Consider the following 57,671-nt stretch of genomic DNA (forward strand, 5'->3'; position numbering starts at 1 on the left):
AGTTGCAAATAATCAGAGAAATTTTAACTCAAAAACCGCAATTATATTTTATGGAGGGAATAAAAAATATTTTCCTACCAGCTTTTAAAAAAATCGAATCTTTATTACCACAGTTAGGAGCCCTAGATGGTGCTAACTTAGTTTATCTGACTTCGGGGTTAGCTGGCACAAACTTTAGTAATATGAAAAATCTCCCTGGTGTTGTTTCACGAAAAGCAGCAAGAGGTGTCTTATATGACCTAGGTGTCTATCTTATAAGCGCCTCTCTAAGTTGGTTTGGAAAGCCTGTTCAAGTAAACTATACCGCTAAGTTAGTAGATCATCCTGATGGTGCTGACTATTTTGGACGTGGACGGTTAATCTACCCAACTTTTAACGTTGATTTCTTAGTTGGTAATAAAACTTCTAGTCAAACCGTAAGTGAGATTTATGGAAGTGAAGCAACTTTGGTTTTAGACCGTCCAACCCATTTAGAAAAACTGACTCTTTTACGTAATGACCAAAAGGCTGTTACGATGAGTAGTCCAAAACTTACTAATACGATGATCCCTGAAGTAAAACATTTTGTTGAAATGGTTATGAAACAAAACCGCAAAGAAATGTGGCGTTTGTTTGAATTAACAACTACTTCAACCACTATTTTACAAACTATGCGGGACTCTGCTGGGATAGAATTTCAGTAATATCGATAGGTGTAGAAGAGGGGATCCGTTAGAAAAAAGATAGTTTGAAATAAATTAAGGTATATAATATAAAAAAAGTCTTAAATATAGTTGCTTATTGCCAACTACATTTAAGACTTTTTTATTCTTACATTTATTATAAATAAAGATTTAACAATTCTAATTAATAAACTTCTTGGAATAAAGAGATTAAGCGTTGATTACCTCATAGTTTTGTTCTTTAAGTACTGCAACGGCTGCCGTTGCATCCGTTTCTTTCACTAAAATATAGTCAGTGTTATAGGTTGAAACCGCAAAAATACTGATACTGTGTTCAGCAAGCAAAGATGAGATCTTAGCTAGAATACCCACCAAACTAAAGTCTAGAACACCTTGTATCTGGAAAGCTTTCCAGCCATCTTCACAATTAATAGTTGTATGCGGAACTCTGTCGGTAGGTGCTACAATTGAAATCTCATCATTAGTTAGACCGATAAACATTGGCTTAACTAACTTAATATCCTTGATACTAGTTACTTGAAAAACTGAAAAGTCATCTGGTAATAAAGCAATTTTCATATCTATATTCCTCCCTAATAGGCTAAATGGCAACCTCAGAAAAGTCGCGACAAGTTTTTCTGTTTTTAATAGTTCTAGCTGTGTATCTATTAATACTAGCTTCGACAAAAATTAATATCAATCCTTTTTGTAAAATATGTGTCTTTGAGGCATAGAGGAAAAAGCAATAGTTAAAGAAACTATTATAATAGCTAAAATAAGTGTTATCCCAAAGTTAATTCTAATACTACTAATTAAACCTCGTGGAAAGAGATTTAAAATAGCTGCTCCAACTGCGGTCCCACTAGCAATCGCAACATTTTGAACCATTCTTTGTAATGATCCAATACTACCTTGAGATCTTTGGTTTCCCAACTGCATAATAACAGCGATATTAGCCGGTTGAAAGAACCCACCACCAATACCATATACAAATAACAAGAAGGTAACTATTAAAGCTGACCAGTACTGATTGACAAATAATAATCCTGCTAGGGAAAAAGTGATAATTATAAGACCAATCAGACTGAAAAACTGATTTTGATGGCCATTATTTAGTTTCCCTGAGATGCGTGAAAAAATGACTAATCCTGCAGGAGCACCCAAAACGAGTAAGCCTGTTAAACCGACATTAAAGCCAAGAACTTTTTCGAATATGAAAGGCGGAAGTAGAAAAATCATCGCTGAAGCAAAGCCAAAAATAATGGTTTGCCCCAAGTATAGCCAGCTATGTAGATCATTCTGTAAACTCCCAAAATCAATTAATGGTGCATCCTGCTTAGTCTCTACTGAATATAATAACCAGCCAAGAAGTAAACTAATTATAAATAAGCTAAAGCTCCATATAAAATACACATAATTACTAAGCAGTGAAAAACCTGTTAAAAGGGAAATAATCAACAACGCACTAGTAATGCTGCCAAATAAATCAAACTTAACTTTCTTAGTCTTTTCAGAAGAGGTTCTAATTAACTGCCGGTTACAAATTAAACCGATAACGATGAAGGGTAGATTAATCCAAAAAAGAAACCTCCATAAGTTAAGTGCTAAGAAAAAGCCACCCACTGACGGTCCTAATACAGGTCCTAGGCCAATCATAATCCCTAAAACTCCCAGTGCATTAGAAATATGTTTTGCATCAATCAACGTTGTGATTAAGGCAGCTGAAGTTGCCTGCAGTGCGGCTGCCCCAATTCCTTGCAGTACTCTAAAAATAATTAAAGCGATAATATTAGAAGACATACCGCATAAAACTGATCCTATTCCAAAAAGAACTAACCCCCAGTAGGAGACCTTGAGTTTTCCAAAACGGTCACTAGCATAGCCAAAGGGGAGAATAAAAATAGCTAAGCTCATTGTATAACTAATGGCACTCAACGCTGCAATACTAGTTGTCGTGGCAAATTCTTTTTGTAAAAAGGGGAGTGCCACGTTGATAATTCCTGTGTCTAAGGTTGATAATAACATGCCTATTCCTGCAAGGACTATTACCAGTGTATTTTTTGTTATCTTCTTATTCATTCTACTTTCTCCTTCGCTCTTAAGTAATTCAATGATAGAATGAATCCAGAACTAATTCCAACGATTCCAGAATTTTGAAATTGAAAGGTAAATCAAATGACAATCAATATTAAGTTCAGTCCTTATGCTTTACAGAATAACGAAACATTAATGCAACGTGTTCAATTTGTTTATTCACCGTTAAATGAACTCTTTCGAAGTTTACACGTCTTATTGAACCCACGACACCATGGAATGCATATCGCATGGGCTTTGGATGCTCAACAGCGTCTATCGGACAAACTTTTAAACGATTTACAGTATTTTTCGTTACTTTACGAATTAGGAGTCCCGCCCATTTTACTTAATAATTTTGAGAGTTTAGCTCCTAACTTGGATCGTGAGATCGAACAGCTAAAGACTTATTTATCTACAATAGATCCCCAAGCTTTTTTAAATAGTTTGAAGAAAGTAGTAGCTGAGCGGAAAAGTAATTTTATTCCTACACTGGGAAAAAGTCTTGAGTGGCAAGATTTTCAACCAAGTCATACTCCCAGTTTACTTAAAGACTTAGCTGCTGATCCTCCCGCCGTTTATCAACGTCTGATTACTTTTATTCAAGAGTATCGGCAGCAGGTTTTTGATTGGACGTGGAATTCTAAGGGGTTAAAACAATTATTGTTAAATGAGATTGAACGGCAATCACTTTACCTGAAACGATATGGTTTTATAAAACTAATTAATAATTTACAAGTCGACCGGATATCTTGGCGTGAAAAAGAGTTGGTTATTGTAAAACCCTTTACGCAGAAGATTGAATTAACCAGTCAAGAAACAATCATCCTGCTGCCTAGTTGCTTTACGTGGCCGCACTTGTTTGTTGATCGATTCAAACATGGCATTGTTTTAAACTATAATGCTTCAAGTAAGCAGCAATTAACTCTGGGACCCAGCTATCTTGCCGATGTCTTTAACGCTTTGAGCGATGTTGTGAGATTGAAAATAATCAAATTACTGGCTGACCAGCCTAGTACAACGCAAGCTTTAGGACAGATCCTGACAATGAGTAACTCAACTGTTTCACATCATCTTAAACTGCTTAAAACTGCTGGTATCGTTACAACTAAAAAGGAGGGGAAATTTGTCTTATATGAACCAGCTAAAATGCTTACCAAACTGATTCCTGATTTCTATACCCTAATAAAAGATAATAAAAATTGGCTAAAATAACCTAAATCTGTGTTTTAAAAAATTAACTTTTTTACTAAACTAAATGAATTGAGGAACTTTAAGATGCATCTCAACACTTTGAAATATTTTGTTGATGTAGTTGAACTTAAAAGTTTCCCCGAATTTAACATTGAAGTACACCACCTAAAAGACTATACCAAAAGGCCATGAAGACCTATTCTTAAATCACCACAAAATAAGAAAGAGATGTCTTCATGACCCATAATCGGAATACCATTACTTATCACTATCAACAACTTCAATCTTACGAACGCGGTTTTATTATGATTCGACAATCTGACGGTTAGTACTGTCGTCAGACCGTACCAGAAACAAAGCGCTATATTCGGCTCACATTTAGTGCCGCCAACACACCTGCAGAAATACATTCGAGAACAAGAAGCAGAAGATCAGCTCAATGATAGCATCAGTAAACGAGAATATATTGATCCATTTAAAAAGTCAAAACGAGATTAAAATAATGCGGTAGCGGTTGGTAGTGTTTTGTTTGGCCCCTTTAAGGGGCTTTTTGTGTTGGGGCAAGCCCTTATAGGGCTAAAAAAAAGCCACCAGTTATGCTGGTGGATGATTACTATTTTATTATCAGGACTTATAAATAAACAGATAATTTCAACTGCTAGCTGTTATTCAGGACATAAAAATTAACATCAAATATTGCTCTTAAAAGCTGTATTAGCCCTTAACTTTTCGAAAATAAACAGTGCTGCGATAGACTTGATCGTATCCCCAGGAATAAATACTAAAACAGAAAGAAAAGCTTTTGGTAGGGGCATTTCTCCCAGAAATGCCAGACCAAGCGCTCCGCAAATATTAACGAAGACAACACCGACGATCCAAATGATGATAAAATCAACAAACATTTTCTTATTTGAGAACATTTTTAGAGCCTGTCCCATAATTAAAGGACAAAGTAAGAAACTAAGCAAGTAGCCGCCAGAAGGGCCAATAAAAACGGCAATACCCCCACGACCGCCCGTAAGGAAAGGACATCCTAAAGCAACCAAAATAAGCAGCATAAGAACCGCTAAAGTCCCTCTTTTTGAACCTAACAGAGCTCCTGCAAGCATAACACCTAAGTTCTGCAAAACAATAGGGACTGGGATAAAGCCTAATGGAATACCAGGAATCAACCCTAAAATAATCAAAATAGCTGTCATTAAAGCGACCTGTGTTATTGTTCTTATCTTCATAACAAACCTCCTAATTGAAATAAATACGCATTAAAGAATACAGCTTTGTTAACCATTTTGTCAAATTAAGTTAACAAAGCCTTGTTTTTCTTTTTAATCTATGCAATTATTTTATTGTTAACCATTAGTGAACAGTAAGATAACTAAAGGGAGTTGGATTAATTGGATTATATGAATTTGGCACAAGAGATATTAGCTGGAAATAGAAAAATAACTAAAGGAGAAGTACTTAACATTCTCCACAGTGAAGAAGATTGGTGGTCGATTTTTGCCGCAGCTATGTATTTAAAGAACCAAGTAACACAAAATTCTTTAAGATTGAATGTTTTGTTGAGTGCAAAACAAGGCATTTGTAACGAAGACTGCGGTTATTGTGCTCAATCAAGACGGAGCACAGAAGATATTGAAAAATATGGCTTAGTCCCCAATGCTGTAATTTTAAGAAAAGCCGTTCTGGCTAAAAAAAACCATGCGAGTGTTTTTTGTATTGCACTTAGTGGAACTAAACCTTCTAAAAAAGAGGTGGATCAGTTGTGTGAGATCATACCTACGATCAAAAAACGACTTGGTCTTGAGATTTGTCTTTCTGCTGGTTTTGTTGATAATGATCAGTTAGAGAAACTTAAGCGTGCAGGGATAAATAGAATAAACCATAATTTGAATACTCCTAGAGAAAACTACCGTAAAATAGCAACTACACATAATTACGATGATCGTTGTGAAACACTAAAAAGAGTTAACGCTCATCAAATCGATGTATGTTCCGGTTTTATCTGTGGGATGGGTGAGACAGATAGTGAATTAGTTGAACTTGCTTTTGATTTAAAAGATAGAAAGCCCTTTTCCATCCCTGTTAATTTTTTACTTGCAATCGAAGGCACTCCTTTAGCAGGTAAAAATGAGCTGACACCACTTAAATGCCTTAAGATAATGACTATGATGCGGTTCATCTTCCCACGTAAGGAACTGAGACTAAGTGCAGGACGAGAGAAACATTTTGGTGATCTGCAACCAATGGCACTCTTACTTGTAAATTCAACATTTTTAGGTGATTATCTGACTGAAGAGGGGGAAAATAAAAATGTTGATTTAGATCTTTTAGAAAATCTAGCTTTGAAAATCGAAAACAGCTAATTTATCTGATCTTCGAAATATCTGTAAGGGGAAAGTATGCTGATAAAAGCCAGTAAAGTTAGGCAGGGTAAGTGAGTAACCAAGATGTTTTTTCAGTATATGATTCTTAAAGTGAAAGGGCGTAAAAAATATTACTTTAGCTTATAGTCCACTGATTAATTCTCATTTTTTCTTTGAAACATAACATGTCTTTTCTTCAGCTAACCGACCATGATTAAAAAATCATGGTCAAACAAAACAGTATGTATCGTGAAATAATATGAGTACATTAGTGATAATAAAGCTAACGTTTTCAATGTGCTAAGTGACGTTGTTAGATTAGAAATCATCAAACTACTTTCTGAGCAGCCATGTACGACATGAATAATGACAAAAATGCACACAAACTTTAAGTTTTTGTTATCGTTTTTAGTAACAGTTATCCTAAATTACACAAAGGCCCAATAATTTTCGTCATACATCATAAAAAATTGAGTTATAATAGCGTATGTTGACTTGCAATCAAACCGTATAGCCGGTGTATACACTTTCAAAACTATCTTTAAAAAAGGTTTTTAGCGCCGTTAAAGAATTATGATTATCAATCATTATTTTAAAGTTCTTAAGGCAATGTGCTTAAGTTGCACTGCTGCTTTTACTCACAAAAACATTGATCCAGCATAATGAATCTCTCTAATATATACTTAGAACAACTCAAAATCTGCAAAAAGAGTTGTTTTTTATTTTAAAAATTTTAGAAATTTAAATCTTTCACAAATCAGATAATTGTAATTAAGTTAGATATCGCTATAATGAAAGCGTATTGATGTTTAGAGGGGAATTCCGTAGAAACTCTTCAGTCATAAATATTAAGTTGCCATGTCGCGTAGTAAAGGGGGAATAATAATGAAAAAAATGATATTCGTAAATTTACCTGTAACTGATTTACAACGCTCAATAAATTTTTACGAAGCTCTCGGATTTAAGAAGAACTCTGATTTTTCTAACGAAACTAGTGCAGGAATGATGTGGAGCAACAATATTTGGATAATGTTATTGACACACGAATTTTATAGCAGTTTCTTAAAAAAACAAACACTTGCCAACACTCAGAAAACTAGTGGTTCAATAACTGCTTTTAGTTTGGAAAGTATCGATGCTGTCAAAGCTTTTGCTGAGACTGCTAAAAAGCATGGCGGTGATTTTTATCACGTTGACTTAGATATTCCTGAAGAGCAAATGTATGAGCTGGAGGTTAAAGACCCAGATGGTAATCTCTTATCGGTCGTTTGGATGAACATGCCAGATACTATCTAAGATTTTCTATTGCCTATTCATTATAAGAATAAAAATTAAGCGTTCTTACTTAGAGTACCTAGACTTCTCGGATAATAATTTACTCCGTTTAGGCTCTCGCAGTTAGAACGCTTTTTTTGCATATTTTTTATTTCCACCCAGCTAATAATGCATTGATCCCCATTAAAAACTGTTGTTTCTTAGTGAACTGATCTTCTTGCAGCGTTTTTAATAATTCACCCCAAAGGACAGATTTAGCCTGTAGTTCCTCCATTAAAGTTGGGTTAATTTGTCCACCATGTTCAGGTTCAACAGCTTCTGCCCAAACAAAACCTAGCGTATACACGGTCAATGAATTGATTAAAAAAACAGTTGTAGGTTGTATTTCCATACCGGCTGCCTTTAACTTACGCAAAATATCTTCAATCAACATGAATTCCGTTCTGGTTACCATAGGGTGAGTGGAAACTAAGGGTAAAATTTTAGGGTGCTCCAACAGATTTTTACGTAATCCGGACATTATTAATATTATTTGTCCTTGCCAGTTATCATGTTGGCTATCTGTTTTAAAAACCAAAGCTTTCTCCCAAATCCACTCAACTAAACCATCAAAAAGCGCTCCTTGATTTGAGAAATAACGATAAACTGCCATTGGTGAAACGTTCATTTGCTGGCCCAGTTTACGCATTGTAAATTTTTGAAGACCAACTTTATCAATTAATTTAAGTGTTGCTTGTAGAATATATTTTCGACTTAAAGTTTCTTTTGTCGGTTTTAGTGGTTCCATGCTAATTATTTCCTTCTTTCAACGGTCGATAGTAAAAACCTATTAGAGATAAGACACATAAGATAATTGCCATGCACCATAAAGCAAGTAAACTATGGTAAACACTATGTAGATTACCATGATTGAGACTGATATCCTTAATAGCGGTGAGTGCCCAGTAAGCAGGATCGACCTTAGCTATAAGCTTTGCCCAATGTGGAAAAGAGTCAATTGGCGAGAGACTTCCACCAAGTCCGGCCATTAAAATTCCCAGCAGGTTAGATAACGATAGTGCCATTACTGCGGATTTTGTCCAGCTAATTAGTAACGTACCAAAAAAGGTTAGCGTTGCTGCAAAAGAGAAAATAATAGCAATAAAGGCTACCCAGCTACCATTAATATAAAACTTAAATAAAACAATACTAAGAACAACCACAGTCACAAGTTGGAATAATTGTACTAGATACGAAACAAATATCTTACCAAAAATGATTTCTGGCAAAGAAGTAGCAGAAACTTGTTGCCGATCCCAAGTATTCCAATTAGATTCATCAAAAAACATTTGAATTATTAATTGAAGTGAAAAAAATGAAAAGAGAATTGCTAACCCCGGGATGACTTGTTCAGAACCATTAGCATGCAAATAGCCTTCTGTGACTAACTGTATCTTAGCAGCTGGTAACATAAATGGTGCCATAACTAGCGGAACTAAGACCATAATAAATTGTACAGTAGGATCAGCTAATTGCAAGCGGCTATTTAATTTAATAACGGCTAATATTTGATTAATTTTCATTACAAACCCTCTTTTCTAATAACCTTGAGTAGGCCGATTCTAAATTAGCTTTTAAAATTTTTATATTATTAAGCTGATACTGTTTAACTTTAGGATCAGCAAGTGTCCTCTGCAAGAAGGATACGTAACTTTCTTCAGAATCAACTGATAGTAACGACTCCAAATGATCATGATTTTTTCGCCACCCCTTTAAGTTGGGGAGTTGTTTATCAAAATAGAGTTTTAGCGATGGTCGTGCATATTTGTGAATAACATCCTCCAAAGCACCAGCAAATTGGATCATACCATTATTCAAAAAAACGATACGAGCATTGAGCTCCTCCATCTCTTGGAGATAATGTGTTGTATAGATGATTGTTATTCCTTGTTCACTTAGCCTTTTAACTGCCCGAATAATTTGATTACGTGAAGATACATCTGCTCCCACAGTCGGTTCGTCAAGAAAAATAATTTTAGCTTGACTCATTAATGCAATAGCTGAATGAAGACGGCGTTTTTGACCGCCGCTCAAGTTTTGTGCTTTATTATTTTCTAAAGTCTTCAAGTTAAAAATTGTTGTCACTTGCAAATATTTCTGTACAATTTCTTTAGTACTTAAGCCGTTAAGTTCTCCAAAACTACAAAGATTTTGTTTGACTGTCAGTTGCGGATAAAAGGCTAATTCCTGAGGTGCAATACTAAGATAATGCGTTAAACGTTTTTCTTTAGTTAAAGAATGACCAAATATTTCGACATCACCACCATCACTTTTTAATAGACCCGTCATAATTTTTATTAAAGTCGATTTGCCTGCTCCATTAGGACCTAGCAACCCAATAATCTCACCTGATCCGATTTCCAAATTAACTTCATTCAAAATAACATGTTGCTTGAAACTTTTGCGAATTTTTTTCAGTCGAATAGCTAACATACTTTCTCCTTTTTGTTTACGTTGTAATTTATGTTTACATTGTAAATCAAAAAAAACATAATTACCAGTCCAGAATACATCTTTTAACGATATTTATTGTTTTTAAATTATTTATCTAGCTTAATGTCTTAATAACAATACAGTTCAAATGAGCTATATAAAGCTAAGTTAAGCAAAGTATTATTTATAAAAATCGGTTAGCATTTTAGCTTGTTTTAAGCTATTTTTAACGATATATTGATGATAGCTAATTTACTAACCAATTGGAGACGAGATAATGATCACTTACACTAATAAGCGAAAAATAACACCGCATGAGTTAGCACAGCTCTTTCGGGAATCCGGCATACATCGACCTGTAAACGACTTACCTCGTTTAAAAACGATGCTTGAAAATGCCGACATTCTTTGGACCGCATGGGATAATGACAAGTTAGTTGGTGTAGCAAGAGCGTTAACTGATTTTAGCTATGCTTGTTATCTTTCAGACTTAGCCGTTGCTAAAGTATATCAAAAGCAGGGAATAGGGCATACCTTGATTGAAAAACTTCATCTTCAACTTGGTCCAGACGTGTCATTAGTTCTTCTAGCAGCAGCTTCTGCCTTAGAATATTATCCAAAAGTAGACTTTGAAAGAATTGATAATGCTTTTTTAAGAAGAAGACGTCCATTCTAAAGACATTTTCTAAATACGTTATTTTTGTTGCCTCTGTCCATCATAGTCTTCTTATTCGGTGGATTAGGTAGATTACTTATTCAAAAAATTGGTCCAAAAGTATTAGTTTTTAGTGGTGTTTTAGATATAGCGTCATCATATTATAGGCTTTTATTAATAGATCTATTTTAAGTATTAGCATCTTAAAGTGTCATAGAGGTAAGCTAATCAAATATATAGTTAGGCGATTAAAGGGGACACGTTTATGCAGAAATTAATTGATAATACACTTATTCATTATCAAATTGTAGGTAAGGGAGAGACGATCGTTTTTCTTCATGGTTTATGTTTAGATCTTACTTCGATGAAGCTTAGTTATCAGCACTTACTTGCTTCAACTGAATACCAACAAATTTATATTGATCTTCCAGGAATGGGAGAGAGTTCAACTTTTTTGTCTCCCCAACCGACTGGAGATTATTTGATAAAGTTAATTATAAAATTGCTTGACACTATTAAAGTTAACGAATTTTATCTCGGTGGACATTCTTATGGCGGCTATTTAAGTCTTGGAATTGCATATAATTGTCCCAAACGCGTGAAAGGTATTTTTTTGACATGTCCAGTTATAACAGCTAACCGAGATAAACGAAAAACTGCCCATCACCTAAATATAAAAAAGGATGATTTTGATCTTCCTAAAAGCAAGTATGCAAGCGACTTTTTAGAGATGAATACAGTCATTACAAAAACGACATGGAAAAACTATTTGCGTAAAGTAATTTCCGGTCTTGAAAAGTGTGATTTTAGTTTTATTAAGAAACTACAGGAACATAATTACCAGAATTATCAATTGCAAGAAGAGGAAAATATTAAAAGATGGCAACCTGATATCCCGCTTTTTCTACTTCTTGGCAAACATGATCAAATTGTCGGTTTTAAGGAACAGGTACGCTTGGACACAAACTTTAAAAATAGCAGTCTACTTATTTTGGAAAATGCTGGTCATAACCTCCCAATTGACCAACCAGAGATATTTGCTAGCTGCGTAAAATCATTTTTCACAACCTAGCTTATATTTAAAAGTTGGCAAAGATAACATGAACTACTTTAATAAGTTCCAATCCTTATGAACAAAAAATTAAACTCAGCTCTGATGTTAGACAGTATAAGCGACTGACATCAGGGCTTTTTAGGACTGCTCAGACAACTAACTGATAACCTGGCTTGAAACTAGCTAGCGTCTTTGATGAATATGTAGAAAATAATCTGTTAGTCAAATAATATTTATTTAGTTTATGAGTTGACGAACAAAATAATTTGTATTATAGTTTATTTTGTTAGGAAGACATTAAACTAAATAAATAATAGAGGAGTTTATCTAATGAATAAAAATAGAGTTCTAAATAGCCTTATGACGATTACACGACAATCTTTTTTAGTTTTTATGAATCAGATAGAAGAAAGACCCGATAATACATTTGAAACGCTAAAACTATTATCAGAGGAAGAAAATGTAACGGCTGGCCGAATTGCAGAAGTACTTGATATCAAGCCTTCAAGTGTCACACAAATTATTAAAAAACTTGAGAAAGCGGGGACAGTAAAGCGGATCAAATCTGAACAAGATGCTAGAATAACATTTGTTAAACTAACGGCTATAGGTCGTGAAACCCTTAATACTCGTGGCAATCTGTCAACCGGACTAAAAGAAGAAATGTTTAAAGGCTTCAGCGATACAGAACTTAAAGATCTTAGTGGTTATCTGGACCGCCTTGGTGAAAATCTAACGAGTGATAGTTTTGAAAAAAAGGTTGCAAAAACATTTGGTGATGATCGACATTGGAGACATTTTGCACAGATGTCCGCACGTTTTGGACATGCACGTGAAAAAATGTTGGATCGACATAACTTTGAACATTATCATAATTTTTCAAATTGTGATGGTTTTAACCATGAAGATTTCAGAGGCTTTGATAGATGGAAGAGAGGACATGACAAATAATGGCACAAAATAATAATACTCATGAACTTGCCAGAAACTCAGTAAAAGCAGACCAAACTAAATTCTCATTTAAAGAATTTATTGGGTTGATTAAACAAACTGACCCCAAATATCTCTTATTAGTCTCGGGGATATTACTACTTACTGTCTCATCAGGTATTCAAGTCTATGTTCCTAAGTTAGCTTCCAGCCTCGTAAATAATTTTCAAAAAGGTGTTGATTACCAGCTATTAGGGACAGTCGTAGGCCTCTTCGTTTTTTCGGCTATCGTTTCAGCTATTGGTGGAACAATACTTGGTATTTTTGGTGAAAATGTCATTCAAAACATGCGGAAAAAACTATGGAACAAGCTCACTATGTTGAAAGTTTCCTACTTTGACTCTGTAAAAGCAGGGGAAATGAGTAGCCGTGTCACAAATGACACAACTCAAGTCAAACAGCTTTTAGCAGTGACTTTTCCACAAACGATCGCAAGCATCATCACCGTCATCGGAACAGTTTACATGATGATCAGAATGGACTGGCATATGTCATTAGCGATGGTGATAGCTGTTCCTGTTGTCATTGCCTTTATGGTTCCCATCATGGCGTTTGGATCTAAAGTCAGTCATATAAGACAAGATGCAATCAGTCGTTTTAGTGGAATCGCAACAGAAACCTTAAGTGAAATCCGTTTGGTAAAATCATCCAATGCAGAAAAACAGGCGCAACTTCGCGCTGCTGACGAAATCAATAGTCTCTATAGTGTAGGTAAAAAAGAGGCCGTCTTTGACGCTGCTATGCAGCCGATTATGATGATGGTCTTTATGTCAATGGTTTTTGGATTACTCGCCTATGGGATGCATCGTATCGCAATTGGTGTGATGTCAATTGGAACATTAATGAGCTTTTTAATGTATTTATTCAATCTAATTGGTGCGATGCCGGTCATTGCCACTTTGTTCTCCGAGATTGCCAAAGCAGCTGGATCAACTCGGCGTGTTCAAGAACTACTAAATAAGATACCCGAAAACTTTGTGACAGGGAAGAAAGTTGACTTAGCAGGCAAAGCCTTGACCGTTTCAAACGTCAGTTTCGCATTTACTGACGCTCCAAATGAACCTGTTCTAACCGATGTTTCCTTTGAGACAAAGCCTAATGAGATCATTGCTTTTGCCGGTCCCTCTGGTGGTGGTAAATCAACGACTTTTAGTCTAATCGAGCGTTTTTACCAGCCGACAAGCGGTTCGATCAAGTTTGGTGATGTTGATATAAATGATATTCAGTTAGCCGATTATCGTAGTCAAATAGGATTTGTATCCCAGGATTCTGCAATTATGGCGGGGACGATTCGCGAAAATCTAACCTATGGGTTAAGCAAAAATTACACGGATCAGCAGCTGTGGGAAGTGCTCGAATTAGCGTATGCACGTTCATTCGTCAAACATATGCCGCATGGACTAGACACCGAAGTAGGTGAACGTGGAACCAAAATCTCAGGTGGGCAACGCCAACGCCTCGCAATTGCGCGTGCTTTTTTACGTGATCCTAAGCTTTTAATGCTCGATGAGGCGACAGCCAGTCTTGATTCAGAATCTGAGGCAATGGTACAGCAAGCATTAGAAAAACTGATGAAAGGACGGACTACTTTAGTTATTGCTCACCGGCTGTCAACAATTGTTGATAGCGACCGTATCTATTTCATTGAAAAAGGCCGCGTTACTGGTTCAGGCAAGCATGCTAACCTTATTAAGAGTCATAAAACCTATGCTAGATATGTAGCCGAACAATTCAAAACAGATAAGAAGTAGCAATAATAAATGGGCGTAGTCAGAACTAAATTTTGACTATGCCCATTTATTTATATGCATTAAACGTTAAATTTAATCCAGCCATTTCAAAATAGTACTTACGGCTAAACCAATATTTCCTAATTGACAGTGATTAGCTGCAGATTCTTTAGCAGTAAACAGTCTAGCCGTCAGTGAACGAACATTAGTTAACGTGCTGATTTGAAGTGGTAATTGATCAGTAGGGACGTAATGGTCAGCCTGTCCCGAAAGAAGTAAGACATCTTGATCCACCAGTTTTGAAATTGAACTACTGTCATACCTGCTTGAGCATTCAACAAAAGCATATGGGCTTTTTACACCCATAACATGCATTCCCTGTTGAAACGCCCATTGAACCATTAAGCTTTGATCCATTAATGTCGTTAGTTTTTGGTTAAGAGCCAATTTATCCCTATGACCAGCTATTGCTTCTTCAACTTCTTTCTTTAATGGCGCCGGCAGTTGGCGGGTTACGCATTTAAATAGACTTGGTAAGATATCGAAACAGACGACTTTCTTGATTCTTTTTTCGAATGCGGCAGCCCTTAACACTAGGTTCCCGCCAAGTGACATCCCAATCGCAATCGCATCATTAACTTTAAAATAATCCAAAACAGCTTTAACTGGTTTTTCCCATTGAGAGGTCATCGGTATTTGATGATTTTCAAGAACATATCCTTGACCAGGGCCATCGAAATAAATTACCTCATAACCAGCATCCCGGTAAACTAACATCATTCGCGTAAGTTCTTCAATGTACCCATCAAATCCGTTAATAAATAAGATCGTTCCTCGCGGCTTCTCAGGTGCGACTCGATATGCAGAAAGTTTTCCATTCTGGTAAGGAATCAAAAAATGCTGCTTATCACTTATACCATAAAATTCATTGTTTAGCGAAATAAATTGTTCACGTAGCTTTTTCTTGTTCTTATCATCCTCAGGCAAATAGAATTCTGCCGCTCTAAAATACAACGCTGCTCTTAGCTTTTCGTTTTCATTTAGCGCTGTTTGACCCAGCTTTTCAAAATCTGCAATCAACGTCGTGTATGTCTGATCTGTTCCACCGATTGTTTTCATCTGATCTAGCATTACCTGATCATTTGACCAATTGAAAAACCGATTCATTTGAAAATTGACGCTTTGATCTTTATTCAATTGATATATACCTACTGGAAAATCTTTTGTAGTCCATTTTTTATTCATTTACAATCCCTCTTTTCTTTTTCTGGTTAAACTATACAAAGAATGAACTACCGTTTACAATAAGCAATAAATAGCTGTTTGTCGCTTATTAAACAGGCAGACACTGATTGACTATTTAAAACGACTTAATAGATAGAAGGGGTGTAAAGTGTCTATAAAATCTGATTTACGGACCAAAAAAACTAATAAAGCAATATATGCTGCTTTCTTTCAGCTCATCTCTCAAAAGAAATTCAGCGAAATCACTATTAATGATATCGCTAAGCAAGCAATGATCAACCGTTCCACCTTTTATTTGCACTATACTGATAAATATGCACTGCTTAACACACTGGTCGAGGATGGAATTACTAAAGTAATTAATTCAGTATCACCTAAGTCACATATTTCAGATAACAAGCTGGACTATAAGCTATTCGCTGCAGATCTAAGCCGCTCTTTACAAGTTATAGCAGGACAAGCTCAGTTGTTTAAATTTATTTTAAACGATCCTGAATCTTTGGGAATCAGGCAAAGAGCGGAAAAAGCGCTAAAAAAACGACTAACCAATGGTTTCCCTCTAGAAACGCACATCGTTAGAGATTTATTTTTAGAGATAGTTTCATCAATTTATCTTTCCGTTATCTGCTGGTGGCTAAACAACGATATGAAGTACTCGACCTCTTTTTTGACACAAGAGTTAGTAAAATTTTTTGAAGTAGGTCCAGAAGGTTTGCTAACTAGTGATTAAAAATCTTCAGCTGAATAAACTCAATTAAATAATAATTTTATGATTGCGTTTGTTATCTGTTAGTTATCTAAATACAGAGGAGAACTAAATGGAGAATATTTTACTTTCGTCTCGAGCATTCATAAACAAAAAAATTACACAAGGCTTCTTAAGTTTACTAGGAAACACCAACTTTGACTCTGATCAGTTAGTAATTATTGTAAATTCAGTCAGAGAAGGGAAAAAGCATCCCCAAATGATTGAATTGCAACAAACGGTTAAATTATTAGGATTTAAGAAAGTTATCCTCTTTGACGTGCTGTCTGATGATCCAGTTATCCTTAAAACTGCAAAGGGTATTATATTAAATGGAGGTTATGAATTTCTTCTATTAGATAGCTTAAAAAAATCTGGTCTCATAGATTTTTTAAAGTCTCTAGCGGTTCAGGGAAAACCATTTTACGGCATCAGTGCCGGAGCTATTGTCCTCGGACCTGATTTAGATTTATATAATGTCATCTATCCCGAAGACAACTTCAATAATACTTCGGAATTAACTGCGATAAATGCGACTGATATTAGAATTTATCCGCATTATGACAAACACATAGAAATAAATCAGCAATTAGAAACTACAATAAAATATTTCGAAAAACAAACTAAGACCGAAGTTACTAGGCTAGATAATGAACAAGCTATTCTAATAAAAAATAACTGTCTTCAATTACTTACAGCGATAAACTAAATAAGTAGGGAGCATACATTAACATCTGTATATTCATTTTTCACAGTGCAAATAATAAAGAAATTAACTTTTGAGGAGTAATAACTATTGATTGCCATTCACGGAATTAACGTAGATAAAGCTGGGCGTTGTGAACATTACCATCAAGTAAACGATATTGTCGGTTTAAAATGTGCACAGTGTCAGCAATACTTTGCTTGTTATAAATGCCACGATGCACTGAAAGATCATCATTTTGTTGCTTGCGCTAAGAATGATTTACCTGCTATATGTGGTGCCTGCAAGCATACAATGAATTTTCAAGAGTACTCTTTGGGACATTGTCCATATTGTCAAAACAAATTTAATCCAAAATGCTCTTTACATTATGCTATTTACTTTAAATAATTATTAAGTTTATTATATAGAACTATTTACTGGTACTTAATAAATAAAAACTAAGTGTGATATTTAACAATAACACCTAGTTTTTATTTGGATATAAAATACTATCCTTAAAGATACCATCACCCCAAATCTCACGTTCACTTAAAGTAGTTTCAATTAACTCAACCGGCTGATCGTTTAGCAATATCATTGCACAGCTATAGTCTTTAAAAGGGGTATATCTAGGCATAATAATTTGATTTCCCTGCAGCGATTCATCAAGATTAGTAACTGTAAAAGCAACATGCGTCATTGTTTGAATTCGTTTATCCAAACTTGAATGAGGTCCAAACGCATGAAGTTCAATTGGCAAACTCAGATTATTAGCTACATCAAGAGAATACATATCATATAATTCACTGTATTTTGTCTCAGGATTATCTCTAATAGTATTTAGTGTAACCGGCTTTCCAATATGATGAAATTTAATTATATTTTTCAAAATGATAACTCCTTATTATTAAAGTAATATTTAAGCTTATTATAACATTAAGAAATTCACTTCAAAATGCCTATCAATTAGGTGATTTTGTAACTCAGAGTTCTTATTATTATCAGTTGTATTTAATTGTGAAAAAATCAAGAGTGTTCTAATATTAAATCGACACTAGTGTGCTTTTTTAGAAAGGAATGGTTACATGTGTACTGCAGTTACTTTTCTTACTAATGATAACATTCATTTTTTAGCTAGAACAATGGATTTCTCCTTTGAACTAGAGGCGAGGCCAGTCTTCATTCCTCGCAACCACAAGTTCAATTCTTTAGTTGCGGGAACTAAATTTGCCACAAAGTATGGCTTTATTGGAGCAGGTCGCGATATAGATGGGTTCATTTTCGCAGATGGCTTTAATGAAAAGGGTTTTTCTATTGCGTCCTTATATTTTGAAAAGAACGCAAAATATAGTACTGTCACAAAAAAAGACTCCTTGAATATTTCGTCAACTGACCTGGTCTCATGGGCACTAGGTAATATTGAATCGGTAGCAGAATTTGAAGAACGGTATCATGAACTGAACATTGTTGAAGTGATCAATCCTCTTTTACAAGTTAATGTACCGCTTCATTGGATTATTTCAGATAAAACAGGAGCTACAGGGGTTCTAGAAATTACAAAAAAAGGAGCTAACTTTTATCGTAATCAAGTTGGTGTAATGACTAATTCACCAGAATTCTCATGGCACATGACCAACCTAAATCATTATGCGAACCTGCAGCCAACAGAATTTGAACAAAAAAAGTATGGCGATTATGTGACCGTTTCAGATGGTCCAGGTTCTGGAGCCTTGGGACTACCTGGTGATTTTACATCTGCTTCCAGGTTTATTAGAACATCTTTTCTAAGACAATATTCCAGTCGCACAAAGGGTGTGAAAAATGGCGTAATCGCTGTACTGCATATATTGAATTCAGTTGATATACCCAAGGGTGTTAAGATTACACCAAAAAATGTATCTGATTACACACAATATAAAGGTATCATGGATTTAAATAACTTAACTTATTATTTAATGCCATATGAAGATTCCGCACTGACGAAAGTTGATCTAACAAAACAACTTTTAGAGCAAGCGAAGGTAATAACTTTTTAAACAAGTTTGCGCGTAAAAAGATAGACCACTAAATACAATGTCCAGTTGAATGGAACACATCACTTCCATTGACCTTGAAAATTTACCTAATAATCAAGGTGAAGTCAAAATCGGCTATGGATTAGGGCAAGCTTTTAAACACAGAAAACAATAGTAAATCTAATTGTCCTCATAAAGAGGGCAATTTTTTGTTATGTATATATTGGTGTAACTATCATTAAAACTAGATTTGTATAATGCGATTAATATTGCTGTATATCCTAAACGTCACTGATATTCTATGATATAATGACAAAATGTCATGTTGTTAGGAGAATACCTTATGATCAAAATAACTAAAGTTGTGTTAGATGATCTACTATTATTACAAAAATTAAGTATTCGCTCGTACAAGGAAGCTTTTTATAGTTTAATAAATCACAATGATGTGGATTCCTATGTAGATCAAGTATACGAACTAGCTAGCTTAAAGGCTGAATTAACTGACCCTGCAAATGATTTCTATTTTCTAAAAGCGGGGGACAAACTTTGCGGCTATTTAAAATTAACGCTAGAAAACGATTCTTTAGAACTCAGTAGGATATACATGTTGAATGGTTTCAAAGGACTAGGAGTTGGTTCTTTTGCGGTAGAGAAGACTGAAGAAATTGCTCAAAGAAATAACTTGCATAAACTAGTCTTGGGTGTTCTAGCTATAAATACACCTGCCATATCTTTTTATCTGCATAAGGGCTTCGTAAAATACTCAGAGACATCAGTGAAGATAGGCCATGATTCTTTCAAACTATTATTAATGGACAAAGAGATTTAATTAAATAGTGAAAATAATTATTGATACATATAGAAAAGGCTGCAGCTCAAATGTCTGAAAGTTTGTAGCGAGGAGAGACCTCGATATTCACCGTATCAAAACGCAAAGTTAAAGATCATTTTTATTATGCCTTTAAATTTAAAATAACGATAATAAACTTTGTATTCTAAGGTAAGGGTAGTTACTAACCTTTTGTTACAAAAAAACTATCAATATTAGTTGACAGTTGTGTCTTAAACAATTAACCTAAGAGTAACATTAATATCTTCGAAAGGGGTTTCTGTTATGATTTACACTCAAAGCTTAACAATGGTAAATTGTTGTTCATGTTGTAAAAATTACAACATGCTATTTGATGTGTCGGTCGTGCAACAGGAAAACTCTATTAACTAAAAATAATTTTTTAGCTTATGATAGGGCCCTCGGTCACAAACTGACCGAGGGCTTTTTGAATATATTTAATGATCAGCTTTAATTAAAGAGGGGGCAATCTTATGAAAAAAAGGTTATTAGCTTTAACTGGGGTCGCATTAACAAGCATGGTAATGATGGCTGCGTGCGGAAGAAATAGTTCATCTGGTAAGTCAAAGCAGGTTCTAACAGTCGCAACCAATGCTGAAATGGCGACCTTGAGTACCACAAAATACAGTGATACTACTAGTTTAGAAGCTTTACAAAATTCATTTGAAGGATTATATCGGTTTAATACAAAGAATAAGCCAGTCCTAGCCGGTGCTTCAAATGTTTCAGTTAGCCAAGATCAAAAAACTTATACGTTTGATTTACGTAAAACCGCTAAATGGTCAAATGGTGACCCAGTAACAGCCACCGATTACGTGTATGCTTGGCAGAAGATGGTTGACCCTGCAACAGCATCACCAAACTCGCAACGGTTTCAACCAATTAAAAATGGAACTCAAATTGCTGACGGAAAGCTTCCCGTTAAAGATCTTGGAATCAAAGCTATTGGAACATATAAATTACAAGTTACACTGGAATCTCCTATCAGTTATTTCTCTGAATTAATGACTGGAGCTCCATTTTACCCACAAAATAAAAAAATTGTTGAAAAATACGGAAATGACTATGGAACTTCAGCTGCTAAAACTGTCTACAACGGACCTTTTGTTGTTAAAGACTGGTCTGGTACTAATCTTAAATGGGCCTATGTTAGAAATAAAAACTACTGGGATAAAAAAGATATTAAACTGCAAAAAGTTAACGTTCAGGTCGTTAAGGATCCATCGACAGCAGGTAAGCTCTATCAAACTGACAAATTGGATTATGCAATGCTGACTACAGATTACATAAAACAATATGAGCACACCGATGGGTACCATTCCAAAACAATTCCGCTCATTGGCTATATGTCATTTAATGTCCGTCGCAAAGCAACCGCTAATGTTCATTTCCGTAAAGCGATCGCTCTGGCATTTAATAAGAACTCACTCGTTAAAGACATTCTCCACGTTGGTTCGCCGTTAAATGGCATCGTACCAAAGGAATTTGCATTTAACTCTAAAACAAGCAATGATTACCGCCAAGATGCTGGTAACATGTTAACTTATAATTTAAAGGATGCACGGAAAGAATGGACAGAAGCTAAAAAAGAACTTGGCAGTAATAAGATCAATATTCAACTGTTGACTTCCGATACGACTGATTCTAAACAAATTGGTGAATATTTACAAAGTCAGTTAGAGACAAATCTGCCAGGGTTATCGGTTAGCTTGCAGTCAATTCCGTTAAAATCTCGCTTAGCAGCAACTACTGCGCATAATTATGATATTGTCTACGGAACCTGGCAGCCAGATTACGCTGATCCGGTTAACTTCATTAGTGATGGAGGACAATATCATATAAATGACGATTATAACAATAGCAATTTCCGTAATTTGTTAGATAAAGCTGCCACAACCTATGCCACTGATCCAGTTAGACGCTGGTCAACTTTGATTGAGGCAGAAAAACAATTATTGCAAAAAGATGCCTTTACAGCGCCTGTTTATCAGGGTGGCATGTCCTACTTACTGAAGAGCAAAGTCAAAGGTTTGCAGATTTCACCATATGGAACCGTGCTGTTCTATCGGAACGCAAGCATTAAGTAAAAAAAAGATTGTTAGCTTGGGTTGAAATTTAAAAAATGCAGCAAATATTCAATTATAGGTACAGTTTAAAAAATCGTTCTGTAAAAGGGCGATTTTTTCGTTTGAATTTAAAATTATAGTAAAACTTATTTTTGTAAAATAAGTTTAAAGTTTTGTTTGACGAAGCTCAAAAGGCTGCTATAGGTTCTACAGTTATTAATTTCGGAAATTACGATGAAAAAAATACCAAACTATTCATACGTCGAAGTAGCTGTGAAAATAACACTTTTATTTAATAGTAATGCAGTGGATTTTGTGATTACTGGTTATACTTCTGGTCAAGGAATGATGATTGCTTGTAATTCCGCGCGAAGATTGTGTGTGGATACATCCCTACACCTCATGATGCAAAGAGAAAGCAAGAAAATACAAAAATTTTCAAAGAATTAAGTATGATAGCTAAAATTAATTTTATGGATATCTTAGAACAATTAAGAAAAACATTTCTTGCTAACGTTTTATCCAATGACACAGGCATTAATTATATTTGCAGTAAATAAAATATGTTATTAGAACCGCTGTTATAGAGGAGCAAAAAATAATAGAACAACTAAGTTCTGCGATGAATTCTTTGCCTTTAATCACTACGGGTATACTGCCCCCAGCTGAGGATATGTTTTTAGTAAATGAGCTTAATTTAAAGCAAAAGTATCTTCTTGAAAATATCTTTATACTTCTCTCTTAATGAATTGTGCTATAATTAAGCACAATTTATTAAGAGAGAAGGAGTATTATGGCTAACACACAGTTAAGTGATGCAACACATATTTTAGTCTATATTGCACTGCATGAAAATGAAATAAACAACAGTGACAAAATTGCCAAAAGTATCAATACAGATCCTACTATGGTCCGAAGAATTATGTCGAAGCTAAGAAAAGCCAAGCTTTTAGGTTCAACTCAAGGAATTGCACGCCCTAGAATTTTACGTCCACTATTTAGAATCACGTTGAAAGATGTTTATTTAGCTGTTACAACAAAACGTTTTTTCCTAAACGTTGATTACAAAACATCTAGTACTTGTAAAGTTGGCTCACTAATTCCTGAAGTTATGTCGCAATATTTTCGTGAATTTCAAAGCAATGCAGAAGCTAAACTTGATAAAATTACAATACAGAACATAGTAGATGATATCATATTTTTACAAATAAAATAAAACTTATTTTTGGTAAGCTTTGACATCGGTGTAAGGCAGCTCTATCATATAGATGTGCTTTTAAAAAATACATCTATTAAAAACAATTTGGGGATAATTTATTTGAGAAAGATTAAAGCAGGTCATGCATTGGCAAAGATTCTAACAAGTTGGGATGTTGATCATCTTTATGGAATTACTGCCGATTCAATAAATAATACAGTTGATGGTTTCTACCAAGAAAAAGAAAAATTAAAATATATCCAAGTTCGCCACGAAGAAGTTGGTGCTTTAGCTGCCGCAGCTGACGCTAAACTGACTGGAACGATTGGTGTAACTTTTGGGTCTGCCGGTCCTGGAGCCGTTCATTTATTAAACGGTTTATATGACGCTAAAATGGATCGGGTTCCAGTTCTAGCAATTGTAGGTCAATCTGCAACAGGAGTTATGAACACAAATTTCTTCCAAGAAATGAATCAAGATCCTATTTTTGCTGATGTCGCAGATTTCCACAAACAAGTAACCACCGCAGAACAGATCCCATACGTTGTTGATGAAGCTATTCGTGCAGCTTATGCTTCTCATTCTGTTTCAGTCGTTATTGTTCCAGATGATCTTTCAGGCCAAGAAATTCAATTTAATGGTTTCAAAACGGCTCCGCTAAAAAACATTTCCAATTCAACTTTAAAGCCGCAAGTGCAAGATATGCTAAAAGTTGAAGAAGCACTTAAGGACGCTTCGCGTCCAATATTGTGGGTTGTTAAAGGGGTCTTTGGTGCTCAAAGTGAAATTACGGCTATTTCTGAAAAATTCAGTTTACCAGTTTTATCAACAGCACCTGCTACTGGTGTAATGCCAACTGATCATCCAAATTTTATGGGATCCCGTGGCCGCCTCGGAACAAAACCAGGATTTGAGGTTTCACAAGAAGCGGATCTTGTTTTATTTGTAGGAACTAATTTTCCATTTGCAAGATACTTACCGAGAAATATTAAATTTATTCAAGTCAATAATAATTTAGCTGATTTGGGGAAACAGCGAGACGCAGACATTACCGTCCTCGCAGATGCAAAACTCTTTTTACAAGAATTACTAAAAGCTGATTTTTCACTTAGACCCACTAAATTCTTAAAAGCTGCTCAATTAGATAAAAGTAACTGGGATCATTGGTTGAATAAAATAGCTGGATGATGCAGAAGGACTTAGTGCTGAAGGCGTAATGCGAGCCGTAAGTGAGAATTCTACTGATGATGCTGTTTTTGGTTTAGATGTCGGCAATAACACTGAATGGGCTCTTCGACAACTGCCGTTAAATAAACACCAGAAACTAACCATGTCGGCATGGTATGGCACAATGGGATTTGGTCTCCCTGCAGGGTTAGCAGCTAAGCTTAGTTTCCCTGATAAACAAGTTTGGAATATTTCTGGTGATGGTGGTTATGCGATGGTAATGCCTGACCTGCTAACTGAAGTAAAATATCACCTTCCTGTAATTAATATCGTCTTAGAAAACAAAGTATTAGGATTTATTCAACACGAAAAAATACTTGCTAACCAGGCTCCCTATGGTATTGACCTTATTGGAGCCGACTGGGCTAAAATAGCGGAAAACATGGGAGCCATCGGTTTTAAAGTCGCAAATTTAGCAGATTTAAAAAAAGCTATGACTAAAATTACTGATCTTCAACACCAAGGAAATCAATTACCAATAGTAATTGATGCAAAAATAAAAAATGTTGATCCAATTGACACAAGTTTTATGCCTCTTGACCCAGAAAAATTTGATAAAGAAACAATTATGCAATATCGTAAACAATATGCAATTAGTGAAAAAGATCAACCAGCTTTTAAAAAGCTTGTAGAGCTAGTCTTAAAGAGCGAAAACTATTAAAAGCAGTATATCTTCTGATTCTCAAAGAGAAACACATCTTTTTATCGTGTTTCTCATACATAGAATTATCAAAGAACGTTGATTATTATCTAACAAGAATAAAAAATCTTAAATTATGTTTTTAGTACTATTACATTTAAATTTAAAAGGAAAGTATTTATAAATTTTAAAAGTAAAATACTCAAATAAGAATACTGCTTTAAAAAAGCGCAAAATAAAAAGTTAAATATACATGATCCCGTTTTTATGTTCCGCATTGTAAAAAATTACTAATAGTAGGACCAATTTGATAAGTTTTAATTTTTTATTGCGTTAGAGTTAACTCCAACTGGTATATTATATGTATTCTAAGAAGATGGGGTAATGCTGATGACTTCTAATTTAATAACAACTATTGAAAAGGACAAATATATAAACGGTTTTAACCGGCAGGAGGAACTAACTGAACTCGAATTGCCAATAAACAATTTTTATCATGCTTTCAACACCAAAAATTTTAAGTTAATGAAAAAAGTATGGGCTAACGAAGAATATATTAGTATGGAGAATCCTGCAGGCGGTATGCGTTTTGGTTGGAACGATCTTGAAAATGTTTATCTGAAAGTCCTAAAAAATACATCAAACATACAAGCTGGGTTTTTCAATTACAGATTGTATAGAAATCAAAATACTTTCTGGTCTGTCGGCTATGAAAAAGTTATACTGAATCTAGATAGCGAAAAAAGAGTATTATTCATTAGAGTTACACGTATCTTCGAATTGTACGACAATTTATGGAAGTTGGTCCATCTCCACGGGTCTTTTGAGGATCCTATCGACTTAGCATTCTATCAGAAAGTCACTAAATCAAATTAAATTTAATAAGTTATTTTTAACATTCAAATAAAAAGGGTCTCTGTACCAGAGTTAAAAGCCATTAAGCTTTATGTGGCTTTTTTTGTTTCCTTCAGTTCAGCAAGTTCTTGTTCATATATTTTATATTTTTTGTGGATCAAATTAAGTGCCTGCTCAAGCTCCCGTTGTTTTTGAAGAATATTTATTTCGTGCTCAGCTAAAATCTGTCTTCTTTTCAAAACATTCTTAACATTTTTATGACTCATCAAGTTACCATATTGTTTAAGTGTCGATAAAGACATTCCCGTCGCCTTGACCTTTATCAAAAATTGGATCCATTCTAAATTTTTCTTAGTATATATCCTTTTTCCTGCGGAATCTCTTGAAACATTTCGGATAAGATCTATTTTTTCATAATAACGCAAGGTGTCTTTAGATAGACCCGTGATTTTACTGATATTGCTTATAGAATAAGATGCCTGCACTTTTATTTTCCCCCTAAGTATTAATGTTAAAATTACATTGAAATATATCTATCAAGTCTGACATTAGGATAATTATAATTCATGTCTAGTAGAAAAGACAAAGCACTCCTACGAGGAAGCCTTGTCTTCATTTTGAAGCAAAAACCAATTATTCAACATTTAGTTTCTTAGTTTCACAATAATATCCTCTACCACCGTAGCACTCACTAATTTCCTTAATTTTTTCAAGATTAGGTTGTAATGCACTTAGTCTGTTTTCGCTTTTTTTAGGAATTAAAATATCTTTTAACCCAATTGGTGCAATTTGAATTGGATACTCATCATCCAAAGCCTCAACCTCAAAGCATTTGAAAAATTTTTCTGGTGTAATGAAATCATAGTATACTGGTTTAGTTTGTTCCATAAAGATTTAATATTAATAGTAAGAACACCGCTCTTAGTTTCAATCGTATATTGAGATTTAGAAAGTTTCCTTAAATGAAATGCAACAATGCAGCAATGCAGCAAACGAACCGATTATAGTGTGACCGCATAAAGCAACTTCATCCCTTGGTGTAAAATACTCAAATCTATAATCAGCTATTTCTGATTTTGCTATAAAGGCTGTTTCTGCATGATCTAATTGTTTAGCAATTAACTTTTTCTGATCAGTAGTTAATGACTCCTCAAACAATACCATTACTTTCTATATTCAGAACGCTACTATAGCATAGAGAACATTTGTTCACTAGCTGCTCCCAGATTTCTAAAAAAGAGTATGCTGCATTCATAGATAGGATAGTCTGTTCTATAATAGAAATCTTCATTTCAATCATCAAACGCTTACAAACAATTGAAAATAATTCTTTATAGACTAAAAATCCTTTTTTTACTTAACCAAAATGGTAAAATTCTTTTGAGGTGAGAATAATATGAATCAAATAAGCAGGGTTTTGCTGATAAAACAAATGTTGAACGAAACGGATAGGGTGACTACAAAATATCTAACGGAGTATTTTAACGTATCTTTTGATACTGTTCGTAGGGATATATTGAGGTTGACCTCCACTGGTCAAGCAGTTCGTTTTCACGGTGGGATAATGAGCAATAACTTGAATGATGTCCCGAATTACCGTACACGTTCACATATCAAATCTCCAATCAAGTCGAATATGGCCGCTATTGCTGAAAAGATGGTCATACCCAAGCGATTATATTTTATTGGTACATCAACTACACTCACATTATTATGTGAACTTCTAAATAAAAAAAACATTACGGTGATTACAAATTCCATCGATAATGCTCTGAGCTTGTCGCAGAATATATTTCCACGAGTTGAATTACTTGGAGGACAGTTAGATAAGGGCAATCGTTATACCTACTCACTAGAAACATTGACTCAGTTAGATTATTTCACATTTGATACTATCTTTGTCGGTACATCGCGGATATGTGCAGAAGGCATTTATGTGGTTGATGAGGATGACGCGTTTATTTTAAAAAAGGCTATTGCACGTTCCAAAAGAATTATTGTCATTGCTGAACAATATAAGTTTAATTCAAAACAATCATCACCTTATAAACTAGCTGATTGTTCCGAAGTCGATATCCTCATTACAGATAGTAAACTACGCGAATCATATAAACAATGGTTTAAAGAATCTATTAAGATTCAATATGTCAAATGAGAGAAGGGATAATGATGATCAAACACATTTTTCTTGATATGGATAATACTTTGTTAAACTCCCAGGGTAATATTAGCATCCAAACACTTCACTTCTTACAAAAAACGGCATTACCAATTACTCTCGTTTCTGCTAGAGCCCCAATGGAAATGGATTTTGCTATTAAAGATCTAGCTTTAAGAAACGCTCAAGTTTCCTTTAATGGTGGACTAATTTTTGAAAAAAAACAAAACAAAAAGACCAGCGTGTTCTCATTACCGCTTGAATGCACGGATACCTATAAACTTCTAAAGCTAGTCACTGTTGATTACCCACAAGTATCCGTTAGTTGGTATACCAGAAACACATGGTACGCACGTAAAGTCGATAAAGGCACACTTTATGAATCCGAGCTGACTGGGTTTCAACCGGAGCTATTAGACAACATCAGCGTAGAAGCCTTAAAAAGCGAGCCAGTTTATAAAATAATGATCATTTCCTTTGCTAATGAAACACTTAAGAACATCGCTGAAAAGATCAATGAATTATCTTTGAATATCTGTGTCAAGTTCTCTGGTCATAATTATTTAGAGATAACTGGTTCTAATGCAACAAAAAACAATGCAATAGCATACATTCAGGCCAGCCAAAATTTAAAACAAGAAGAATTAGCAGCTTTTGGGGATGGTCAAAATGATATTGAGATGTTCAAGGCTGTTGGAACTCCAATCGCAATGGAAAATGCGGCAAATAACGTTAAAAAATATGCTAAGTTCATTACACTATCCAATGACAGGGATGGAATAGTATATGGGATTAAAAAATATCTTTTGTAAAACAGCATTTTTAATGCCACAAGGTAATTACATCGTAATAATATTTACGAACCTCAAATTCGAACAAATTCACTTTGGTCGGTCAACTGTAACATATTTTGTCCAATCCAAGTAAGTTAGAACAACCTTCATGAGTATCAAAATAAGACATGGTACACCATGGAATACTTACTTTAACAGTTATGATTATGTGAAAGATATGGAGTTGTAGAGGAGGGTAGTATGCGTTTAACGCACCCTTGCTAGGACATGTAAACAAGAAAAGAAAAAAGTATGAAAAGATTAATTTAACAAAATTTTAGAAGAATTATGAGTTATAACTTTATTTTTGAATTTCTTTTATTTTGCTTCTAAAGTTAAGAAAATACATTGACCATCCCCAAAAAAATTGTGCTGTGAAATAACTATTTATTGGAACAACCAGAGGGTACAAAAAACATATTATCGCAGCTATGACGAACAGCTTTTTTAATAAGCCTTTACTGATGTTGGGGTGTTTGTTTAAAAATGTAACTAGGTAATCCTCTAATAAAAAATAAATATAAAATTGAAGGGAAACTAATACAGAAATAACAATAAACACTAGCGGATTTTCAAAAAAATCTTCCAATAATTTGATTTCCACGATAAAACCAACTTTCTCAATATTTAAAATTACAAATTATATATTATGGTAAAACTATTAAGACAACAAGTAAATGTTTTTTTGTTTGACAGGTTTGTAATTTTTATTACTAAACTAACATTCAAATTAAGACTAAATATTACTAGCTAAACTATATGTTTTGATTAATAATACTTAATAGAAAGAAGGAGAAATATGCAGCGAAAACAAACTCACCACTTAGTACCATTTGAGTGTGGTCAAATTGATTATTTATGGAACATCGTAGAAATCCACAATCAAGTGAAATAGCCCATTGATTACACCTTATAACTGGGAATTTATCGCAATATGGTTTCCAGGAGTTTCAGAAGATAACTTGGCTACGCAGCTGTCAAAATAGCGGTATACGAAAGATGTTTAAACATGTACCACAACAGCAATTAGATAATCTTGTTATTTAGAGGAATTTAGCTGAGTTTTGCCTATTTTCATGAAGAAAATAGGACCTTATTTATATGAAAGGAACAATCTTTTAGGCTTATAAGTTCTCTATTCATTTTCATGTATTAACTTTCACAACGGACGATTTTTTTACGCAATCTGAGTATCTTAGGGGAGCTGTACTGCACTCCTGTCATGCTGCAAAAATCAATTATGAAATCGTGGGGAAACACTGATAATTTTCTGCACACCTATGTATTTCCCAGATAGATGAATTACATTAGAAAACAACTAATTATCTTATCAAATATCTGGATAACAAGAATTTTTTTCAATCAAAATGAGAAGAGAGGTCTTTTTTTGTTAATGGGATTGAATCATGATCAATTTTTATTAGTCGAACAAGGTGTTAAAACAATTGAGATTCGCTTAAATGATCCAAAACGCTCACTTTTAAAAATTGATTCATCAATTACGTTCAAAGATTTAAAAACGCAAAAGGAACTCAGTGTTAGTGTAAATAAAATATATAAATTTAAAACTTTTTTGCATTTTGGTAGATGAACACGGAAGTAGCCATTATACTTCAATGGCTAGATTACTAGATTCAAAAGTTAATCATGGATAGAAAGTGAGAAGGCCATTGGTCCAGTGACCTATACATGCCAGCAATGCTGGGTGTGAAGTGCGATAACCCAAGTAATTGGAGAGCGAAATACTATAAATTTACTAAAAATCAATTCTCTGATTTACAATGATAAAGGAGTAATTAAAACTATAATTATTATCAGAATATAAGTATAAGTAAACTAAGCTCAGTGAAAAGTCAATGCTTTTCAGACTATACAACATTGATGCCATATAAATGATGCATTTATTATCGTAATATCTAGAGATCCCCACAAACACCCAATTTAAGAAGGAAGCATGAATTACTGCTAAAGGAAAGTCTAAAAATAAAAGAGAAGAAACAAAAATAAAAAAGCGTTAAATATTCAAGAAATAATATAAAAGAGACCCGCCTACGCAATTTATCAATAACAGCACAAAAATATTTGTTTTTAATATAAATCACGCCTTTTAATTATTATTTTTGGCTTTTTATTAAATAAAATAAACGAAATCTAAAGAAAAGAGGTAAGAAATTTTGAAAATTGGTTTTGCAATAGCTAGTACTTTGCTTGATAAACATGATTTGTTATTCCAGATAATTAAAAGGGTTTCAGGAAAATATGGTCATACTGTTATTGATTTAAACAACAGTGAAAAAGAGACATTAGACTATATTGACGTTGCTATTTTGGGTGGTACTGCTTTAAATAAAGGTAAAATTGACTATTTTTTAACCGGTTGTAGCTCTGGACTAGGCATGCAAATTGCTTGTAATGCTATTCCAAATGTCATTTGTGGATACGGCACAAGCTCAATAGAAGCAAATTTATTTTCAAGAATTAATAAGGGAAATGCTTTCTCTTACCCTTTTGCCTTAAACTGGGGGTGGGCTTCAGAGAAAAAATATGAGAATGTTCTTGAATCCTTGTTTAAAGGATTTACACAATTACCTTATCCAGAGCGTGATACAACTAGAAAACTATCAGCAACTGAAAAGTTAAAACGTCTTAAATCCATATCACAGCTTTCTTTTGATGAATTTACAGAAAAATACAATTAGTTGATACCACATAAATGGCAAGCCTATAACGAGATATATTGATTCAAGAAAAAATTTCAAAGAAGAAAACCTGAATTATTACCAAAAAAGTTTTAGATGATAAATGGTCATACAAATGATCGCTGAGATATTCAAAGAACCAAAATCGAGTTTTAATACGGATTTATGACCGGCTTTAATGCACTATAATAATTTCTAGTATTATTTATATTATCAGTATAAACATCGCCACAGAAGCCACAATAAACAAATAAACAGTAGAGTAGAATAGATACTCAAGCGAAGAGAACACCTAAATTAAAAGCCAAACAGAATTTTAGCAAGTTATATCTTTTTTTACTGATCGAAAAATAAGGTAACAATAATATTACTCATAAGTAATTACAATTGGTGAATTGATATTTAATATATTATATACTATTGTTTTATAAAAATAGGTCGACCATAGCTTTGATTTGTTAAGGGGGAATTTAGTTGATTAAGAGAATTGACGTTATTACCGAAAATGAATTAAATCAAATTATGAAAATCTGGCTTAATTGCAACATAGATGCCCATAACTTTATTTCAGAAAAATATTGGCAAGATAATTATGACTATGTAAAAGATATTTTACCGTCTGCAGAATTATTTGCATATTATAAAAACAATGTAATAATTGGCTTTTTAGGGCTAACAGACAACTATATTGCTGGTATATTCATCAACAAAGAATTTTGTTCACTAAGTATAGGGACAAAATTATTAGATACTATAAAAAAGAAAAGATCTATTTTGAATTTATCCGTATACGAAAAAAACAAAAGAGCAATTAACTTTTATTTAAAAAATGGTTTTTTAATTAAGGATAAAGCTATTGATACTTCCACGGATGAACTGGAATATCAAATGCAATGGAATAAACAGACTGTTAACCTAAGGAAAGGTTGAAGCGGGGCTAAAAAAATGTGTCTTTTTATAATAAAAATCATAGTTGTTATTTCTACCGCCTAAATATTTTAAAAAGATATGCATTGAAAAACGGTTCCATAGAATTATGACAAAAGTAGGGTGGCTATTACAAATTGACTACATAAAAACGTTCTAAACGTCAAAAGTCAATGTAATTACTTGAGATGAGTGATAAGAAATGATATTGTTCAATTATTCACATTTAATAATGAATTTAAATTTCAAATCATGTCATATTTTGCATATCTATATAGTCTCTGAGAAACTTGGATCTAGCTAAAACGCTAATCGAACGACACTACGTAAGTATTTTCCAAAGAAATTACACTTTGAACACGTTACAAATGATGATTCAAGCTGTGCTTTGCCTAAAATCTGTTTAAGGAATATTGAAAGCACTTCAAAACGTTGATTTTAAGCAATTTTCAATAGCAAGCCTTAATTATTTTGAAAATACACGATTATTACTAATTAACGTAGTTTAAGTAAAAATCAGCTGTAAATCAATAAAAAATCACTGAATAAACCAATAAAATGACTAAATTAAACTTGAAAATCAAAATTAGCCACAAAAATTTTACCAGCGATTTGAATAAATTTTGCCGGTCATAAATCTATGTGATTGATTTTTTTGGAACTTTTTATAATTTTTTGAATTTATTTTTCTTTTTGAAAATTATTTTTATGGCTTAAAAACATTGCTTTAACAAGCTTTTAAAGACCTAAATAAGTAGTTAAACAACATGAAGAGAGGTAACTGGACTTGATATGCCTCTTTAATTTCTTATTTTAGCTAGTTTACATAATATATATTATCGAAAGTAGTATTGAAAGCAAAATTAGGTCCTGGTCTTATATTTTAAACAAGTTTAATCATTATTAGCTTGATTACTTATGCTTTAGGTTAACTCATGCTACTTTGGTTCTTAAAATTAACCAAAATAAAAAAGCAGCTGCTTTTTTATCCATAACAACTGCTTTTTCTAGTGACTTGATAGCTAAGTCTTACTTTTGTCCATATGAGTTAATTACATCACTTTGATCATTCCAGAAAACAACTTTAACAACTCCATCGATCTTACCCTTAGGCACAAAACCGTAATAACGACTATCATTTGAATTTCTACGATTATCTCCAAGTACGAAATATTTACCTGCTGGTACTGTAAAGGTCTTGCCTGTCCCCAAAGTTACACCAGGAGCCTTAGCTAGCTCTGAGCTTAACATTAATGTACCTTCGCGTCGCTGTGAATTTGTAATATAACTTTGCGACTGTTTCTTTCCATTCACGAAAACACTACCATCGTTACGATATTCAATCTTGTCCCCTGGCATCCCAATGACACGCTTCACGTATTTGGTATCATTAGTAATAGAAGGAGAACTCTTATCGACCCCATGAGCGTTGAAGACGATTACGGTGTTATGCTTAATCTTAGCTTGCCGCAGCATCATAACCCGTTCATTATTTTGCAGATTAGGATACATTGATGTTCCATCAACCTTAACTAGCGAAAATAAAAATTGCTTTACAAGTAATGCTATTACCAAACCAATTATTACTGGAAGAATCCAACTCATTATTTCCTTAAAAACTTTCATTTTTTCTCCTTTAAGTCAAAATTTAAACTCATTTTTTTCTTAAACCTAATATACCACTAGAATCGACTTGATATCAATAACGCCCGCTTATAAGATACGCAAGTACACTCAGCTGTATAATCTAAAAAATATCAAATTTAACTTTATCGTCGCAACTGTCTTTACTTAGTATATAGAGATAGATAAAAAAGATACTACACGTCAATAACTCGTAAAATAAGAACCAAGTATTACTTTCATATAGAAAAGGCATAAGTATACTTATCATATTCATCGTTATGCGTAATATAAAGTAAGGTTGTCCAAAAAAGAATAAATTACTTATGAGTGCCAAAAGACCTGTTAAAATCAAGAGAATCGTCACCACAACAATTAACGGCATAATAGCAGTATTTACTAACTTAGTAATACTTTGCGTTGTATATCCCTGTTGCTGGTACAACTTGATCAACATCTTAAAACATAGATCTTTAAGAACATAGATCATGCTCAATATTCCTACCAACATGTTTAAAAGTTTATTCAAAGTATCTCATCCCTCACACTCACTATTCTTTAAATAACATTGCAATCTCATTTTTCTATAATTACACTTACTCCGAAAGTAATTGTAACGCACTGTTTACTCTAGTAATAGCTGAATTAGGTTTCAATAAGACTTTTTAAATTAATTTTAAAATGTTGCTGTTCATTAGCTGTGCCTTTAACTATATAACGATGTATAAAGATCAGTTAGGTAACGATGACTTTCTACTTGCTCTTTGGCATCTTCTTGATTACGTAGATTTATTTCATAAATGCTGGTTGCTTGTGGATTTAACAACGGCAAAACTTCTTTCCAGTCAATCTTGCCTTGACCCAGTGTCAAACTATCATGTTTATTCTCGCCCATTGAATCCACTAAGTGATAGTGTACAATCTGCTCTTTAAGATGCCGAAGCGACTGCTGCAGTATTTTGTTGTCTCCTGCACATTTAATGAAGCAATGGCTTGTATCGAAAGCTAAGCGGTATTTTCGTGCTATAATAGTATTTTCTTCCTCACGCTCACCATAATAAAAGATCGGGGAGATTGAATTTTCAAACATGATATGATCTTTTCCCCACTCTGCTAGTTTATCTAACTGTAGGTAAACAGCCTGCCGTGCAGCAGCTAGACTGGGATACATATCAATAAAAAACTGCGTGTGGCGAGCATATGACCCATGTACAAGCACCTGCACATTATTATCAAATGCCAATTGTAGAAGTTTCTCTGTACTCTGATAAATAAACTTACGCAACTCTGGAAACTTTTTTTCAGGTGCTACCAGCTCAGTAAATTCGCCTCTAAACCGCATTGGATGATGTAAAATAATTTTATTTGTTGCTTCAGCTTTAACCCACTGGAGATCATATTCTAACCGTTTTATTCCTTCAGAGGTAAAATCAGCTTCATTTGTAAAAAATTCAAACACAACTGGCGAATATTGTAAACGATCTTTAACTTGTTTAGGATCAGAGCCCGCCTTAAGGCCCAAAACAGGTTTTTTAATACTCTTAGTCATTACTTGTTATTTCCTCACTCTCTGCACATTCCTTTAAAGATAAAAAAGAGACTAACATCATCATTCAGCCTCTAAATCATTATTATTCTTTATCAATATCTCTCATCCAAGCTAAAGCTAAGGCTTTCTCACCTAAATGTGTTCCAATCACTGGCCCAAAATAACTGATATCAACCGGATACATTGGATATAACTTATCTAGCTCATCCTTCCAAGCAAGTGCGGCTGCTTCATCATTAGCATGAATAACAATGAGACGCAACGGATAGTCAACTTTCTGACGTTCCTCCGCGAAAAGCTTTTCAACCCTTTTAATTGCTTTCTTTCGAGAACGAACCTTATCGAAAGCAATAATTTTATGTGTTTGACGGTCAAAAGTTAATAATGGCTTAATTTTTAAAACACTGCCAATAAAAGCTGAAGCATTAGATAACCGTCCGCCACGAACAAGGTTCTGCAAGTCATCAACTATGAAGTACTCGTTTGTCGTCAACCGCAGTTCACGTAATTTAGCCAAAATCTCGTCAACATTGGCACCAGCTTGCGCCATTCGTGCGGCTGCGATAACCATGTTTCCCATTAGCATAACTGTGATTTGTGAATCAAAGGGGATAACTTTAGTATTATGAACCTCTTCATGTAGGTTGGTTAATGTTTGAATAAAGCCCGATATTGTACCTGCTAAATGAATACTTATAACAGCATCGTAACCCTGATTGCCCAAAGACTTGTATAAAGAAATCAGTTCACCCACAGGTGGTTGGGAAGTGCTTGGAAAAGAGGAAGCAGTCTTAAGCTTCTGATAAAAAGCTTCAGTAGAGATATCTATGCCTTCTTTATATACCTTATTATCAATAATTACAGGCATTGGAACTACGTGAATATTGTAATCGTTGATCTGCTTATCAGTTAAATAAGCTGTACTGTCAGTAACAACAGCAATTTTCATGAATCCTACACCTACTTTTTGGTAAATTCCTACGTATGCTATCATAACACAAAACACTTTTTTCAGCCAGCAGACACGCACTCTGATGTCAGTAGAATTACTTATTCAAGACGTGCCATGCTTTGAACGAGCCTATTCAACAACAATTTAAGCAGTGCCGTCTCTTCATCCGACCAACGCGCAAAAAGCCTCTCCTCAAAATCGGCAATCGTCAGCCTCATCATCTGAATCGTTCGTTTTCCTTCTTCGGTGATCGTATAAATGTATTGCCCTCTCCCTTTACTTGAACTAGTAGCAGTCTTTCTGATAAATCTCTTGACTAATAAGCGGTTTAATTGTCGGCTTAAAGTCGAAAGATTAACTTTGAATTCAGCTGCGAACTGTTCTTGTGTCTCCAAGCCATCATTTATTTTAATTAATAGCTGCCATTCCGCAATTGTTAACCTATAGCTTTTAGTCATTTTAGTTAGCAAGTTGCGATACTTCTTCTCTAACACCCATAAACTATCTAAAGTTGAACGCATTTGTCTTTCCTCCCTACATATATCTTACTCAAGATAATACTACGCATTCCTTATCTTCAAAATCATTATGTTATAATTAGTAACTAATGGCAATACAAAGAGTATGGTCAACACACCGTTTAGATTGCCTTTTTGCGCTTTTTCTTTATAAAAGGTACAATTAATGACAGCTATAAACAGTGAATAAAAAAGATTAGTTATACTATTTATTATGAAAGCGAGTTGGTCTCCATGCCATTTGATGGTCTTTTTACACATGCGATGGTTCATGAGCTCCAAATGCTGGTTTCTGGAAGGGTTGGACGTATCTCGCAGCCATTTCCAAATGAAGTGGTAGTAGTTATACGCGCACAACGGCATAACTTTCCATTGCTTTTGTCAGCACATCCAAGTTATGCGCGCCTCCAAGTATCAGATATCCCTTATAAAAATCCACCGGTCCCGACCAATTTTACGATGACTTTACGTAAATACCTTGAAGGAGCCAAGTTAATCAGCGTTGAACAACTTGAAAATGACCGTGTCGTTTATCTTGGTTTTGAGACAAGAAACGAGTTGGGCGATCGCATGCCGCTATTATTAAGTATCGAGATTATGGGACGTTATAGCAATGTAATTTTAATCAATCAAACTAAAAATCAAATCATTGATACGATTAAACATATTGGTCCGGATCAAAATAGGTTCCGTACCCTTTTACCTGGAGCCCCGTACAATAAGCCTCCTAAGCAAAAGCGATTAGATCCCTTTGATGATAATTCAAAATACTACTTGAATTTAGCAGAACAATACCCTAACCGTGAAGTTCTCGCCGCACAGTTAAGTCAAACTTATCAAGGAATAGCCAAGGAACATGCACTTTACTTGGCAGATCAACTGCATGAACATGATAAAGATCTTACCAGAGGTTGGGAAAAAGCTCTAGCAGAGACGATCAACCCCATGCCTAGTATTATTACCGGTAAACGGGATTTCTTTACTTATTTTGTTTATCCTACAACGCGGGTCAAAAAGACATTTGTAACTCTAAGTGAACTCTTAGACAATTTTTACCGTGACAAGGCAACTTCTGATCGTGTTCAGCAGCAAGGTAGTCAGTTGATCCATATCATCAAAAATAATTTACAAAAGAATCGTAAGAAACTCAAGAAACTTCAAAAAGAACTTGCCTCGACAGCTAAAGCGGATCGCTACCGCATTAAAGGTGAGTTGTTGACGACATATCTATTTCAAATAAAACGTGGAATGACCGAGATTGAGTTGCCAAATTATTATGCAGGAGATGAGATGATTAAAATTACACTCTCAAATCAGCTGTCTCCTTCTCAAAATGCACAAAAATACTTTAAAAAGTACCAGAAATTAAAAAACGCCGTTTCTTTTTTGAAACAGCAAATCAACTTAACACAAGCAGAAGTTGATTACCTTGAAGAGTTGCAGGCTCAAATCGAGCTTGCAGAACCACAAGACTTACCTGATATTAAGCTGGAATTGCAGCAACAAGGTTATCTTAAAGCACAGAAACGTAAGAAGCATGGGAAAATTCGTAAAGAAAAAATTAGCCAACCGGCAATTTACTTCTCAAGTGATGGCACCAAAATTGCTGTTGGTAAGAATAACCTGCAAAATGACCGGTTAACTTTAAAAACAGCTCACAAAGACTACTTTTGGTTACATGCCAAAAATATTCCTGGTTCACATGTTATTATCTATTCACACGAACCTACTCAGCAAACACTGACTGAGGCAGCTAACTTAGCCGCTTACTTTTCTAAATCGCGTGACTCAGCATCAGTACCTGTTGACTACGTTCAAGTTAAAAAGATCCGTAAACCTAATGGCGCAAAACCTGGGTTTGTTATTTATGAAGGTCAAAAAACATTATTTATAACTCCACAACGACAGTTGATAGATTCTTTAAAATAACCTACTACCAGTAATCTTTAATATTTAATTTGTAAAAAGGTACCATACCAAGCATCTACTCTTGATATGGTACCTTTTTTATACTTTTCCAATTGATGTAAAAGTATTATTTGGTTTCTTCATCTTCATAATGATTTTTTTGGATAAACAATGGTTTGCCGAATTCATCAATATCAATAACAAATGAACCATTAGAGTAGCGATCAACACTAGGGTGTCTGAATGGTTCAATTGTTATTGACTGCATCTTATCAGTTAGAATATTTAGTGCCTTATTTGCTTGAAGAACCTCTGCTAGAATAACACGATGCGGATTACGTTTTAATTCTCTTAAAATCTGTACACCACGACGTGCCCGGGTGGTAGGCGTAACCTCCGCCACTTTCATCCGCTTAAAGGCACCACGCTGTGTTACGATTCCAATCTGATCTTCCTCATGCGTTAACAAAACAGCTGTTAAAATATCGTCACGGAGGTCAATTGCTTTAACTCCCGCCGCTTTTGCACCACTAACAGGAACTTCTTCTAACGTATATCTTAATCCATATCCTCCATGTGTAACTGCTAAAATAAAGAGCGGCTTTGTGCTTATAAGATCCGCTTCAGGAAGATAAACACTTGCTAATAGGCAGTCACTAGCTGTTTTGAGTTTCATACACTGCGCTGCACGGCTCTTATAAGTTCGTCCTGGTCGTAAGTCGTTAAACGCTGTCCGTTTTATATAACCCTCCTGAGACGCTAATAAGAAATTACCCTTTTGTTCCAAGTCATGAAAACTATAAGCTTGGATTATCTTCTCATCTTTATCTAGGCTGACTGTCTGTGATAGATGTTTACCCGTATCCTTCCATTTATACTCAGGAATCTCATGTACTGGTCGATAGATTACATTCCCCTTATCAGTAAAGATAAATAAATGGTCAAGTGTATTAACCTTAGCTTGATATATTACTAAATCATTACTTTTCAAACCATTGTCAGCTGTTCCTGAGGCTTTGAATGACCGTAAAGAACTTCTCTTTAAATAGCCATCGCGACTAACCATAACAATAACATCTTCAGGCGCGACGAGAACTTCAGTTTCAATCTTAAGTTGCTGCACCTCAGCTTGAATTTCCGTTTTACGTGGTGAAAGGTACTGTTTGTCAAGAGCACGCAGTTCTTTTTTGATTACCTTATCTAACCTACTAGGATCAGCTAAAATTGCCTGATAATCTTCAACCCTTTGTCGCAAGTCTTCGAATTCAGCTTGAAGTGCAGTTACATCAGTGTTAGTTAACCGATACAATTGCAGCGAGACAATCGCTTCAGCCTGAGCTTCGGTAAAAGTGTATTGTCTAATCAGATTTTCCTTGGCATCCTTTTTATTTTTGCTAGCGCGAATAGTTTTGATAACCTGATCTAAGATAGATAAAGCTTTAATTAGACCGCTGACAATATGTTTTCTTTCCTGAGCCTTCCGTAAATCAAACTCTGTCCGTTTAGTCGTAACAGTTCTTTGATGTTCCAAGTAGGCACTTAGAATCGCATTCAGACCTACATGTTCAGGTCGTTTATTATTAATTGCAACCATGTTAAAATTATACGATATTTGTAAATCACTATTCTTGAATAGATAATTTAAAATTCCTTGACCTGAAGCATTACGTTTAAGCTCAATTACGATCCTTAACCCTGTCCGGTCACTCTCGTCTCGAACCTCAGCAATACCTTCAACTTTTTTCAGTAAGCGCATTTCATCGATTTTCTTGACTAACAGAGCTTTATTGACTTCATAAGGGATCTCGGTCACAATGATTTGTTCTTTATTTCCCTTTAGCTGCTCAATTTCCGTTTTTGAACGCAGCATAACCCGACCGCGCCCTGTTGTATAAGCCTTAATAATACCATCTATTCCTTGCACGATACCACCAGTTGGAAAATCTGGACCTTTAATAAATTCTATTAGTTTTTCAAGTTTAGCCTTAGGATGTTCCATTAGATAAATAACCGCTTGAATAGCTTCATGCAGATTATGTGGTGGAATTTCAGTTGCATAACCGGCTGAGATTCCTGTCGCACCGTTTACCAAGAGGTTAGGGAAACGAGCTGGTAAAACAGTTGGCTCATTTTCTGTATCATCGAAGTTAGGAACAAATTCAACTGTTTCTTTTTCAATATCCTGCAACATCTCACCAGAGATCTTACTCAGCCGTGCTTCAGTATAACGCATTGCTGCAGGAGGATCACCATCCATTGAGCCATTGTTACCGTGCATCTCAATCAGCGGTTCACGTAGTTTCCAAGACTGGCTCAGCCGGACCATCGCCTCATAAATAGAACTGTCTCCGTGGGGATGGAAGTTTCCCATGACATTTCCAACTGACTTAGCCGACTTCCGGAAAGCCTTGTCATACGTATTTCCATCTTGGTTCATCGCGTACAAGATACGGCGTTGGACAGGTTTTAAACCATCACGGATATCAGGTAGTGCCCGCTCCTGGATAATATATTTTGAATACCTGCCAAAACGTTCTCCCATAACTGCTTCAAGTGATAGTTCTTGAATATTGCTATTTTCTTCTGGATTTTTAACCATTAGCTTCATCTCCTAGATCAACATCAGCTGCATCTTTTTCACCATGAGCTCCTTCAACAACTGCGTTATCAAGTAGACTACCATCTTCTTCAAGTGTAAACTTAACATTTTTTTCAATCCACTTACGCCGTGGCTCAACCTTATCACCCATTAGCGTTGTTACACGTTTTTCAGCTAATGCATCATCTTCAATCTTAACGCGAACAAGCGTCCTAGTTTCAGGATTCATTGTTGTTTCCCAGAGCTGATCAGCATTCATTTCACCTAAACCTTTAAACCGTTGTAAAGTATAGCCCTTTTTTAACTTAGCAGCTGCTATCTGAAGCTCATCATCTGTCCAGGCATACTTGATAACTATCTTATTCTTAACTTTCTTTTGCAATTTATACAGTGGTGGTAACGCGATATAGATCTTTCCTGCATTGATCATTGGACGCATGTATTTATAAAAGAAGGTCAATAATAAAGTTTGAATATGCGCACCATCAGTATCCGCATCAGTCATAATAATAACTTTATCGTAGTTTGTATCCTTAATATCAAAATCAGCTCCAACACCTGCCCCAATCGTATAGATCATAGTGTTGATCTCCTCATTTTTAAGGATCTCAGGTAATTTTGCCTTTTCAGTATTGAGGACCTTGCCACGTAAGGGTAAGATTGCTTGAAATTTACGCTCACGACCTTGCTTGGCTGAACCGCCCGCTGAATCACCTTCGACTAAAAAGAGTTCGTTACGCTTAGCATTTTTAGACTGTGCAGGTGTTAATTTGCCAGAGAGAAGACGTTCTTTGCGATGCTTTTTCTTACCACTGCGGCTTTCATCCCGTGCTTTGCGTGCTGCTTCACGTGCCTCTCTAGCTTTAAGTGACTTACGAACTAGATCCTGTGCAAATTCCCCGTTTTCCATTAAATAAAACCGCAGTTGCTCATTAACGACTGCGTCAACGATCGAACGAGCTTCAGGGGTTCCTAACTTTCCCTTAGTTTGGCCTTCAAACTGAAGTAGTTCTTCTGGAATACGAACAGAGATAATCGCTGCTAACCCTTCACGAACATCGCTGCCTTCCAGATTCTTATCTTTTTCTTTCAGCAGTTCAACCTGACGTGCATACTCGTTAAAAGCTTTTGTCCAAGCTGAACGCATCCCGGCTTCATGGGTTCCACCATCCTTGGTCCGGACATTATTAACAAAAGACATAATATTTTCAGAATAACCGTCGTTATATTGAGCCGCGACTTCAACTTCAACACCCTTTTTGATACCATCAAAATACATAATATTGCCCAAGGTGTCTTTATCCTCGTTCAAATAGGCGACAAACTCTTTGATTCCTTCGTTAAAATGAAAGATATCCTCTTGGTCCGTTCGTTCGTCAGTTAGTGTTATTTTAACACCCTTAAGTAAGAAAGCTGATTCACGTAGCCGTTCTGCTAGCGTGTCATAGTTGAAATGTGTTGTTGTAAAAATATCAGTGTCAGGTTTAAAGCTAACTCGTGTCCCTGTCTGTTTACGTGTTTTCCCCAATTTACGCAATGTTCCAACCGGATGTCCGCCGTTCTCAAAATCTTCTTCATATTCGATTCCATCACGCACCGTATTAACAGACATCTTAGATGAAAGTGCGTTAACGACACTAGCACCGACTCCGTGAAGTCCGCCAGACGTTTTATACTCGCCTTGTCCAAACTTTCCACCAGCATGTAAAACTGTAAAAATAACCTCAACTGTTGGAATCCCTAACGCGTGCATTCCAACCGGTAAACCGCGGCCGTGATCAACAACTGTCACACTGTCATCTTTGTGCAAAGTAACATTGATCTCATCACCAAAACCTGAAAGAGCCTCATCCACCGCATTGTCAACGATCTCATATACCAGATGGTGTAATCCCCGACTGTCAGTTGACCCAATATACATTCCTGGTCTCTTACGGACAGCTTCTAAGCCTTTTAATACCTGAATCGATTCATCATTATATTTCTCTTTTACCATGAATTTAAACCCCTTCTATTTTGGAGTATTAGTAATTATGTTTTTAGTCTATATTTTGAATTACAACTTTAATATCATAACCCCTGGTCTCAAAAAATGTAAAGTATCATCTATTTTAGCCAATAACGTCTAGTTAAGCATAGCATAAAAAAATGATTTGAAGCAGTAGTACAAACAGTGCTAAAATAAGTCGTATTAACCTAAGGAGGTCAATCCAGTGTGAACTCAACTACCATTATTATGTTAGTGATTGCCTATTTACTAGGCTCAATTCCGTCTGGCGTTTGGATCGGAAAATTTTTTTATAAAACAGATATCCGTCAATTCGGCAGTGGCAATACCGGCACGACCAACACTTTTCGTGTTCTCGGTAAAAAGGCCGGCTTTATCGTCTTACTAATGGACATGTTAAAGGGGACACTTGCAGCTTGTCAACCCTATCTCTTCGATGTCCACATCAATGTTTTGCTAATTGGATGTGCAGCTGTCGTTGGGCATGTTTTTCCTTTATTTGCACATTTCAAGGGGGGAAAGGCCGTTGCAACAAGTGCTGGTATCCTACTGGCGTATAGCCCTATTTTCTTTCTTGTCGCATGGTTTATCTTTTTAACCTCACTTTATCTATCAAGTATGGTGAGCGTTGCTAGTATGGTGGGCATGACTTTGATTACACTCTTGTCATTGTTTTTCCACGATCCGATTTTAACGATTATCGCGCTTATTTTGACAGTCTTTGTTTTCTACCGCCATAAGGGGAACCTCACACGTATTCGCAAGGGCGAAGAAAACATGGTTCCTTTCGGAATTGTTTATAACAAAAAGAAAAAGAAAAAATAATATGCATATAAAAAGCAGTGAAACGACAAAACGTCCGCTGCTTTTTTCTTTTACAAAACATTGATCGTATCACAATCTATGTTAAGCATTTTTGATGGTTAAAGAATATATTGACTAAGATCTTTATTCTTAACAATATTTCCGATTTTTTGATCGACATATGCTTCAGTAATCGTTATATCTCCCATTTGCATATCGGGTCCTTCATACAGTAAATCTTCAAGCAGTTTCTCTAAGATCGTATGCAGGCGCCGTGCGCCGATATTTTCTGTCTCATGATTTACTTGAAAAGCAATCTCAGAGATTTTCTGAATAGCTTCGATTGTAAACGTTACTTTGATATTGTCTGTTCCAATTAACGCAATATACTGCTTAACAAGTGCATTGCTTGGCTCAGTTAAGATTCGGACAAAGTCTTTAACCTGCAGGTCATCTAGTTCAACTCTAATTGGTAATCTTCCCTGCAGCTCAGCAATCAAATCGCTAGGCTTACTCTCATGGAAGGCTCCAGAGGCAATGAAAAGAATGTGGTCAGTGTCTAACAGACCATACTTAGTCTGGATCTGTGAGCCTTCAATAATTGGTAAAATATCACGTTGGACACCTTCACGTGAAACCTCACCACTATTTTTCTGTGACTTAGAGGTAATCTTATCAATCTCATCAATGAAAATAATACCAGTATTTTCAGCACGCTTAACGGCCAGATTAGCTATATCAGCTTCATTAACTAATTTAGCTGACTCTTCATGTGTCAACACTTCACGAGCCTCAGCAACTGTCATAGTTCTCTTAACACGTTTCTTAGGTGTTAATGCCCCCAGTGTGTCATTTAAATCAATTCCCATTTGACCCAGCATATTATTTTGATATTTATTTTTCTGAGTAGGATCATCCATTGTGATCGTTACTTCTTGATTTTCAAGCAAACCACGGTTTAGTTGTTCACTAACCGATAGACGTTCATCCCGAACTTGGTCCGTAACCTCTTCTTCGGCTGGCTGATTACCATTACCCAAGTTAGGCATTTTACCATTCTGCATATCTTGCAGCATTTTCATAAAATTCTGTTGTTCATTATTATTTTTACGCTGTTCTTTTTTCTTAGCAGGAACTAACATTTTCACCAGCCGCTTATTAGCCCTTTGTGCCGCCTGTGATTTGACGTTTGCGAACTGCTCGTTTTCTTCCATCTTATAAGCAACTTCTACTAGGTCTCGAACCATTGATTCAACGTCGCGCCCAACATATCCGACCTCAGTAAATTTTGTTGCTTCGACTTTTATAAACGGTGCATCAACTATTTTAGCTAGTCGCCGTGCAATCTCTGTTTTACCAACACCAGTTGGTCCAATCATCAAAACATTTTTAGGTGTTATTTCCTCTTGCATTTCTCCTGAAAGCTGCATTCTTCTGTAACGATTACGTAACGCAACTGCGATCGCCTTCTTGGCTTTGTCTTGCCCAATAACATAATTATCTAATTCTCCAACAATTTGTTTTGGTGTTTTATCACTTGGATTCATCTAAAAAGTCCTTTCTAATTTGCTTTAGAAATCTACAATTCTTCCGCAATGACATTATGGTTTGTAAAAATATCGATATCCCCTGCAATATTGATTGCTGCTTTAGCAATTTCTACCGCTGACATCTCTTTTGCATGTAACTTCATTGCCTTTGCAGCAGACAAAGCATAATTTCCGCCTGATCCAATTGCTAAAATATCATCGTCGGGCTCAATAACTTCACCACTGCCTGAAACCATCAAAAGATCTTTTTTATCCATTACAATCAATAATGCTTCCAACTTCTGTAAAGCCTGATCACTCCGCCATTCTTGAGCAAGTTCAACTGCTGCTCGTGGTAAATTACCACTATATTCATTTAACTTCTTTTCAAAACGTTCCTCGAGGTTAAAAGCGTCAGCGACACTGCCTGCAAAACCAACGACAACTTGATCGTTGTAAATACGCCGAACTTTACGAGCAGTTCCCTTCATGATAACCTTTTCGCCCATAGTAACCTGACCATCCCCTGCCATTGCCATATGACCGTTATGCCGAACTGCACAAATTGTTGTTGCGTGAAATGATACTCCTGCCATTACTTGATGTCCTCCTTCAATTAAACCACTTTTCTTTTAACAAACGTTCTTAATCTAATTACTAAGCACGCGGAAAAAATTTACGGTAATCATTTTGTAAATGTTCTTTTGTTACATGTGTGTATATTTGCGTAGTTGATAAACTACTATGACCTAACAGTTCCTGCACTGCACGTAAATCAGCTCCATTGCTCATTAGATGTGTTGCAAATGTATGCCGAATCTCATGGGGGTGAATCTCAGTTATTAGACTGCTGCGCTTAACGATCTGTTTTAGGATGTACGTAACCCCAGCTGCAGTCAGTGGATCACCATAATGATTAACAAAAACATAGTTATGATTTTTATGGTACTTCTCCATTAACGGTGTTCTTGTTTTATTGAAATAACGGTTAAGGGCTCGTTGACAATATCTTCCATAAGGTACATAACGATCCTTGCTTCCTTTACCATGCAACAGCATTGTACGAACATCGCTATCAAGCGCGTCTAATGTCAAACCTGTGCATTCGCTGACTCGCATTCCAGTCGCATATAGTGACTCCAAGAGTGCGCTATCTCGAATGATCATTGGGTCATCACCCTGAACTGCATCAAAAAGTGCTTGCATTTCTTTCTCATAAAAAAAGCGTGGTAAAGCGCGCGGATGTCGTTTTAATTGAACATATGAAAATGGATTGCTAGTAACATACCCGTTTTTCTCTAGAAAATGATACAGTGAGCGCAAACTCGAGATCATACGTGCAATCGAAGTTGTCTGATACTGCTTGTCATAAAGGAAATTCATATAAGCATGTACGTCCAGCCGTTTAATTTGTTTAAAGGAAGTTTCACCGCCGCTTTCCTTTAAGAAATCACTAAAAATCTGAATATCTTCAGAATAGGCCTTCAACGTCTCATCTGAATACTGGCGTTCAATTGCTAAGTATTGCTTAAATTCTTTGATCCAAATTTCTTCCATCAAAAAACCTCCACTTAATGCTTTTACTTTAGCACAAAGAATAGAGGTCAGTACACTATTAGCATCAATCTTAGAAAGAACTAAAACATTCTTATGTTATTAGTAACTGCTATTTTTGAATCTCTTCTTCATAATCACAATTACTGCACTTAACTTGTTTACCCTTCTTTGTTTTCTTCTCGACCAGAAAATGTTGACACTTAGGGCAATCACGACCAACTGGTTTGTCCCAAGAAACAAAATCACAGTCAGGATACCTTGAACAGCCATAAAAAATACGATTCTTCTTAGATTTTCGTTCAACTACCTGACCTTGGTGGCAGATTGGGCAAGTTACTCCGATCTCTTTTGTAATTGGCTTAGTATTACGACAATATGGGAAACGGCTGCATGCATAAAATTTACCGTAACGCCCCAGTTTAATAACCAATGGCGCTCCACAAATGTCACAGTTGATCCCAGCAGGCTCATCTTTGATTCGTACTTTAGCCATTTTAGCATCAGCAGCAACTACTTCTTTTGAAAAAGGCTGATAAAAACTATCAACTACTTTGACCCATTTCTGTTTTCCTTCTTCAATCTCATCTAGGTGTTCTTCTAGCTGAGCTGTAAAGTCAACGTTTAAAATATCTGGAAAACATTTTTCAATCATTTCATTGACGATTTCGCCTAACTCAGTTGGTTCAAACTTTCGCGAAACTAGTTTAACATAATAACGTTTCTGAATTGTAGCTAAAGTTGGTGCATACGTCGAAGGACGCCCAACACCATTTTCTTCCAATGTTTTAATTAACGTTGCTTCACTATAACGAGCTGGTGGGAGCGTGAAGTGCTGATTAGGCTGGTTTTTAACCATGATAACTTCATCATCTTGCTTTAACTCTGGAAGTTCATTATCCTTCTTTTTACTCTCAGCATAAACTTTAGTGAAACCAGGAAACTTCATTTTAGAACCCTTAGCTCGGTAGAGTACATCGTTTTGGACGATATTAACTGACATCGTATCTGAAATTGCTGGTGTCATCTGACTTGCGACAAAACGTGACCAAATCAATGAATAGAGCTTAAATTGATCCTTATTTAAATAATCCTTTAGGGATGCTGGTGTCCGCAGAACAGATGAAGGCCTGATCGCTTCGTGGGCATCTTGTGCTCCCTCGGGTAGCTTACCCTTACGTGGTTTGACTGCTGCATACTCAGCACCATAATTCTCATGAATAAATGTGGAAGTTTCATGCTTAGCTAATGATGAAATACGGGTTGAATCAGTTCGCATATAAGTAATCAGCCCAACTACTCCACCCTTACCAATATTAATTCCTTCATACAGTTGTTGTGCGACCATCATCGTCTTTTGTGTTCTAAAACGCAGTGAATTATTAGCAACCTGCTGCATTGTACTTGTCGTAAAAGGTAAAGCAGGGAATCGTTTCCGTTCTTTACGTTCAACACGTGTAATTTTGAAAGGCTTTTTCTGATCTATTTTTTGGATGATATTACGAACATCATCATTATTATGCAATGCCAGCTTTTTACCCTTATAACCGTAAAAAATGGCATCAAACTTAGTTCGCCCAGCTTTAAATTGTGAATCGATCGTCCAGTATTCTTCCGGCTTGAACTCACGAATCTCTTTTTCACGTTTAATAATTAGATTCAAAGCGATTGACTGGACCCGTCCTGCACTTAAACCTTTTTTTATCTTAGCCCATAACAAAGGACTGATGGAATAACCTACCAAACGGTCTAAAATACGTCGCGCTTGCTGAGCATCAACAAGATCCATATCAACTGAACGCGGTGTTTTGAATGCGTTCTTAACTGCATCCTTCGTTATCTCATTAAAAACAACACGGTTTTTATCTTTAGTATCTAATCCTAATAAATACGATAAGTGCCATGCAATTGCTTCCCCCTCACGATCTGGATCGGCTGCAAGATAGATGCTGTCTGCTTTTTTTGCTTCTTTACGTAATTCTTTGATAACATCGCCCTTACCTCTGATTGAGATATAATGCGGTGCATAATCATTCTCTACATCAACACCCATTGTACTTTTAGGTAAATCACGAATATGACCTAAACTTGCCATTACCTTATAACGTGATCCTAAATATTTTTCAATCGTTTTCGCTTTAGAAGGGGACTCAACAATAACTAACTTTTTCTTAATCTTTCTTTTGGTTTTTTTTCTTTGGACCTTTGGCATTTACCAAACTCCTTTATTCACATTTTCAAATTATAAAAATCGCTAATTATCTTAGGTCATATGCTTAACATTTGTCAAGTATAATCAAACTCTTCAATAATATGGCTGGCATTCAAAACAGGTTTTGCACCAGCTGCTAGCAAGGCGTTAGTCCCTGCAGATAAGGGTGCATTAATCGCCCCAGGAACAGCCAAAACATTCCGATTCTCTTGTAAAGCAAGATTGGCTGTTATCAAACTGCCACTGTGCTGTCGCGCTTCAACAACTAACGTACTGCGGCAAAGGCCAGCAATAATTCGATTCCGCTCTGGAAAATGATAACGTCTTGGCGGTTGACCGAGACCATACTCAGTTAATAAAAGACCACTTGTGCTGATCTTATCTTGTAAAATAGCATTATTTTGGGGATAAACAACGTCAAGTCCAGTTCCAATCACGGCAACAGTTCTACCTTGATAATCCATTGTTAACTTATGCACAAGACTATCAACCCCTTGAGCTAATCCGCTCAGGGTTACAATACCAGAAGAAATGACTTCTGGCAATAATCGTTTTAAAACCGTAACTGCATAGGGGCTATTTTCACGCGCACCGACGATTGCCAATGAAGTAGCGTAATTACTTAAAGACAGCTTTCCTTGGTAAAAAAGAGCAACTGGTGGTGCAAAAGTTTCTAACAGTTGTGGCGGATACTTTTTATCAATAATAGTGACCACCTTACTATAATACAAGTTTTGCGCAAGCCTTTTTTGTAAAATAGGACTAGTAAAATTACGCCAAAAAAGCTCTCTTTTCTTAAGTGAGCAAGTCAGTAGGTTATCTATTATTTTTTCTGTAGGAAGCTGCAGCTCATTTTTTATCATCCAGCGGCATATTCGGTATATATCCTTTCTGCTGATCCCGCCGCACAAATGTAATGCAACGATAAATTCTTGTATTTTCATTTAAATCCCACCTTAGTGTAAGTTTAACTAAAAATACGCTAAAGTCCCGCCAAGCTACGCTAAGATATTTGATTTAATTGGTTCAAATGTCTGCCGGTGAATCGGCGTTACACCATAAGTACTAAGTGCGGCAAGATGCTTAGCAGTTCCATAACCATTATTATCCTTAAAATCATAAGCTGGATACAAAGTATCATAATAATTCATTAGATGATCACGGCTAACTTTTGCAACAATGCTTGCAGCTGCAACGCTAACGCTTCTTGCGTCTGCTTTAATAAGTTTTAGTTGCGGGATCACAGTTTCAATTTGCATCGCATCAATAATTAATTGCTGCGGTGTAAGCTTTAAAGCTGTGACAGCATCTCTCATCGCTGAACGTGTCGCCTGGTAGATATTAATTTCATCAATTAAATTATTATCTGCATAACCGATTCCAACTGCAAGTGACTCTTCTAGGATTTTATCATAGAGATATTCGCGTTTAGCTGCGGAAAGCTGTTTTGAATCGTTGACTTCCACCCAACTGAAATTATGGGGCAAAATAACGGCAGCAGCAACTACCGGTCCAGCTAGAGGACCGCGACCAGCCTCATCAATTCCGGCTACATGTGCACATCCTTCACTCCAAAACTGTTTTTCAAAAGAAAAACGTTCCTCAAATTGAGCCCTTTGCTTTTTTATTTTAGCTGTCTTACGTAAATAGCTTTTTAACTGTGCTTGTGCCCCTTTACGCGGATCAGCTCCTAACTTATCAATAAATTCCTTATCAGGTTTTTGTGCTAAAAGTTTCTTTATCCTCGCAATGGTTAATTTATTTGTCATTTTTCTCACTCTCATACATCATATTCAGTACTTATTTTTTAGCTAGCTGCTGGAATCTCATCCAAGGTATAAGTGCCTAATTTTCCCTTACGGCATTCTAAGATCAACCGGTCACTAGCACGGTCATAATCATACTGAAATCCCATCTTCTTAGTGATCAATAGTAACAAATCAACTGGCGTCTTTTGTAAATCACCTTCTTCAAGATGATAACGTTCTGTTAGCTTCTTAGGGTTATTTTTTAAAAAGTGTTCAAGTGTATACAGCGCAACGTCATCTTTCGCGAACAATGTATCTTTAATTGCCCCTGTCAATGCAAGCTTTTTACCAATAATCTGATCCTCAAACTTGGGCCATAGAATTCCTGGTGTATCTAGCAGTGCTAAGTTTTTACCCGCCTTAAGCCATTGTTGTGACTTAGTAACCCCTGGCTTATTACCAACTTGAGCCACATTCTTCTTAACTAAGTGGTTTAAAAGTGTTGACTTACCGACATTAGGGATTCCAATACACATTACTCGAATTCGTTTATGCAAAATCCCGCGCTCTTTTTGAGTTGCAATTTTTGTGCTTAAGACATCAGTGATTTTACGTTCAATACTCTTCAAACTATCCTTTAAGCTATTTACCGCAAGCGCTGGACTACCATTTTTTTCATAATAATTAACCCATTCTTTTGTTTTAACAGTATTGGCTAAATCCTTTTTTGTTAATACAATGATATTGGGTTTGTTTTGTAAGATTTCAGAAAGCTGCGGATTACGTGAAGACTCAGGTAGACGAGCGTCTACTAGTTCTAACACAATATCAACTTTTTTTATATTTTCTTTAACTTGGCGTAGTGCCTTTGCCATATGGCCTGGAAACCATTGAATAACTGTCATAGTAGTAAGTCCTCCTAATTTTTACCAATCTTTTTCAAATCTATTATTGGCCAATAAACAATAAGCGCACGTCCGGTTATCCAACTTGCTTTAACAGTTCCAAAAGTCCGTGAATCCTTGCTTATTCTTCTATTATCGCCTAACACAAAATACTGCCGCGTGGGGACCCGACTCAACCCTGTCAACTCTTTCAATGAAAAATCAGAAGTATATGTTTGATTTGGCTCTTGTCTGATCACCCGTTTAAGAAAGTTTTCTTTAATATGGTCTCCATTAATATAAAGCCTATCATTATGATAAGCTATTCTATCACCCGGCATTCCAATTACTCGTTTAATATATGTGTTACCATCGGGCATTTTGATAATAACCACATCAAAGCGTTGGATGCTACCAAAATTTTGAACGATAACTTTTTGCCGTGAGTGCAATGTCGGTTCCATTGAATTTCCCTCGATCTCTAATGGAACAAGTAAAAAAGAGCGCACGAAAAGGGCACAAAGAGCTGCTAGAAAAAGCAATGGTATCCAGTAACTCCAACGAATACCTTTAAATTTAGCCATCTTTTTTCCCTTCTCTCGCGTGATATTGAGGGTAACATTCATTAATTTAATTTAACTCCGTAGTATACTGTACCAAAAAAAACACCGATGGTCGACAAACTCACCGGTATTCATTACAGATTTATAAATAAAAATGTACTAAATAAAGCCCTTTTCCCTAAGTTTTTTACTTTTTAAGTGATCTTCTTAGTCATTCTTCGTAAATTTTTTAGCTATACTTAGGAACTTATTTTGAAAATTTTGAAAAGCGAGATATTGTTGCCGCATCCGTTTTATTCGTTTATATCTTTGCGGATTTTTTTTATAAAACTGTTGGTGATAGTTTTCAGCTGGCCAAAAAGGAGCTACTTCTTCAATCGCGGTCACAATTGGTCTTTTATAGCGACGCGACTCAATTAAACGTTTTTTTGATTGTTCGGCTATCTGGCGCTGCTGTACATTTTCAACAAAAATGACGGGACGGTAATTACTACCTCGATCCGCAATCTGCCCGAACTCATCTGTAGGATCAGTTAAGTCCCAATAAAGCTCAACCAACTCTGCATAACTTATTATTCGTGTATCAAAGATAATTTCAACTGCTTCAACATGTCCCGTAGAGCCACTCAGTACTTGATCATATGTTGGTTCTTTCGTGTGGCCTCCTGTATAGCCTGACAAAACTGAAATAATACCCTTTTTAGCTTCAAAGGGTTCTACCATACACCAAAAACAACCACCTGCAAAAATCGCACGTTCTTGGTATGGCAGCCTTTCATTTTGATGTTGTGCAATATCGAAGTCTTTATTGGGAGTCCGCTCATTCGTAATTTTCCTATAAAAATCTGCTACATCTGGCGTCAAATTATTTCGTAAAGCTAATGGCCGCAAGGCAAATTCAAGTTCCCCAAGCGGCTGACTAAAACTATGATCAACTTTAAACTGGTTCTTAGCTTCTACCAATTGAGTCCGTTCCCACTCACGAGTTGCAGGATTAAGTATTAGGTTATAAATATCATTCAATATTTCTTCATAGTTTACTTCCATTACTATCACCTATCCTCGCATATTAGAAATTAAATTCATTCAAACTCAAACGACTGTGATCAAACCTCTGTCTAAGCAGGAAGGGATTGCCGATCTCTCCTTAGCAGTTCTTACTTGGCCTTTGAAGATAAATCCACATAGGAGATCGCCCTATCATCTTCATAATACATCACCTTATTCTTAATCTACACTTGGTTGCTTGTAACAAATAAGCTAAATACTGTAGCTTTTTTAAGTAGCATACATTATTCAAACCAGCTCCAAGATAAACTATAATTCAAAAGGTTTTTTACTTTCAATAAACCATTACTTACTACTAGAGCTAATTCAAACCCCTTTTCTAAATACGTAAATCATAAAAGATCCACGCCAGCATATATGCTAAAAAACCGATTATAATACCGCTACTTAATAAAACAATTCCTAATACTTTAAGCTGAACAACTTCAAGATTTAATACTGCAAATATAAGGATGGCACAAATTAAAAATATAATTGTCATTTTATATGCAAAAACAGTTGCCCGATTTGAGACTGCCCGCTCGCGTTCATCCTGAATACTAAATTCTCCAGCCATAAAACTGTAACCACCTTTTCTAGCAGTTTTTGAATATAGATACTTTAAAATACCAAATAGGATAATCCAACCTAAAAATATAAACCACCAATTACCTAATAAAATAGTATTTCTGCTAGAGGAAGTAACTGTCTGGACAAGTGCAGCCATCAGCAAAAGGACCATTCCTATATTTCCTATTTGTTCAAAAATTATTTTTTTCATACTCTTATATTCCCATCTGCTTATCTAAATAAAATATTTCGCTTATATTAACTTGAAAAAAATCAGCTAACTGTAGTGCCAGTAAAAGCGAAGGAGTATATTTCCCCTTTTCGAGGGAAATAATTGTCCTTCGAGATACACCCACCGCTTGAGCTAATGCTTCTTGAGTTAAACGATGTAGTTTACGATATTTTTTTGCTTGATTAACAATATCCATTTTCTTCAACTTCCTAATGTGAAATATATTTCACATTAACAATACCAAAACTTATATATGAAGCCAACTACACATTTATAAAGGAATATCGTTGGTATATATCAAGTGTTAAACAACGACTTTGACGAAATTAGTATTTACTACGTGTTACGTGTGAAAGACATTTTTTTCATTCTCAAGCATTTTAATCATTTCAAACTAGGGTAAAAAGTCTTTCATCAAAGTTCGATCATTATCGATTAGTTGAAAGAATACCACTGCATCTTTTAGCGGTCTAGGAATAACTAAAAATACGAGACATAGAAATGATATTGTTCAATAAACTTCAAAGTCAAACAATAAAAGCAGTTCAGATCTGTCTTAAAGTGCTTTTCATTTAATAATTATTGCACAATCACTAAAAGTTATGTAACATAGACTCGTAGGTTAGTTATATTGAAACCTACTTTAGTAGCTTAATTTATCAAATCCTGTACACTGCTCTTGTAAGAAATAAATTTGAATTCTCCTTCAAATGCTTATCTTATGCAGAGCTTGCTGTAAGGACAGTTTTAGTTCTAAAAGAACTGACTGCTATTTTTTAACCTACTTTCCATATAGGAAAACTACATTTGGAAATCTTGATTGCGGAAGTACCCCTGCAACCAAGATTTTTGTGTTTATAGCCATTAAATAAAACTATAATATAAGCATAATTTAATTAGATAAATTATGCTATTACCAATCATCTTCTAAGCAATATTCTTCAAAGAAACTATTTCTATATATCTTTAATTGCATAACGCAAAAAAAACAATTGCATTGTGCAATTAAATTGTCACAGCAGCTTAAATGCTATTTATAAAATTAATAAATATTTTTTTATACTAGCTGTTTTATAGATCATTTTATTCTATTAATTACATAAGACAAAATTAATATAAAGATTTAAAAAACAATTCATCAAATCTTTTTATTTGAGATAATCTCTTCATGTTCCCTGATGTGATTAAGTCGTTCTTTATCTTTTGCAAGTAATAAAAGATATAACGATTCGATCACTGTCATCGCGGCAACTCTTGAAAAATAATACTCGGCTTGTAGTACCCTTTGCCTGACTGCTGTTGTTAGGTGTAGATCCGCCTTTAAGGCGATTGGTGAATCAGCACGATTGGTGATAGCGATAATTTTTATTCCTCTTTGACGTGCAATATCTATTTGCTTTAATAAGGAGCGTGTTTCCCCTGAATTAGAAATCACCATCAAAACAGCCTGTTTGTTTAAGTTTAAAGTTTGTGCAACAGAAGTCTCCCATGATTCAGACCCAATAGTTAGAAAACCGCTTTGATTGAATTTGTAGATAGCATCTGCAACTACTGGATAGGTATCCCCTTCAGCAGCTATCTGAACAATACTGGCCTTTTGGATTATATCTAGTACTTTATCAATAGTAGATGGTGAAACCTGCATCATGGTATTGGTTATCTCGGCTATTTTGTTATCTTTAATACTTTCAAGTGCCTGACTGCTATTACGGCTATCAATTTTTCGATAATAACTATTTTCATCAGTGGCAACTTTAGCCAATTGCATCTTAAACTCATGAAAACCCGCTAGGTTTAAATTTCTACAAAAACGAGATACCGAGGCTTCACTGACCTGTGCTTTTTTTGCCAATTTTAAAATTGTGTCGTTAATAATTCCTGCAGGATCGGCTAGAACTACTTGCGCTATTTTCTGATCAGTCTTAGTCATGCCATTTACTTTACTGTAAATAAAGTCAATAATATTTACTTCACTGTTCATCTTTTCCCCCACTATCCACTAAAAAGTACTTCACAAAAGATTTACTCCAAATGTATTCCACATTTTATCAGCTTGTCAAGTGTGCTCATTATTATTGACAGCTATCACCGGATACGTTATCATTCATTTGTAAATATTTTTCTTATTTTTATTATTTATGAAATTAATATTCAAAAAAGAGGGATCTTTATGGAAACAATTATTGATGTTGCTTTAAATATGCTTCGACCTCATATGACCGTGAGTCTTGGTGGTGGCAGTAATGTTACTAAACTAGCATGTAGAATTGCCGAGACTCGCAATCTTCCGCTCACAATCTGTACTCCTTCTGAACTAACGGAACTAAAATGCCAAGAACTTGGGCTAACTGTCAAAACACTCTCACAGATTGGTAAGCTTGATCTTGCTTTTGATGGCTGTGACAGCGTAGATTACCAACTTAATCTTCTCAAGAGCGGCGGTGGTATTCATACATCAGAGAAGATTTACGCACAAACAGCAGTAAACTATATAATTTTAGCTCCCGCTGCGAAAGTAACTCCGCTCCTGAACCACCACATCCCATTAACCTTGGAAGTAATTACTGCCGCCATACCACAAGTTTTGCAGTTTACTACACGCCTTGGGTTACGAGCCGTTCAACGAAGCGGTGGCGGTATCGCCAGCTGGGCACGGACACCAGACGGTAACCAGCTAATAGATTGTTATGCCGCTTCATGGCAAAATATCAACGAACTACAAACGCAGCTCAGTCAGTTCAATGGAGTTGT

The 57,671-nt window shown here is 35.4% G+C and carries 53 protein-coding genes and 2 pseudogenes (1 of these 55 cut by a window edge); 25 read left to right on the plus strand and 30 right to left on the minus strand.

Features of this window, described 5'->3' with window-relative positions:
- Positions 1–683 (plus strand): Gfo/Idh/MocA family oxidoreductase (locus tag FC81_RS10975; protein ID WP_338041713.1); only part of this gene is annotated, 683 nt, incomplete at its 5' end.
- A gap of 189 nt (positions 684–872) precedes the next feature.
- On the opposite strand, the gene FC81_RS05905 is transcribed toward FC81_RS10975, so the two are convergent.
- Complete coding sequence (locus tag FC81_RS05905; RefSeq protein ID WP_057744222.1) at positions 873–1,241, minus strand: ACT domain-containing protein; 369 nt, start codon at positions 1,239–1,241, stop codon at positions 873–875.
- 117 nt (positions 1,242–1,358) lie between these two features.
- Positions 1,359–2,741 (minus strand): MFS transporter, encoded by a 1,383-nt coding sequence (locus FC81_RS05910; RefSeq protein WP_057744225.1) that lies wholly within the window; start codon positions 2,739–2,741, stop codon positions 1,359–1,361.
- Between the two features lie 96 nt (positions 2,742–2,837).
- Between FC81_RS05910 and FC81_RS05915 the strand changes: the two genes are divergently transcribed.
- Complete coding sequence (locus FC81_RS05915) at positions 2,838–3,950, plus strand: ArsR/SmtB family transcription factor (RefSeq protein ID WP_057744228.1); 1,113 nt, start codon at positions 2,838–2,840, stop codon at positions 3,948–3,950.
- Positions 3,951–4,618: 668 nt separating this feature from the next.
- On the opposite strand, the gene FC81_RS05920 is transcribed toward FC81_RS05915, so the two are convergent.
- Entirely contained in the window at positions 4,619–5,161 is a 543-nt protein-coding gene (locus FC81_RS05920) for a biotin transporter BioY (RefSeq protein ID WP_057744230.1), read from the minus strand.
- A 171-nt stretch (positions 5,162–5,332) separates the two neighbouring features.
- Between FC81_RS05920 and bioB the strand changes: the two genes are divergently transcribed.
- Together bioB and FC81_RS05930 are read left to right on the plus strand one after the other, a co-directional pair.
- Positions 5,333–6,295, plus strand: coding sequence for a biotin synthase BioB (bioB, locus tag FC81_RS05925; RefSeq protein ID WP_057745044.1), 963 nt, complete (start codon positions 5,333–5,335; stop codon positions 6,293–6,295).
- An 885-nt stretch (positions 6,296–7,180) separates the two neighbouring features.
- On the plus strand, positions 7,181–7,591 hold the full coding sequence (locus FC81_RS05930; protein WP_057744233.1) for a VOC family protein: 411 nt from the start codon (positions 7,181–7,183) through the stop codon (positions 7,589–7,591).
- A gap of 127 nt (positions 7,592–7,718) precedes the next feature.
- Here the strand turns inward: FC81_RS05930 and FC81_RS05935 are convergent, their stop codons facing one another.
- The 3 genes from FC81_RS05935 to FC81_RS05945 are packed head-to-tail and all read right to left on the minus strand — an operon-like array spanning position 7,719 to position 10,042.
- Positions 7,719–8,357: a TetR/AcrR family transcriptional regulator gene (locus FC81_RS05935; protein ID WP_057744236.1), complete on the minus strand. Its 639-nt coding sequence runs from the start codon at positions 8,355–8,357 to the stop codon at positions 7,719–7,721.
- 1 nt (position 8,358) lies between these two features.
- Positions 8,359–9,132: an ABC transporter permease gene (locus tag FC81_RS05940; protein WP_057744239.1), complete on the minus strand. Its 774-nt coding sequence runs from the start codon at positions 9,130–9,132 to the stop codon at positions 8,359–8,361.
- The gene (locus FC81_RS05945; protein ID WP_057744241.1) at positions 9,122–10,042 is read right to left on the minus strand and encodes an ABC transporter ATP-binding protein; all 921 of its coding nucleotides are present in this window, start codon (positions 10,040–10,042) and stop codon (positions 9,122–9,124) included. Before FC81_RS05945 ends, FC81_RS05940 begins: the two co-directional genes overlap by 11 nt.
- A 277-nt stretch (positions 10,043–10,319) precedes the next feature.
- Here FC81_RS05945 and FC81_RS05950 point away from each other — a divergent pair, with 277 nt between their 5' ends.
- The 4 genes from FC81_RS05950 (at position 10,320) to FC81_RS05965 (ending at position 14,492) form a co-directional block, all read left to right on the plus strand.
- Positions 10,320–10,718 carry a GNAT family N-acetyltransferase gene (locus tag FC81_RS05950; protein ID WP_057744245.1) on the plus strand — a complete coding sequence of 133 codons (399 nt, stop codon included), beginning with the start codon at positions 10,320–10,322 and terminating at the stop codon, positions 10,716–10,718.
- A gap of 244 nt (positions 10,719–10,962) precedes the next feature.
- Positions 10,963–11,769: an alpha/beta fold hydrolase gene (locus FC81_RS05955; RefSeq protein WP_057744248.1), complete on the plus strand. Its 807-nt coding sequence runs from the start codon at positions 10,963–10,965 to the stop codon at positions 11,767–11,769.
- 312 nt (positions 11,770–12,081) lie between these two features.
- Positions 12,082–12,702: a MarR family winged helix-turn-helix transcriptional regulator gene (locus FC81_RS05960; protein ID WP_057744251.1), complete on the plus strand. Its 621-nt coding sequence runs from the start codon at positions 12,082–12,084 to the stop codon at positions 12,700–12,702.
- Positions 12,702–14,492: an ABC transporter ATP-binding protein gene (locus FC81_RS05965; RefSeq protein WP_057744254.1), complete on the plus strand. Its 1,791-nt coding sequence runs from the start codon at positions 12,702–12,704 to the stop codon at positions 14,490–14,492. The genes FC81_RS05960 and FC81_RS05965 overlap by 1 nt, the downstream gene beginning before the upstream one ends.
- 72 nt (positions 14,493–14,564) lie before the next feature.
- On the opposite strand, the gene FC81_RS05970 is transcribed toward FC81_RS05965, so the two are convergent.
- Positions 14,565–15,716 carry an alpha/beta hydrolase gene (locus FC81_RS05970; RefSeq protein WP_057744257.1) on the minus strand — a complete coding sequence of 384 codons (1,152 nt, stop codon included), beginning with the start codon at positions 15,714–15,716 and terminating at the stop codon, positions 14,565–14,567.
- Positions 15,717–15,864: 148 nt separating this feature from the next.
- Here FC81_RS05970 and FC81_RS05975 point away from each other — a divergent pair, with 148 nt between their 5' ends.
- The 3 genes from FC81_RS05975 to FC81_RS05985 all read left to right on the plus strand — a co-directional run bounded on the left by FC81_RS05975 (position 15,865) and on the right by FC81_RS05985 (position 17,557).
- Complete coding sequence (locus FC81_RS05975; RefSeq protein ID WP_057744260.1) at positions 15,865–16,446, plus strand: TetR/AcrR family transcriptional regulator; 582 nt, start codon at positions 15,865–15,867, stop codon at positions 16,444–16,446.
- Positions 16,447–16,534: 88 nt separating this feature from the next.
- Positions 16,535–17,170, plus strand: coding sequence for a Type 1 glutamine amidotransferase-like domain-containing protein (locus FC81_RS05980; protein WP_057744262.1), 636 nt, complete (start codon positions 16,535–16,537; stop codon positions 17,168–17,170).
- 87 nt (positions 17,171–17,257) lie between these two features.
- On the plus strand, positions 17,258–17,557 hold the full coding sequence (locus tag FC81_RS05985; protein ID WP_420806343.1) for a CHY zinc finger protein: 300 nt from the start codon (positions 17,258–17,260) through the stop codon (positions 17,555–17,557).
- A gap of 76 nt (positions 17,558–17,633) precedes the next feature.
- Here the strand turns inward: FC81_RS05985 and FC81_RS05990 are convergent, their stop codons facing one another.
- Complete coding sequence (locus tag FC81_RS05990) at positions 17,634–18,038, minus strand: hypothetical protein (RefSeq protein WP_235804640.1); 405 nt, start codon at positions 18,036–18,038, stop codon at positions 17,634–17,636.
- Positions 18,039–18,234: 196 nt separating this feature from the next.
- Between FC81_RS05990 and FC81_RS05995 the strand changes: the two genes are divergently transcribed.
- From FC81_RS05995 to FC81_RS06020, 6 genes and pseudogenes are all read left to right on the plus strand, one after another.
- Positions 18,235–19,185, plus strand: a complete 951-nt coding sequence (locus FC81_RS05995; RefSeq protein WP_057744269.1) for a choloylglycine hydrolase family protein — start codon at positions 18,235–18,237, stop codon at positions 19,183–19,185.
- Between the two features lie 322 nt (positions 19,186–19,507).
- Positions 19,508–19,996, plus strand: coding sequence for a GNAT family N-acetyltransferase (locus tag FC81_RS06000; protein ID WP_057744271.1), 489 nt, complete (start codon positions 19,508–19,510; stop codon positions 19,994–19,996).
- Between the two features lie 494 nt (positions 19,997–20,490).
- The gene (locus tag FC81_RS06005; RefSeq protein WP_057744275.1) at positions 20,491–22,104 is read left to right on the plus strand and encodes a peptide ABC transporter substrate-binding protein; all 1,614 of its coding nucleotides are present in this window, start codon (positions 20,491–20,493) and stop codon (positions 22,102–22,104) included.
- 772 nt (positions 22,105–22,876) lie between these two features.
- Positions 22,877–23,299, plus strand: a complete 423-nt coding sequence (locus FC81_RS06010) for an Rrf2 family transcriptional regulator (protein ID WP_057744277.1) — start codon at positions 22,877–22,879, stop codon at positions 23,297–23,299.
- A gap of 96 nt (positions 23,300–23,395) precedes the next feature.
- Positions 23,396–25,169: pseudogene (locus FC81_RS06015) on the plus strand (thiamine pyrophosphate-dependent enzyme).
- Between the two features lie 363 nt (positions 25,170–25,532).
- Positions 25,533–26,024 (plus strand): nuclear transport factor 2 family protein, encoded by a 492-nt coding sequence (locus FC81_RS06020; protein WP_057744280.1) that lies wholly within the window; start codon positions 25,533–25,535, stop codon positions 26,022–26,024.
- A gap of 68 nt (positions 26,025–26,092) precedes the next feature.
- Here the strand turns inward: FC81_RS06020 and FC81_RS06025 are convergent, their stop codons facing one another.
- From FC81_RS06025 to FC81_RS11145, 3 genes are all read right to left on the minus strand, one after another.
- Entirely contained in the window at positions 26,093–26,488 is a 396-nt protein-coding gene (locus FC81_RS06025; protein WP_057744283.1) for a MerR family transcriptional regulator, read from the minus strand.
- A gap of 148 nt (positions 26,489–26,636) precedes the next feature.
- Positions 26,637–26,816 carry a hypothetical protein gene (locus FC81_RS11140; protein ID WP_235804641.1) on the minus strand — a complete coding sequence of 60 codons (180 nt, stop codon included), beginning with the start codon at positions 26,814–26,816 and terminating at the stop codon, positions 26,637–26,639.
- 132 nt (positions 26,817–26,948) lie between these two features.
- Positions 26,949–27,161: a PhzF family phenazine biosynthesis protein gene (locus tag FC81_RS11145; protein ID WP_057744290.1), complete on the minus strand. Its 213-nt coding sequence runs from the start codon at positions 27,159–27,161 to the stop codon at positions 26,949–26,951.
- A gap of 238 nt (positions 27,162–27,399) precedes the next feature.
- Here FC81_RS11145 and FC81_RS06040 point away from each other — a divergent pair, with 238 nt between their 5' ends.
- From FC81_RS06040 to FC81_RS06065, 5 genes and pseudogenes are all read left to right on the plus strand, one after another.
- Entirely contained in the window at positions 27,400–28,158 is a 759-nt protein-coding gene (locus FC81_RS06040) for a DeoR/GlpR family DNA-binding transcription regulator (RefSeq protein WP_057744293.1), read from the plus strand.
- Positions 28,159–28,169: 11 nt separating this feature from the next.
- The gene (locus FC81_RS06045) at positions 28,170–28,973 is read left to right on the plus strand and encodes a Cof-type HAD-IIB family hydrolase (RefSeq protein WP_235804642.1); all 804 of its coding nucleotides are present in this window, start codon (positions 28,170–28,172) and stop codon (positions 28,971–28,973) included.
- 1,414 nt (positions 28,974–30,387) lie between these two features.
- Positions 30,388–30,481 (plus strand): annotated as a pseudogene (locus FC81_RS11265) (ASCH domain-containing protein); the annotation flags it as partial.
- Positions 30,482–31,168: 687 nt separating this feature from the next.
- The gene (locus FC81_RS06060; RefSeq protein WP_057744303.1) at positions 31,169–31,693 is read left to right on the plus strand and encodes an RpiB/LacA/LacB family sugar-phosphate isomerase; all 525 of its coding nucleotides are present in this window, start codon (positions 31,169–31,171) and stop codon (positions 31,691–31,693) included.
- A 474-nt stretch (positions 31,694–32,167) separates the two neighbouring features.
- Complete coding sequence (locus FC81_RS06065; protein WP_057744306.1) at positions 32,168–32,623, plus strand: GNAT family N-acetyltransferase; 456 nt, start codon at positions 32,168–32,170, stop codon at positions 32,621–32,623.
- A 1,026-nt stretch (positions 32,624–33,649) separates the two neighbouring features.
- Here the strand turns inward: FC81_RS06065 and lepB (FC81_RS06070) are convergent.
- The 5 genes from lepB (FC81_RS06070) to FC81_RS06090 all read right to left on the minus strand — a co-directional run bounded on the left by lepB (FC81_RS06070) (position 33,650) and on the right by FC81_RS06090 (position 37,265).
- On the minus strand, positions 33,650–34,246 hold the full coding sequence (gene lepB, locus FC81_RS06070; protein WP_057744309.1) for a signal peptidase I: 597 nt from the start codon (positions 34,244–34,246) through the stop codon (positions 33,650–33,652).
- Between the two features lie 121 nt (positions 34,247–34,367).
- Entirely contained in the window at positions 34,368–34,772 is a 405-nt protein-coding gene (locus tag FC81_RS06075; RefSeq protein WP_157054731.1) for a hypothetical protein, read from the minus strand.
- A 177-nt stretch (positions 34,773–34,949) separates the two neighbouring features.
- Positions 34,950–35,792 carry a TIM barrel protein gene (locus FC81_RS06080; RefSeq protein WP_057744315.1) on the minus strand — a complete coding sequence of 281 codons (843 nt, stop codon included), beginning with the start codon at positions 35,790–35,792 and terminating at the stop codon, positions 34,950–34,952.
- Positions 35,793–35,874: 82 nt separating this feature from the next.
- Positions 35,875–36,741, minus strand: a complete 867-nt coding sequence (locus tag FC81_RS06085; RefSeq protein ID WP_057744317.1) for a DegV family protein — start codon at positions 36,739–36,741, stop codon at positions 35,875–35,877.
- Positions 36,742–36,842: 101 nt separating this feature from the next.
- Entirely contained in the window at positions 36,843–37,265 is a 423-nt protein-coding gene (locus tag FC81_RS06090; RefSeq protein WP_057744319.1) for a helix-turn-helix domain-containing protein, read from the minus strand.
- A gap of 231 nt (positions 37,266–37,496) precedes the next feature.
- Here FC81_RS06090 and FC81_RS06100 point away from each other — a divergent pair, with 231 nt between their 5' ends.
- Positions 37,497–39,191: an Rqc2 family fibronectin-binding protein gene (locus FC81_RS06100; protein WP_057744325.1), complete on the plus strand. Its 1,695-nt coding sequence runs from the start codon at positions 37,497–37,499 to the stop codon at positions 39,189–39,191.
- A 106-nt stretch (positions 39,192–39,297) separates the two neighbouring features.
- Here the strand turns inward: FC81_RS06100 and parC are convergent, their stop codons facing one another.
- A complete protein-coding gene (gene parC / locus FC81_RS06105; RefSeq protein ID WP_057744327.1) occupies positions 39,298–41,769 on the minus strand; it encodes a DNA topoisomerase IV subunit A in 2,472 nt (823 codons plus the stop codon).
- Positions 41,762–43,765, minus strand: coding sequence for a DNA topoisomerase IV subunit B (parE, locus tag FC81_RS06110; RefSeq protein ID WP_057744330.1), 2,004 nt, complete (start codon positions 43,763–43,765; stop codon positions 41,762–41,764). The genes parC and parE overlap by 8 nt, the downstream gene beginning before the upstream one ends.
- A 240-nt stretch (positions 43,766–44,005) precedes the next feature.
- Here parE and plsY point away from each other — a divergent pair, with 240 nt between their 5' ends.
- Complete coding sequence (gene plsY, locus FC81_RS06115) at positions 44,006–44,602, plus strand: glycerol-3-phosphate 1-O-acyltransferase PlsY (protein ID WP_420806346.1); 597 nt, start codon at positions 44,006–44,008, stop codon at positions 44,600–44,602.
- Between the two features lie 98 nt (positions 44,603–44,700).
- Here plsY and hslU read toward each other — a convergent pair whose 3' ends face one another.
- The 12 genes from hslU to FC81_RS06175 form a co-directional block, all read right to left on the minus strand.
- Complete coding sequence (gene hslU / locus FC81_RS06120; RefSeq protein ID WP_057744336.1) at positions 44,701–46,128, minus strand: ATP-dependent protease ATPase subunit HslU; 1,428 nt, start codon at positions 46,126–46,128, stop codon at positions 44,701–44,703.
- 32 nt (positions 46,129–46,160) lie between these two features.
- Positions 46,161–46,706, minus strand: a complete 546-nt coding sequence (gene hslV / locus FC81_RS06125) for an HslVU peptidase proteolytic subunit (RefSeq protein ID WP_057744339.1) — start codon at positions 46,704–46,706, stop codon at positions 46,161–46,163.
- A gap of 61 nt (positions 46,707–46,767) precedes the next feature.
- Positions 46,768–47,667, minus strand: coding sequence for a tyrosine recombinase XerC (gene xerC / locus FC81_RS06130; RefSeq protein ID WP_057744341.1), 900 nt, complete (start codon positions 47,665–47,667; stop codon positions 46,768–46,770).
- Between the two features lie 109 nt (positions 47,668–47,776).
- Entirely contained in the window at positions 47,777–49,876 is a 2,100-nt protein-coding gene (gene topA / locus FC81_RS06135) for a type I DNA topoisomerase (protein ID WP_057744346.1), read from the minus strand.
- Between the two features lie 74 nt (positions 49,877–49,950).
- Complete coding sequence (dprA, locus tag FC81_RS06140) at positions 49,951–50,820, minus strand: DNA-processing protein DprA (protein WP_057744349.1); 870 nt, start codon at positions 50,818–50,820, stop codon at positions 49,951–49,953.
- A 54-nt stretch (positions 50,821–50,874) separates the two neighbouring features.
- A complete protein-coding gene (locus tag FC81_RS06145) occupies positions 50,875–51,645 on the minus strand; it encodes a ribonuclease HII (RefSeq protein WP_057744352.1) in 771 nt (256 codons plus the stop codon).
- A 38-nt stretch (positions 51,646–51,683) separates the two neighbouring features.
- Positions 51,684–52,529 carry a ribosome biogenesis GTPase YlqF gene (gene ylqF / locus FC81_RS06150; protein ID WP_057744355.1) on the minus strand — a complete coding sequence of 282 codons (846 nt, stop codon included), beginning with the start codon at positions 52,527–52,529 and terminating at the stop codon, positions 51,684–51,686.
- Positions 52,530–52,543: 14 nt separating this feature from the next.
- A complete protein-coding gene (lepB, locus tag FC81_RS06155; protein WP_057744358.1) occupies positions 52,544–53,092 on the minus strand; it encodes a signal peptidase I in 549 nt (182 codons plus the stop codon).
- Positions 53,093–53,278: 186 nt separating this feature from the next.
- Positions 53,279–54,118: a peptide-methionine (S)-S-oxide reductase MsrA gene (msrA, locus tag FC81_RS06160; protein WP_057744361.1), complete on the minus strand. Its 840-nt coding sequence runs from the start codon at positions 54,116–54,118 to the stop codon at positions 53,279–53,281.
- 340 nt (positions 54,119–54,458) lie between these two features.
- Positions 54,459–54,899: a DUF2178 domain-containing protein gene (locus FC81_RS06165; RefSeq protein ID WP_057744364.1), complete on the minus strand. Its 441-nt coding sequence runs from the start codon at positions 54,897–54,899 to the stop codon at positions 54,459–54,461.
- A gap of 4 nt (positions 54,900–54,903) precedes the next feature.
- Positions 54,904–55,116 carry a helix-turn-helix transcriptional regulator gene (locus FC81_RS06170; RefSeq protein WP_057744367.1) on the minus strand — a complete coding sequence of 71 codons (213 nt, stop codon included), beginning with the start codon at positions 55,114–55,116 and terminating at the stop codon, positions 54,904–54,906.
- Between the two features lie 942 nt (positions 55,117–56,058).
- On the minus strand, positions 56,059–56,901 hold the full coding sequence (locus FC81_RS06175) for a MurR/RpiR family transcriptional regulator (protein ID WP_057744370.1): 843 nt from the start codon (positions 56,899–56,901) through the stop codon (positions 56,059–56,061).
- 189 nt (positions 56,902–57,090) lie between these two features.
- Between FC81_RS06175 and FC81_RS06180 the strand changes: the two genes are divergently transcribed.
- Positions 57,091–57,671, plus strand: partial view of a ribose-5-phosphate isomerase A gene (locus tag FC81_RS06180; RefSeq protein ID WP_057744373.1) — the 5' portion only. It continues 91 nt past the right edge of the window; the window shows 581 of its 672 coding nt (coding positions 1–581); it begins with the start codon at positions 57,091–57,093; its stop codon lies off the right edge, out of view.

The sequence above is a fragment of the Liquorilactobacillus capillatus DSM 19910 genome, from assembly GCF_001434915.1.
In the GTDB taxonomy this organism is placed as follows: Bacteria; Bacillota; Bacilli; order Lactobacillales; family Lactobacillaceae; genus Liquorilactobacillus; species Liquorilactobacillus capillatus.

Coding starts and splice junctions, on each gene's coding strand:
- dprA (WP_057744349.1), bottom strand. CDS start 50,820: ATGAAAATACAAGAATTTATCGTTGCATTACATTTGTGCGGCGGGATC.
- FC81_RS05960 (WP_057744251.1), top strand. CDS start 12,082: ATGAATAAAAATAGAGTTCTAAATAGCCTTATGACGATTACACGACAA.
- hslU (WP_057744336.1), bottom strand. CDS start 46,128: ATGAATCCAAGTGATAAAACACCAAAACAAATTGTTGGAGAATTAGAT.
- FC81_RS06000 (WP_057744271.1), top strand. CDS start 19,508: ATGATCAAAATAACTAAAGTTGTGTTAGATGATCTACTATTATTACAA.
- FC81_RS06170 (WP_057744367.1), bottom strand. CDS start 55,116: ATGGATATTGTTAATCAAGCAAAAAAATATCGTAAACTACATCGTTTA.
- FC81_RS06090 (WP_057744319.1), bottom strand. CDS start 37,265: ATGCGTTCAACTTTAGATAGTTTATGGGTGTTAGAGAAGAAGTATCGC.
- FC81_RS05945 (WP_057744241.1), bottom strand. CDS start 10,042: ATGTTAGCTATTCGACTGAAAAAAATTCGCAAAAGTTTCAAGCAACAT.
- FC81_RS05940 (WP_057744239.1), bottom strand. CDS start 9,132: ATGAAAATTAATCAAATATTAGCCGTTATTAAATTAAATAGCCGCTTG.
- FC81_RS06080 (WP_057744315.1), bottom strand. CDS start 35,792: ATGACTAAGAGTATTAAAAAACCTGTTTTGGGCCTTAAGGCGGGCTCT.
- FC81_RS05930 (WP_057744233.1), top strand. CDS start 7,181: ATGAAAAAAATGATATTCGTAAATTTACCTGTAACTGATTTACAACGC.
- FC81_RS06010 (WP_057744277.1), top strand. CDS start 22,877: ATGGCTAACACACAGTTAAGTGATGCAACACATATTTTAGTCTATATT.
- FC81_RS05920 (WP_057744230.1), bottom strand. CDS start 5,161: ATGAAGATAAGAACAATAACACAGGTCGCTTTAATGACAGCTATTTTG.
- FC81_RS05970 (WP_057744257.1), bottom strand. CDS start 15,716: ATGAATAAAAAATGGACTACAAAAGATTTTCCAGTAGGTATATATCAA.
- FC81_RS05915 (WP_057744228.1), top strand. CDS start 2,838: ATGACAATCAATATTAAGTTCAGTCCTTATGCTTTACAGAATAACGAA.
- FC81_RS06165 (WP_057744364.1), bottom strand. CDS start 54,899: ATGAAAAAAATAATTTTTGAACAAATAGGAAATATAGGAATGGTCCTT.
- lepB (WP_057744358.1), bottom strand. CDS start 53,092: ATGGCTAAATTTAAAGGTATTCGTTGGAGTTACTGGATACCATTGCTT.
- FC81_RS05905 (WP_057744222.1), bottom strand. CDS start 1,241: ATGAAAATTGCTTTATTACCAGATGACTTTTCAGTTTTTCAAGTAACT.
- FC81_RS06040 (WP_057744293.1), top strand. CDS start 27,400: ATGAATCAAATAAGCAGGGTTTTGCTGATAAAACAAATGTTGAACGAA.
- FC81_RS06045 (WP_235804642.1), top strand. CDS start 28,170: ATGATGATCAAACACATTTTTCTTGATATGGATAATACTTTGTTAAAC.
- FC81_RS05950 (WP_057744245.1), top strand. CDS start 10,320: ATGATCACTTACACTAATAAGCGAAAAATAACACCGCATGAGTTAGCA.
- xerC (WP_057744341.1), bottom strand. CDS start 47,667: ATGGAAGAAATTTGGATCAAAGAATTTAAGCAATACTTAGCAATTGAA.
- plsY (WP_420806346.1), top strand. CDS start 44,006: ATGTTAGTGATTGCCTATTTACTAGGCTCAATTCCGTCTGGCGTTTGG.
- FC81_RS06020 (WP_057744280.1), top strand. CDS start 25,533: ATGCTGATGACTTCTAATTTAATAACAACTATTGAAAAGGACAAATAT.
- ylqF (WP_057744355.1), bottom strand. CDS start 52,529: ATGACAGTTATTCAATGGTTTCCAGGCCATATGGCAAAGGCACTACGC.
- FC81_RS06145 (WP_057744352.1), bottom strand. CDS start 51,645: ATGACAAATAAATTAACCATTGCGAGGATAAAGAAACTTTTAGCACAA.
- lepB (WP_057744309.1), bottom strand. CDS start 34,246: ATGAAAGTTTTTAAGGAAATAATGAGTTGGATTCTTCCAGTAATAATT.
- parE (WP_057744330.1), bottom strand. CDS start 43,765: ATGGTAAAAGAGAAATATAATGATGAATCGATTCAGGTATTAAAAGGC.
- msrA (WP_057744361.1), bottom strand. CDS start 54,118: ATGGAAGTAAACTATGAAGAAATATTGAATGATATTTATAACCTAATA.
- hslV (WP_057744339.1), bottom strand. CDS start 46,706: ATGGCAGGAGTATCATTTCACGCAACAACAATTTGTGCAGTTCGGCAT.
- topA (WP_057744346.1), bottom strand. CDS start 49,876: ATGCCAAAGGTCCAAAGAAAAAAAACCAAAAGAAAGATTAAGAAAAAG.
- FC81_RS06005 (WP_057744275.1), top strand. CDS start 20,491: ATGAAAAAAAGGTTATTAGCTTTAACTGGGGTCGCATTAACAAGCATG.
- bioB (WP_057745044.1), top strand. CDS start 5,333: ATGAATTTGGCACAAGAGATATTAGCTGGAAATAGAAAAATAACTAAA.
- FC81_RS05980 (WP_057744262.1), top strand. CDS start 16,535: ATGGAGAATATTTTACTTTCGTCTCGAGCATTCATAAACAAAAAAATT.
- parC (WP_057744327.1), bottom strand. CDS start 41,769: ATGGTTAAAAATCCAGAAGAAAATAGCAATATTCAAGAACTATCACTT.
- FC81_RS05955 (WP_057744248.1), top strand. CDS start 10,963: ATGCAGAAATTAATTGATAATACACTTATTCATTATCAAATTGTAGGT.
- FC81_RS06175 (WP_057744370.1), bottom strand. CDS start 56,901: ATGAACAGTGAAGTAAATATTATTGACTTTATTTACAGTAAAGTAAAT.
- FC81_RS05965 (WP_057744254.1), top strand. CDS start 12,702: ATGGCACAAAATAATAATACTCATGAACTTGCCAGAAACTCAGTAAAA.
- FC81_RS06100 (WP_057744325.1), top strand. CDS start 37,497: ATGCCATTTGATGGTCTTTTTACACATGCGATGGTTCATGAGCTCCAA.
- FC81_RS05935 (WP_057744236.1), bottom strand. CDS start 8,357: ATGGAACCACTAAAACCGACAAAAGAAACTTTAAGTCGAAAATATATT.
- FC81_RS05995 (WP_057744269.1), top strand. CDS start 18,235: ATGTGTACTGCAGTTACTTTTCTTACTAATGATAACATTCATTTTTTA.
- FC81_RS05910 (WP_057744225.1), bottom strand. CDS start 2,741: ATGAATAAGAAGATAACAAAAAATACACTGGTAATAGTCCTTGCAGGA.
- FC81_RS06085 (WP_057744317.1), bottom strand. CDS start 36,741: ATGAAAATTGCTGTTGTTACTGACAGTACAGCTTATTTAACTGATAAG.